This is a genomic window from Phenylobacterium sp., from assembly GCF_046590535.1.
Lineage (GTDB): Bacteria > Pseudomonadota > Alphaproteobacteria > Caulobacterales > Caulobacteraceae > Phenylobacterium.
Genome location: NZ_JBKJTG010000136.1, coordinates 1 through 47590, shown reverse-complemented (window position 1 = coordinate 47590; position 47590 = coordinate 1). Strand labels below are relative to the sequence as shown.

Below are 47590 nucleotides of genomic sequence, written 5' to 3'. Positions count from 1 at the left end.
GCCGCCGCCGCCGCCGCCGAAGCCGCCGCTGCGGGGACGATCAAAACCACCACCACCGCCACCGCCAAAGCCGCCGCCACGGGGACGGTCAAAGCCGCCGCCGCCGCCGCGCGAGGGGGCCGCGCCCTGGCCGGTAACCACCAGCTGGCCGGCGGAGAGCTTGCCGGACCGGCGGTCCTGTTCCATCTCGAACTGGACCTGGTCGCCCTCGTTCAAGCCGCTGAGGCCCGCTTGTTCGACCGCCGAGATGTGGACAAAGACGTCAGATCCGCCGTCGTCCGGTTGAATGAAGCCAAAACCCTTCGCGGTGTTGAACCACTTGACCGTGCCGCTCGCCATTCGCCTGACCTACCGTATAGAAATCTCGCGCCGCCCTGACGGTGCCCGGCCATCCCGTTTGACGGGCCGTGTGGGCTATGTAGCGGGCGAAATGGCGTGAGGCCAGCCGCGCCGTGACACAGGCGCGCAATCGGCCTATTTGCGGGCGCTCTTTGGCCGCTGTTGTCGCGAAGGGCGTGCGTGAAAAGCATCTGTATCTATTGCGGGTCGGCGCAGGGGACCAACCCGGCGTTTCTCACCGAGGCGGTGACCGCCGGCACGCTGATCGCCCAGGCCGGCCTGACGCTGGTCTACGGCGGCGGCCGTGTCGGGCTGATGGGCGCGGTGGCCGACGCGGCTCTTGCCGCCGGCGGCAAGGTGGTGGGCGTGATGCCGGCCGACCTAGTGAGCCAGGAGATCGGCCACACGGGGCTCACAGAGCTGCGAGTGGTAAATTCCATGCACGAGCGCAAATGGGCGATGGCCGAGCTCGCCGACGGCTTCCTGTGCCTGCCGGGGGGCCCTGGGACATTCGAGGAGATCTTCGAGCAGTGGACCTGGGCGCTCCTGGGCTTCCACGCCAAGCCCTGCGGCTTCGTCAACGTCAGCGGCTACTACGACCTCTTGCGCCAGACCATCCAGCAGATGGCCGACAACGGCTTTATCGCCCAGCAGTACGTGGACATGCTGATGTACGCCGAGGACACCGCCCAGGCGCTCGAGCAGTTCCGCGCCTACGTGGCGCCGCCGCCCAAGTGGGGCGTGGCCGCGGTGGAACAGCGCTACTAGCGCTAGTCGGGATGATCCACCGCGCTGGCCGGCGCCACGTGCGGCGCGAAGGCCGTGGCCAGCGGCTCGTAGCGCGCCGCGGCCCGGGCCACCCGGGCCTGCATGTCCAGCGCCACCTCCGGGTGCAGCGATCCCACCCCGTAGGTCTCCCCCGGATCGCGGGCCAGGTCGAACAGCAGCGGGTAGCCGTACCGCGCCAGGTTCAGGTCGTAGGTCCGGTAGTAGGTGCGCACCACGTACTTCCAGCGCTCGGTCCGCACCGCGGCCACCTTGGCGTTGTTGAACAGCACGATCTCCTCGTGCGGCGAAGGCTTGCCCCGCAGCAGCACCCCCGAGAGGTCGCGGCCGTCGAACTCCACGTCTGACGGAAGCTCCACGCCCGCCATGGCGGCAAAGGTTGGCAGCAGGTCGAGGTTGCTGGCGAGCGCCGCGCTCACCGTTCCGGCGGGCAGGGTCCCCGGCTGGCGGGCGATGAAGGGCACGCGGTAGCCGCCCTCCCAGGCCGCGCCGCCCTTGCGGTCGCGGAACGGGCCCGACGAGCCCTCGAACCAGGGCCCGTTGTCCGAGGTGAAGGCCACCAGGGTGTCGTCGTCCAGCCCCAACTCGCCCAGCCGGCGCAGCAGCCTGCCGACGTTGCGGTCAATCTCCTCGACCACCTCGCCATAAAGCCCCGCGGCGGAGCCCGAGGTGTCGTCCGGGTTGGGGACCAGCGGCACGTGGGGCGCGGTCAGCGCCAGCAGGATGAAGAACGGCCGGTCCCGGTTGGCCTCGGCGAAGGCCACGGTCTCGGCGAAGAACCGCTCGGTCAGCCTGGCGAAGTCGACCGGTTCCTCGATCAATGGGCCTGCGCCGTCGGCCTGATAGAGGGCCAGGGGCGTCATGTCGTGACTGTAGGGCAGGCCCAGGAAGGCGTCGAAGCCGTAGCGGGTGGGCGGCCAGTGCGGGGCCACATGCCCCAGGTGCCACTTGCCGATCAGCGCGCTGGCGTAGGCGGGCCCCAGCACCTTGGGGATCGTCACCGCCTCGGGCGGCAGGCCCTTCACATCGGCGGGCTGCAGCACCTCGTGCGCCAGGCCATGGCGGATGGCATACTGGCCGGTGAGCAGGCCCGCCCGCGACGGGGTGCAGACGTTGGCCGAGGCGTAGAAGTCGGTGAGCCGCACGCCCTCGGCGGCCATCCGGTCGAGGTTCGGCGTCTGGATGATCGTGCCGCCGTCGCAGCCCAGGTCGCCATAGCCCAGGTCGTCGGCCAGGATGACGATGACGTTGGGAGCGCGCACCTATTCCGCCGCCGCCCGCAGGCTGGCCGGCTGGCGCGAGCGGTGGAACGGCCGGTCGCCCAGCACGGTGGCGCGGTTCATGATCCGCCGCGCGGGCAGGTAGTCGTTGACCGCATAGTGCTGGGTCACCCGGTTGTCCCAGAAGGCGATGGCGTTGGGCGTCCAGCGCCAGCGCACCAGGAACTCCGGCTTCTGGATGTGTTCGAACAGCATCCCCAGGATCGCATCGCTTTCCTTGCGGCGCAGCCCCTTGATCCGCTCGGTGAAGCCGAAGTTGACGAACAGGCCGTCCTTGCCGGTCTCCGGGTGGGTGCGCACCACCGGATGCAGCACCGGCGGGTGCCTGGCCACCTCCTCGGCGTGGCGCTCGGCGCCCGCAGCGTTGGCGACGATCCCACGGGTGGGAAAACCCCTGGCGAAGTCGTGGATGGCGTCCAGGCTAACGAGGAACTCGCGGAATGCCGGCGACAGGGCCTCGTAGGCCGCTCGCATGCTCGACCAGATGGTGTCGCCCCCGTTCGCCGGGAGCTGGCGAGCGTAGAGGATCGAGGCCATGGGCGGGGTCTCGATGAAGGTCACGTCGGTGTGCCAACTGTCGTTGTCGGTGGGGTTGCCGGCGTGGTTGTCGAGGATGAACAGCTCCGGCGCCTCGGGCACGCCGGGATAGAGCGGATGGGTGTGCAGCTCGCCGAAGCGGGCCGCAAAGTCGCGGTGCTGCCCAGGCGTGATGTGCTGGTCCTCGAAGAAGATCACCTGATGGGCCAGCAGCGCCGCGCGGATTTGGGCTAGATCGTCGTCGGACAGTGGCTTCGCCAGGTCGACGCCGGCGATTACCGCGCCGATGGTGGGGGTCAGCGGCTGTATCTGGATCGGCATGGCGGCCTCCGCAGCAAGGCCGCAAGCCAAGCCCATCTCGGCGCGCGCGTCAAAGGCTTGAAGTCCAGACGCACAACAGGCCCCTGGCGAACCAGGGGCCTGCAGCGGCCGGGGATACCCGGCCCCAATCCTCAGTTACGCGAGGATCAGTAGCGGCGCTGGCCGTCGTCGTAGCGATCGCTGCCGTTGCGATCGTTGTTGCGAGCCCAGCGGATACTTTGGCGAAGCGCGTCGAGCCTGGCGTTGATGGTCACCGTGTCGCGCGGGCCGAGCTGGCCGCGATAGCGGCGCATGCCGGCTTCCTGGCGACGGATCATGGCCAGCTCCCGCAGCGCGCGGTCGCCTTCCATGCGCGTCAGGGAGCCGTCATTCAGGCCCCGGCGGATCCGCTGGTCCAGCAAGGCCTGGCGCGAGCGGATGTCGGCGGGGGCGTCGCCCCAGCCGCCGCGGCCTTCGTAGGACGCATCGGTCGCCTGGGCGCCGACGAAGGGCGCAGTGGCGACCCAGCGGCCCCGGGTGTCGTAGTAGCCCTGGGCCTGGCCGGCGATCCAGCGACCGTCGTCGTAGTAGCCCGGCTGGGCGTCGGCGATCCACACGCCGTTGGCGTCGCGGCGGCCGCTTGCCTGGCCAGCCATCCAGCGGCCGCTGGCGTCGTAGCGGCCCACGGCGGAGCCGGCGACCCAGCGCCCGTTGCGGTCGTAGTAGCCGCTGGCGGCGCCGGCGACCCACTGGCCGTTGGCGTCGTAGTAGCCGCTGGCCGAAACCGGCACGTAGCGGCCGTTTCGGTCATAGTAGCCGCTGGCCTGGGCGTTGGCGCCGGCGCTGATCCAGCGGCCCTGGCCGTCATAATGGCCGTTCGGGGCGCCGTTCACCCAGGCGCCGTCGCGGTCGTAATAGCCCTGGGCGTTGGCCTGGGTGACGTTAGTGGCGTGCCACATGCCGTTGTTGTCATAATAGCCATAGGCCCGCGCGCAGTCGGCGGAGCCCTTGTTCAACTGGCTGGCCAGCAGGCCCCCGGCCGCCGCGCCGATCAGCGCGCCCTTGGTGCGGTCGTCCCGGCCGGCGACAGCGCCGCCCAGCAGGGCGCCGATGCCGGCGCCGGCCACGGCCGTGCCGACCCGCGTGGACTGGCGCTGCTCGCAGGTTTGCTGGGCAAGGGCGGCCGACGGAATGAAAGTCGCCGCGGCGAGGCCGGCGGCGAGCAGATGTTTGCGCATGGGTGAGGCTCCTGGAAAGGCATGTGTCCATTCCCTGGCAACCAAACGCCGGCTTACGGCAGGGGTTCCTGAACGGCGCCGGGATCAACTCGCTGCGGCCTTTTACCCGCCGATGTTGCGTCGCCGGCCGAACTGGCCGCAACTCCGCCAAGGCGCGGGGGCGTAGACAGCGGAGGCTGCCGCCGTGACCGACGTGACCTATGTCTCATTCGTACCGAGATCGAAGCGCAACAGGCTGCGCGAGGTTCTCGAGACCGAGAACACCGGCGACCTTCGCTGGACCGAGAAAAAGACTTTCTCCGGCAGCGAGTTCTACTTCTCCGGGCCGGCCACCCTGGCGCGGCGCACCCACACCTTCGTCACCCAATGGCTAGCCGATGACTGACGGCAATGTGCGCGGAAGGCCGGGCGATGTCTCCAGCCCCGCCTCGCCCGCTGGCGGCTGCCGTCCGGCAGGCCCCGAAGCTCGGCGCGACTCACGGCGGAAAGGTTGACCGCAGGCGTGACGCTCGAAATCCTGGGCGCAGATCAGCACAAGATTGTCGGCGATCGTCATCTCACCAGCGCCCCACCGTGCCCCGGGCCCGCCCCGCCGTGACGGGGCTAAGTCCGGTCCCAGCGAGCTGAAAAACGTCGCACCGGTCGTTGGGAAGGGCCTAGCGCCAGGTCCCCAGCCGCGCGTTCACCTCGCTGAACCGCCTCGCCAGGTAATCGCGTTCGTCCGCAGTCATGCCGCCCAAGGTGTAGGCCGCGTCTAGCCGCACTAGGTCGCCCAACTCGGCCCGCGCGCGCTGGGCCTCCAGGGCGTCGATGGCGCCCGAGCGCTGGCCCTGGGCGATCCGCCGCTCGACGCCGGCCCAGCGGTCCTGCCGGCCGATGCCGTCGTCGTCGTCGTCGCCCAGACGCAGGCGCAGATCCTCGTAGCGGGCGGAGAGGTCTGCGGTCTCGCGGGCGTCCAGGCCGTTGCGGCGATAGCTCGCCTCCAGCTGCGCCAAGGCCTGGAAGTCGGCCCGCAGGCGCGCGGCCTCGGCGCGATTCAGGGTTCGGTCGGCTAGCGCCGCCTCCACCCGGGCGTCAAAGGCCATACGGCGCTCAGCCAGGGGCCGCCAACGCTGGTCGTCGTCGCCCCGCTCGTCGCGCACGCTACGCGACAGGGCGTCGTAGCGGTCGGAGAGGTCGGCCTGCTCCTGCGCGGTCAGCCTGCCGTCGGCGGCGTAGTTGGCCTCGATCCGTACGAGTTCGTTGTATTCGGCGCGCAGCAGGTCGGCTTCGCGGCGCGTCAGCGAGCCGTTGCGAACCCCGGCCTCAATGCGAGCGTCCAGGGCCACGCGGCGCTCGCTCAGCGGCCGCCCGCCGCGGGTCCACCCGGTCTCCAGCGTCTGGGCGGCCGTCGCCGGCTTGCCGAACAGGGCCCCCAGCAGGGTCCCCATGATGTCAGGGCGGCCCGTGGCGGAGGGGACGGGGTAGTAGGGGGCTTGCGCCTGGGCGCCGCCTGCGAAGGCGCACGCGAGGCCTAGGGCGGCGGCCGCGGTGGCTGTTTTCATCGGAGTCATGAGAGGGGGGCGCTTTCTAAGGGAGTGCTGTCTAAAATTAACAGCATCAACGGCCCGCGACGGTGGAGGTTGCCTTAGGGCTGGCGGATGCGGCCGCATCAACTACGGCCCAACCGACGATGACATCTCGGCTCTCAGCCGCACCGCCCCTGGGGGCGTGGTCCCTACAGTCCGAGCACGTGCTTGGCGATTATGTTTCGCTGCACCTCGTCGGAACCACCCGCAATGCTGGCGGCCCGTCCTTCCAGGTAGCGGACCGTTTCAGGCTGCGCCCATTGAGGGCCAACCGTTGTGTTCGGCACGGCGCTTTGCGGAAACCACGGCGCCGCGTAGGGCCCCGCGCATTCCACGAAGAACTCCGTCATCCGCTGGACGATGTCAGTACCCTTCAGCTTCAATAGGGACGATGGCGCGCCCGGTGCGCCACCTGCGGCGACTTCCGAGAGAGTACGCAACTCGGTGATCTCCAGGGCTTGAAGTTCTACGTCCGCCCAGGACATGCGCCGGGCGAATCCGCCATCTTCCATCAAAGAGCCGCCCTCCGACCCGGGCAGGGTGCGGGCGACCTCCCGTAATCTCTGGAGAAGATCCCGCGATAGCGATACGAAGGCCTGACCTGTTCGCTCGTGTGTCAACAGGCCCTTCGCCACAGTCCACCCTTCGCCCTCGCGCCCGACGCGGTTTTCGACCGGCACGCGAACGCGATCGAAGGTCACGCTGTTGAACGCATGGCGCCCATCGATCGAGATGATCGGTCTCACCGTCACCCCCGGATCGTGCATGTCCAGCAAGAGGAAGGTGATGCCGGCCTGCCGCTTCGGCTCATCCGACGTCCGCGTAAGGCAGAACATCCAGTCGGCCTCGTGCGCGCCGCTGGTCCAAAGTTTTTCGCCATCGACCAAGTAGTGATCGTTGTGAAGCACCGCCACAGTCCGCAAAGAGGCAAGGTCAGACCCCGCGCCGGGCTCGGAATAGCCCTGGCACCAGCGCACCCTGTTTTGGAGGATGTCTGGTAGGAAACGCGCGTGCTGGTCGGGCGCGCCATAGGCGAACAGGATCGGCGCCAGCATGCCCATGCCCATGCCGCCGACCTGCGCCGGCAGGCCGGCGGCGGCGGTCTCCCGCTCCCAGATGAAGCTCTGCGTGGCGGTCCAGCCCGGACCGCCGAACGCCACGGGCCACTTGTTCGCCGCCCAGCCCCGTTCGAGCAGGGCCGCATGCCAGCGCCGTTCATGTGCGTCGCCGCCGGCATAGCGCTCGCCGGCCGGGAAGGCGTCGCAGATCAGAGTGCGCACCGCCTTGCGAAACGCAAGTTCGTCGTCCGAGAGGCTAAGATCCATGGACAGCCACCAGCATGTTATTATACGGTTCGTCAATAATAACGGTCTGAGACGTGGTCAAGGGAGCTTGGAATGCTTGCAGACGCCTTCACGGTCGCCGAGCAAGGAGACATCCTGACAGGCCCGGTTCGTCGGCCGGTGAACGTGTCAAGGGACGCCCAGGGTTCGATCCACGACGACAAGACCGCCCAGACCCTGGGATTTCGCGGGGGAACCGTCGCCGGCAACATTCACATGGAGCAGTTCGTCCCGGTGATGCGGGCGCGGTTTGGCGCCGACTGGAGCCAGCGGGGCGGCCTGTCGCTCTACTTTCTCAACGCCACTACTGACGGCGAGCCCGTGCAGGCCTCGATCGGACCTGTCGTAGAAGACCCGTTCGGGATTCAACGGGCGGACGTCTGGATGCAGACGCCGGAGGGTGTGCGGGTCAGCGAAGGCACGGCCTGGATCGGCGGCGACGATCCGCAATCAGCCCTTCGCCAGCGGCTCGCCTCGCAGCGCCCCGCGGAAGATCTGCGGATGCTGCTGGCCTCCAGCGTCGGCGACGCGGTCCAGGATGTGCCGACTCGCCTAGATGGCGAGACCTGCCTGCGCAGGCTGCAGGGGATCACTGAGCCCCTGCCGGAATACCGTGAGGCCGCAATCTGGGGCGAACGGGTCGCCGCTCCGGCCGTGGCGATCGACGCCCTGCGGGCGGTGGAGGGGCCGCTGTTCCGCGCCAAGGCTGGCTTCGTGGGGATGTTCGGCGCGATCGAGGTGCAGCACCTGGGCGCGCCGATCTTTCTCGATCACGATTACCTGGTCGACGGTCGGCTAGTGGCCCTGGGCTCGTCACCGAAGACCGAGATGGCCTGGTACGAGAGTACGCTGAAGGACGCTGCGGATTGCCGACCTGTGGCGCGCCTGCTGATGCTGACCCGCTTGCTGAAGGCCTCCTCCCCGCTTTGGGCCTGACTAGCGCGGAGGCCGCCGGACGACCTAAGGTGGCGGCGTGGGGGACCATGTGGTGACCAGCAGTACGACTCAGTGGGCGGTCTTCGCGGCGCTGACGGCGCTCATGGCGCTGGCCACGTGGTGGCAGGTCTCCCGCATGGGCGGGCGCTCCGCCGACAGCAACAGCGAGTACTTCCTGGCGGGCCGCAACCTGACTTGGCCGTTCATCGCCGGCTCGATCACCCTGACCAACCTGTCCACCGACCAATTGGTGGGCATGAACGGCAACCAGATGCTGCTGCTGGCCTGGTGGGAGCTCTCCGCCCTAGCGGGCCTGGCCATGCTGGGGTTGGTGTTCCTGCCGATCTACTTCCGCAACAACTGCACCACCACCACCGAGCTTCTGGAGCGCAAGTACGGATCGAAGCACCTGCGGGCGGTCGTCTCGCTTCTGTTTCTGCTGGGCAACGTCTTCATCTACCTGCCGATCATGGCCTACACCGGGGCCCTCTTCCTGAAGACCATGTTCGCCACCGACCTGCCGCTCATGGCCATCGCCGCGGGCTTGGCCGTCGTCGGGGCGGCCTACACCATCCTGGGGGGCCTGCGCGCGGTGGCGGTCTACGATACCCTGTCCGGGGTAGGGGTATTGGGGATGGCGGCTGCGGTGGCGGTGTTGGCCATGGCCGCCATCGGTTTCGACTTCACCGGCATCCCCCCCGACCGGTTGACCATGCTTGGGGGGCCAGACAGCCCGATTCCCTGGCCGACCCTGCTCACCGGCATGATCTTCATCCAGATGTTCTACTGGTCCACCAACCAGACGATCACCCAGCGGGCCATGGCCGCGCCTACCCTCAGGGAGGGGCAGAAGGGGGTGCTGGCGGCCGGCATTATCCGGCTGCTGGTGGTGCCGGCTGTGGTCGTCATCCCAGGGGTCTGCGCTTACAAGCTGTTCGGCGACCTGGGAGACGCGACCTACGGGCGGATCGTGGCCGAAGTGATGCCGGCATGGATGTCAGGCGCCTTCGCCGCGTTCATGGCTGCGGCGGTGTTGACCAGCTACACCTCCGTGTTGAACTCGTCGGTGACGCTCTATGTCTGCGACCTGCATGAAGCCTTCATCGCCCCGAAACCGGATGTGAAGCGGCTGAACACCATCATCTCACTTGGGTTCATGGCGATGTCGATCATGCTTGTCCCGGTCTATGCGGGTGCGGATTCGATCATAAACCTCGTGCAGCAGCTAAACGGTCTGCTTTCCATGCCGATCCTGTCGGCGTTCATCCTTGGCCTGGCCTTCCGCAATGTGGACGCTCGCGCGGCCATGGCGGCGGTGGGCTTCGGCGTGGCGCTTTACGCCGTCTTCACCTTCGTCTGGACGCCGATACACTACATCCACCTGATGCTGGTGACCCTGGTCGCCTGCCTGGTTGTGGGTCTTCTCATCAACCGGCTGGTCCTGGGGCGTCGCGCAGAGTTTGGTCTGGCATTCGGGCGAGCGCGGACCGCGGCAGCCGGCAGATGAACGAGCCGCTGCGGCTCGACGGAGGCGGCGACACGCTGCTGATGGGCGTCCGGGGCGGACGACCGTACCTCGACTACTGGGGGCCGAGCCTTCCGGCGGGGCTCGCGGCTTTTGACGTGCGGATTCTGGACCGCGCGACGCCGCACGGCATGCTCGACGCTGGGGAAGCCTTGGATCTGTTTCCCGAGAACGGCTGCGGTTTCACCGGTCGCGGCGCTCTGGAACTCAGCCGCCCTGGCGGCGGATTCATCACCCAACTGGTTCACGCGGCTTCGGAAGCGATCGAAGGTGGGGTCCGCCTGCGGATGGCTGATGTCCTGGCAGGGTTGGAGGTGGCCATCTCGGTCGTGATCGATCCGGCTACGGGAGTCGTCGGCTTCCGCTCGACGGCGCGCAATGTGGCGGATGCGCCGCTAAGGCTCGACTGGCTGAGCCCGGTGGCGCTGCCGATTGCTCACGACGAGGTCCTATCGTTCAGTGGGCGATGGGCGCGGGAGTTCACGACGCATCGCTTCAGGCATGCAGCCGGAGTCTGGGCGACCGAAAACCGGACCGGCAGAACCTCCCATCACTCGCCGCCTTTCCTGGTGGTGGGCGAGGCGGGTTTTGACGAACATCATGGCGAAGTGCTGGGCCTGCACCTCGCCTGGAGTGGCGACCATCGGCTGTTCGTCGAACGGCTCCGCGATGGCCGTCTGCAGGCCCAGGCCGGCGAGCTTTTCTGGCCCGGCGAAGTGATCCTTACGCCGGGGGAACTCTACGAAAGCCCCTGGCTCTATGCCGCGCGATCCGCTTGCGGCCTGAACGGCCTTTCCGACCGGCTTCACCCGTTTGTCCGCCGCACCATCCTCGGCGGCCGGCTTGCCCAGAGGCCCCGCTTGGTCCACTTCAACACTTGGGAAGCCGTCTACTTCCGACATGACCTTGAAGAACTGAAAGCACTGGCAGATACGGCGGCGGACGTCGGGGCTGAGCGCTTCGTGCTGGACGACGGATGGTTTCGCGGGCGCAACGGCGACACTGCGGCGCTGGGCGACTGGACGCCCGATCCCGCGAAGTATCCAACGGGCCTAGCGCCGCTGGTCGACCATGTCCGTGGGCTCGGCCTGGAGTTCGGCCTCTGGATCGAGCCAGAGATGGCCAATGCCGACTCTGACCTGCTCCGCGCCCATCCCGACTGGGTGTTGGGCGAGCCAGGCCGCACCCAGCCGCTGGGACGCGGTCAGTACGTTCTGGACCTGACGCGGCCGGAGGTGGCGCAGGAGATCTACCGGCAGATCGACAGCCTGTTGCGCGCCCATCCGATCGCCTACCTCAAATGGGACATGAACCGTGACCTGACGCATCCGGCGAGCGGCGGACGGCCCGGCAGCCGCGCCCAGGTCCTGGCCGTGTATGCGCTGATGGATCGCCTGCGCGCGGCTCATCCCAGGCTGGAGATCGAATCCTGCGCGTCAGGCGGCGGCCGCGCCGACTATGAGGTGCTACGCCGAGCCGAGCGCATATGGACGTCCGACTGCAACGATCCCGTCGAGCGGCAGTCGATCCAGCAGGCGTTTTCGATCTTCTTCCCCCCGGAGGTGATGGGCGCTCACGTGGGGCCCGCGGCCAGCCACACCACAGCCCGCGCCTCCAGCCTGGACCTGCGCGCAATGACGGCCCTGTTCGGCCACATGGGGATCGAGGCGGATGTGCGCAGATTTCCAACCGAAGACCTTGCCGCGCTGAAGAGCGCCATCGGCCAGCACAAGGCGTTGCGCGGCCTGCTGCATACCGGCCGTCTGGTGCGCCAGACGCCGCCTGACGCCGGCGCGGTGGCCTTCGCGGTTGTTGACAGCGGGCAGGCCGTGGCCAGCGTGGCTCAACTGGACACCCCAAGGACAGCGGCCGCCGCGCCGCTCCGGCTGCAAGGACTCGATGCTGACACAACCTACCGGGTGCGGCGACTGAATCCGCCGGCGGGGCCGCGCGCCGCCATGAAAACCATCCCGTCTCTGTTGACCGGCGAGGCCGTGGAGGCCACCGGTCGCGCCCTCGCGGTCGTGGGGCTGCCGATGCCCATCCTGCGGGCCGGCGAGGTCGCGGTGTTCCACCTCACGTCGGTCCGACCATGAAACTGGGCGTCTGCTACTACCCGGAACAGTGGCCGGAGGAACTCTGGGCGGAAGACGCGCGTCGCATGGCCGAGCTGGGCCTGACCTTGGTGCGGATCGCCGAGTTCGCGTGGAGCCGCATCGAGCCGGAGCCTGGCCAGTTCGACTGGGGCTGGCTGGACCGTGCGGTGACGACCCTGGCCGACGCCGGCCTGAAGATCATCATGTGCACGCCCACGGCCACCCCGCCCAAGTGGCTGGTGGACGCCAATCCGAGCATGCTGGCCCTCGACGCCGGCGGCCGGGTCCGCGGCTTTGGCTCGCGCCGCCACTACTGCTTCTCAAGCGAGGCCTACCGAGCCGAATGCGCCCGCATCACCGAGGCCGTCGCTGGCCGCTATGGCCGCCATCCGGCTGTCGAAGCCTGGCAGACCGACAACGAGTTCGGGTGCCATGACACAACCCTGAGCTATTCTCCCAACGCTGCCCGCCGTTTCCGATTGTGGTTGGGCCAGCGCTACCAGTCGGTAGAAGCGCTGAACCGGGCCTGGGGCGCGGCCTTCTGGTCACAGGAGTACCGCGAGTTTGAGGAGGTTGATCCGCCGAACCTTACGGTAACCGAGCCAAACCCCAGCCATCGGCTCGACTACAACCGCTTCGCCTCGGACGAGGTTGTGGAGTTCAATCGCGCGCAGGTGGCCATCATTCGGGGACTTTCGCCCGGGCGGGTCGTCACCCACAACTTCATGGGTTTCTACACCGAGTTCGACCACTTCGCCGTGGGCCGTGACCTGGATCTGGCAAGCTGGGATTCCTACCCGTTGGGCTTCCTGGAGCAGTTCTGGTTCCCGGAGGCGGACAAGGCCCGCTACCTGCGCCAGGGCCATCCGGACGTGTCCGCCTTTCACCACGACCTCTACCGCGGCTTGGGCCGGGGCCGGTGGTGGGTGATGGAGCAGCAGGCGGGTCCGGTGAACTGGGCCGCCTACAATCCCGCTCCCCTGCCGGGTATGGTGCGGTCCTGGACTTGGGAGGCCTTCGCGCATGGGGCCGAGATGGTGTCCTACTTCCGCTGGCGTCAGGCGCCCTTCGCCCAGGAGCAAATGCACGCGGGCCTGAACCGCCCCGACAATGTGCTGGACGTCGGCGGGCGGGAAGCAGGCGCTGTGGCGGCCGAGTTGAAGACCGTAGGGGAGTTACTGGCGTGCGCGCCAGCGGGAGTAGCCTTGGTCTTCAGCTACGAAGCGGACTGGCAGTTTGGCATCCAGCCACACGGCAAGCACTTCCGCTGGCTGCAACTGGCGTTCGAGATGTACTCGGCCCTGCGTCGGGTGGGGCTGGATGTCGATATCGTGCCGCCCGATGCGGACTTCACCGGCTATGCGCTGGTCATCGCGCCATCGCTGCCGATGCTGGCCGAGACGACGCTGGCCGCCCTGGCGTCGTCCGGCGCCGTCGTCCTCTTCGGGCCGAGGACCGGCTCGCGCACCCGCGACGGGCATATCCCTGCGAACTTGCCGCCCGGGGCACTGCAGAGCCGGCTGCCGCTGAGGGTGATCCGCGTGGAAAGCCTCAGGCCCGGCGCCGGACCCCGCGTGGAGGTTTCGGGACGCGGGCTTGCCGGACGACTATGGCGGGAGGTTCTGGAAACCGACCTGCCGCCGTTGGCGACCTTTGAGGACGGTGGGACGGCATGGCTTGCAAGCGAGTCATGGCATTATTTGGCCACTTGGCCGGAGGCTGCACTGCTCGACCTCATCATCGCTCGCGTCGCCCTTGAGGCCGACTTGCCCGTCGAGGCGCTTGAAGAGGGCGTACGCTTGCGCCGGCGCGGCGATGTGCAGTTTGCTTTCAACTTCGCCCCGGAAGCCCGACGGACGCCGGCGCCTGCGGACTCGCACTACGTCCTGGGAGGACCGGATCTGCCGCCCGCGGGCCTGGCGGCCTGGCGGATCGAGACCCCATGACTTCGGCTGCGCCCCGCAAGCGCACGCGCTTGGCGCCCGAGGCCCGCCGCGAGCAGATTCTGGACGAGGCCGCGCGGCTGATCCTCGACGAGGGCCTGTACGCCGTCAGCATGGAGCGCCTAGCGCGCGACGTCGGCATCAGCAAAGGGCTGGTCTACAACTATTTCCCGGCCCGGGACGCGCTGCTGACCGCGCTGCTTTCGCGCGAGCAGGCCGAACTGCGCGACCGCGGGATGGCCAGCGCGCTCCAGGCCGAGAGCTACGTAGACCTGATCCGCCAGACGACGCGGCTGTATCTGGAGCAGACCCGCGACCGTGGCGCCCTGATCGCGGCCCTGCTGTCGGACCCGTCGGTGGCCAAGCTGATGGAGAAAGAGAGCCGCGGAGACCGGGACCGCACAACGCGGTATTTCGTCCGCGCTACGCGCAACGCCTACGACCTGCCGCTACCGTTGGCGATCGCCGCCGTCGAACTGCTGTCGGCGGTGACGGACCGAGCCGGCAAGTTGGTCGCCGAGGGGCACATTGATGTCGATTCGGCCTCCGAGTTGTGCGTCGAGCTTATCACCGGCGGCTTGGCTGGGCTCAACCGGGACCGACCGCTGAAGGGCTAGGCGCTCGCCTCTTCGTCATGAACCTGACCGACAGCACCAACGTCGCCAACATCATCATTGAAGACGCCCTGATCGTCAGCCGCCGCGACGCCCGGCTGCTGGAGCCGCGGGTCTACGGTGTCGTCATGAAGAAGCGCTTCTCGGCTCTGCGTCGTGTCCCTTCTGTTCGTTCTCAACGGTCGTGGCGTCCGCTGCCCCGACCGCAACCCAGGCCGTGCCGACCAAACAGTCGCTGGTCTCCTGGAGGTTGGACGAGTATCCGCTTGAAGGCTGGCGGCTGCAGCTCACCACCCTGGCGCATCGGGTGGCGTGGCTGCAGGCGCGCCGAGGCGTCGTTGTCTCCGTGCTTTGCTCAGTTTGGGCTAACGATGTGGGGTATTCCCTAGGTTCGGGAGAGTGCGAATGCCGGGGGCGCCGATCGCGACTTTGGAGGGAGGGCGGATGCGAGCGACGATAAAGGACGTGTCGGACCTAGCCGGCGTGTCCATGAAGACCGTCTCGCGCGTCCTCAACAAGGAGCGTTACGTCTCTGAAAAAACGCGGCTGCGGGTCGATCAGGCCGTAGCCCAGCTCAACTTTAGGCCCAGCGTCGCGGCCCGCATCCTGGCTGGCAAGCGCAGCTATCAGATCGCGCTGATCTACGACAATCATAGCCCGCACTACATCCATCAGATCCAGACGGGCGTCTGGGCCCGTTGCATTGAGGAAGGCGTGCGCTTGCTGGCGCAGCCTTCGGACGCCGCCTCGCCGTTGCTGTTCCGGGAGATCGGCGGGCTGATCGACCAGACCCAGGTGGACGGTGTCATCCTGTCCTCCCCGGTGACCGACGCGCCAGGGGCCCTCGATGAGCTTGAGACGCGGGGCATTCCCTATGTCCGCATCTCGCCCGGCACCGAACATGAGCGCAGCTCCTCGGTGTCGATGGACGACGTCCAGGCGGCCGACGACATGACCAGCCACTTAATCGCTCTGGGCCATCGCCGGATCGGCTTCGTAATCGGCCACACCAACCACACCGCCAGCGACCTTCGTCTCTTCGGCTATCGCCGCGCCCTGGACCGGGCCGGCGTGCCGTTCGAGCCCAAGTATGTCCGCCCGGGGCAGTTCGATTTCGCCTCCGGCGAGGCGGCCGCCGACATCCTCCTGGATCTGCCGAACCCGCCCACCGCAATTTTCGCCAGCAATGACGATATGGCTGCGGGCGTTCTGACGGTGGCCCATCGCCGAGGCATCGCCGTGCCGGCCGACCTGTCAGTGGCGGGCTTTGACGACACAGCGCTGGCGAGCCAGCTCTGGCCGCCGCTCACCACTGTGCGCCAGCCGACGCGCGAGCTGGCCTATGCCGCGGCCAGCCTGCTCTTCGACGCCGAACAGGACATCGTCCACCGGCGGCTGCCACACGAATTAGTGCTGCGCGCCTCAACCGCCCCGCCCCGGAAGGCAGACTGACGCCGGCCAGCGGATCGGGACGAACGCGACCGCCGCGCACAGGCGCAGGGTGATCAGGCTCGCGGCGGTGGTCATCAAGAGCGGACGCCTGTGGGTGGCTGACCCGCTCCGCGTTTCCCAGGCTTTCGTGGCCAGATGTCTTGCCAATCCGGGCGCGCGCGGCCTATCAATATGACAGCGCTATCATAAAGCCGGCAGGTGCGAGGGACATTGCGCTCCGGCGTCGGTTCCAGGCGCGGCGACGGCGGGCATGACGGTGCGACTTCGAAACCAGACCTCAGTCGCAGAGACCCCGCCCAGCATGAACAGCTCCTCCTTCCTGCTCGATCCGGTCGCCTCACGTCCGCTTTATGCCGGGGGGCCGGAGGTCTCGTCGGTGGCTTGGGGGATGTGGCGGTTCGCGGGGGACGACGTGGCCGCCGCCGAGGCCCGGATCAACGCCGCCCTGGACGCCGGCGTGACCTTGTTCGACACCGCTGACATCTACGGCCCCGACAACGGCGAGCCGTTCGGCGCCGCCGAGGCGCTGTTGGGCCGGGTGCTCGTTCGCGACAAGGGCCTCGCCGACCGGATGGTGATCGCGACCAAGGGCGGCATCGTCATGGGCACGCCCTACGATTCCAGCGCCGCCTACCTCACCTCTGCCATCGACGCGTCCCTGTCGCGCATGGGCGTTGAGCACCTGGCGCTCTGGCAGATCCACCGGCCTGACATGCTGACCCATCCGTCCGAGATCGCTCAAGCGCTCGCGGTCGCGCACCGAGCCGGGAAGATTGGCGCCGTCGGGGTCTCCAACTTCACGCCCTGGCAGGTCGAAGCCTTGGCCATGCACCTGCCGTTCCCGATCGTGTCCTGCCAACCGGAGTTCTCACCGCTGGCCATCGCGGCGCTTACCAACGGCGTGTTGGATCAGGCGATCGCGCGCCACATGGCGGTGCTGGCTTGGTCGCCCCTCGGCCAGGGGCGGCTGGGCGATCCGAAGGATGAGCGTGCCCACGCGGTGGCCGCGGCGCTTAACGTAAAGGCCCGAGCCTATGGCGTCAGCCGAGCCGCGGCCGCCTATAGCTGGATCATGGCCCATCCCGCCCGGCCGATCCCGATCGTCGGCACCCAGACCCCCGCACGGATCGCCGAGATTCCAGACGCCTTCAAACCCCGCTGGACCCGGGCCGACTGGTACCAGGTCCTCATCGCCTCGCTGGGAGAGCCGCTGCCATGACCCGACCGCCCTGTGAGATCAGCTGGTTCTCGGCGCTCTGCGACGACGACTACGAGTTCCTCGGCGTGCCGGATCCCATGCTGCGCTCGAGCTGGGAGCATTGCCGCGACATCGTCCTGCAAGCCGAGGCCGGCGGCTTCGACAATATCCTGCTGCCGTCAGGCTATGAGCTGGGCATCGACACCACCGCCTTCGCGGCGGGCATCGCGCCGCTGTTGAAGCGGATGCGCCTGCTGATGGCCGTGCGGATCGGCGAGACGTGGCCGCCGCAGCTCGCCCGCCAGATCGCCACCATCGACCGCATGCTGGGCGGCCGGTTGACGGTGAACATCATATCCTCGGACATGCCGGGCGAGAAGCTGGCGTCCGCGCCGCGCTACGCGCGAACGGTGGAGGCGATGAGCATCCTGAAGACCCTGCTCAATGGCGAGCCCTTGGACCATGTCGGCGAGTTCTGGAAGCTGAAGCTGGATCGCCCTCGGGTCACCACCGTTTCCGGCAAGGCGCCGCTGCTCTATTTTGGCGGCCTGTCGGAGGATGCCCGCGAGGCGGCGGCCAAGGGCTGCGATGTCTTCCTCATGTGGCCGGACAGGAAAGAAACGATCGCCGCGATCATCGCCGATATGACGGCGCGGGCCGCGGAGTACGGACGGACGCTCCGGTTCGGCTACCGGGCCCACATGATCGTCCGCGACACCGAGACTGAGGCCCGCGCGGCGGCCGAGCGTTTGCTGTCCAAGCTGGACGCGGCGACCGGCGAGGCGATACGTGCCAAGTCGCTCGATTCCACCTCGGTCGGCGTTCAGGCCCAGGCGGCGCTGCGCGAGGCTGCGGCTGCGGATGACGGCTACGCCGAGGTCAATCTCTGGACTGGCGTGGGGCGTGCGCGCTCAGGCTGCGGCGCGGCCATCGTCGGTGATCCGGACCAGGTGCTGGCCAAGCTCAATGACTACCGCGACATGGGCATTGAGGCGTTCATTCTTTCCGGCTATCCGCACGCCGCCGAGGCGGATTTGTTCGCGCGCCACGTTCTGCCGAACATCGCGCACGCCCCGCTGAGCTGAGGGCGCGGCCCTACAGATGAACCACCGCGGGCCCTGCCTCCGAGCCGGCATCGACTTGGCGGATGCGGGGCAGCAGAATGTGGATCCAGGCGAGCGCGAGCAGGTAGGACAGGCCCGCGAATACGAAGAGTGGCGTGTAGCCGAGGCCAGCGGTCAGCACGAGGCCGGCGACCTTGACGATCGTCATGCCGCCGATGTTGCCCCAGAAAGCTGCGAAGCTGGTGACGCGCCCGATCTTCGGCTTGTCGGTGACGTCCGCGATAAGCGCGAAAAGGTTGGTGGAGAAGCCTTGGTGGGCTGCCAGGACGACCGCGAGTATTGCCGCCGCGCCCCAGGCGCTGCCAGCCTGCGTGGCGAGCGGCAGGACCAGGACCAGCAGGGCGCTTACCAGCATGGCCAGCTTGCGCACGCGGTTCACGGGCGAGCCCCGGTTGAGCATTCGGGTGGCGATCACGCCGCTGATCAGGGCGCCCACCGCCCCGCCGGCATAGGCCAGAGCCAAGGGTGGGCCGATGGCGACACCCGTGAGGCCGTATTGACGGTTCAGGAAGTCTGGCATCCAGAACAGCAAGAGCCACCATGTGGAGTCGCTGAGTAGCTTGGCGCCGGAGATGGCCCAAGTGGCCCGGTCCCGAAGGATTGAAGGGCGAGGGGTTTTGGATGCCGCGGCCGCTGGCGTCGCCGGCGCATCGCCGAAGCGCGCCTTGCGGGTTGAGACGATCCAAACCGCCGACCAGAGGATGCCGGCGGCTCCGGCCATCACGAAGGCGCCGCGCCAGCCGAACGGCTGCGCCATGAAGGGGATGAGAATCGGAGCGCTGATGGCGCCGACGCTGGAGATGGCGTTGATCAGGCCGAACCCGGCCGAGCGCTGGTTCGGCGGGAGGATGGTGGCGACGGTCTTGATCGCCGTAGGCGTGACCATGGCCTCGGTCGCGCCCAGGCCGATCCGGCACAGGGTGAATTGGACCAAGCTGTGGGCCAGTCCATGGAACATGGCCGCGACGCTCCAGGCGAACACCCCGACGACGTTGGCCCATTTTACGCCAATGCGATCTACCAGCGGCCCGGCGGCCAGCAAGGAGACGGCCATCGCGCCCTGGAACCAGGCGCCAAGCGTGCCATAGTCGTCGTCGGACCAGCCCAACTCGGCGGCCATGGTGGGCTTCAGCACAGATATAATCTGCCGGTCTACCAGGGCGAGAATACCCGCCAGGGCCACCATGATGAACAGGAACCAACGGCTGAACGAGGGCTGTGTGGATTCGGTCATGCGCCGACCCGGGGCCGACGTCTCAGGCTGTAACGCAAGGCCAGGATCCTCCCCGATAGCCCAACAACTCCGGGCGCCGTTCTTGCGACTTTGGGCTTGCCCGAACCCTCAGTCTGGGAGAATGCTCACAATAAGTCAGCGCTGTCATAATGAAATTGGGGAGGGTCTGTTGGCCGAGGTTGTCCGCTACGGCTTGGTCGGTACGGGGATGATGGGGGTCGAGCACCTCAACAATCTCGCCGTCACGCCCGGCGCCGTCGTGACGGCGCTCGCGGATCCTGTGGCTAAGTCCCTCGGTTGGGCTCGCGACGCCCTGGCGGACCGCGCCGACCAGGTGGCCGTGTTTGCCGACAGCGCCGCCCTGGCCCGCAGCGGCCTCGTGGACGCGGTGATCGTCGCCAGCCCGAACAGCACCCATCGACAGGTGTTGGAACCGCTCTTCGACGCGGGTCTTCCGATTCTCTGCGAAAAGCCCATGGCCACCACACTGCCCGACGCCCGCTGGGTGGCTGACCAGGCGGCCCGTTCGGATGCCCCGTTCTGGACGGCCATGGAATATCGGTACATGCCGCCGGCAGCGCAGTTCATCTCCGAGATTCACACTGGCCGCGTCGGCGCCTTGCGGATGCTCTCCATCCGAGAACATCGATTCCCCTTCCTCAAGAAGGTCGGCAACTGGAACCGGTTCTCCGCGAACACCGGTGGCACTATGGTCGAGAAGTGCTGTCATTTCTTTGATTTGATGCGGCTCATCACCGGCTCGGAGGCGGTCCGCGTCTACTGCTCCGGCGCCATGGACGTGAACCATGTCGATGAGCGCTACGACGGCCGCAGTCCCGATATCATCGACAACAGCTACACCACGGTGGAGTTCGCCAACGGCGTCCGCGCCATGCTGGACCTGTGCATGTTCGCCGACGGGGCGGAGAACCAGGAAGAGATCACGGCGGTGGGCGACAAGGCCCGACTGGACGTATTGATCCCGGAAGGGGCCCTGGTGTTTTCGCCGCGTGTCGGTTTCCGCAACCCGAAGCAGGTCGAGCGCCGGACGATCGAGGTGGACCCGACAGCCCTGAACGCCGGCAGCCACCACGGTTCGACCTTCTACCAGCACCAGCGGTTCATCGCCGCGGTCCGCGGCGAGGGCGCCGTGGAGGTAACTGCGCGCGATGGGCTGATGGCCGTAGCCATCGGAACTGCCGCAGAGATCAGCGCCCGCGAGAAGCGCGTAGTGGAGATGTCTGAACTGCAACTTTGACCAGTCAGAAAGCGGTTCACACGTCTCGATATGACAGCGTAAGACACAACAAAGTACGTCGAAAAACACAGACGATTAGGGGGACTTATGACTCGGACCATTTTGCTAACGGGGGCAGGATTCTGCGCGCTCCTCATGGCTACGCCCGCGGACGCCCAGTCCGGACCCGCCGACGACTCGGTTGTTAGCGAAATCGTCGTCACCGCCCAGAAGCGCGAGGAACGCCTGCAGGACGTCCCGGTCGCCGTCTCGGTGGTGTCGGGCGCCGCCATCGCCGCGAGCGGCGCGGTGAACCTGGAGGGCGCTCAGTACCTCGTGCCGACGCTCAACTTCCGCAAGTCGGGCACGACCATCAACCAGTCGCTATTCCTGCGCGGCGTCGGCACGTCGACCTTCTCGATCGCCGGCGAGCCTTCGATCTCTACGGTGGTGGACGGCGTCGTCTACAGCCGGGCCGGCGAGGCCTTCAGCGATTTGATTGACCTCGACCGGCTGGAGGTGCTGCGCGGACCCCAGGGCACCTTGTTCGGCAAGAACACCTCGGCCGGCGTGGTCAATATCGTCACCAAGCGACCGGGTGATGAACTCGGCGGCTTCCTGGAAGCCGGCTATGCCAGCAACGGCGGCGAGTACCGCCTGCGTGGCGCTGTCGACGTCCCGCTCAGCGCACAGGTCAAGAGCCGCGTGACCGCTTTCTATGGCGCCTATGGCGGCAACATCCGCAATGTGACCAGGGGGACGCGGGTCAACGGCTATGAGCACTGGGGCGTCCGCGCCGTGGTGACTGCCGCTGTCTCCGAAGCGCTGTCGCTGACCGTGATCGCCGACTACCGCAAGAGCGACGACGACTGCTGCGCCGAGCTGATCGGCACCGTTCCGGCCAACCTCACCGCCACGGTCCTGCCGACGCCGCGCGGCGACAAAACCCGGCAGGTTGCTCAAGACTTGGTCACCGCGACCGTCGAGAAGAGCGGCGGCGTCTCGCTGCAGGCCGACTGGGACGTGGCCGGCCAGACAGTCACCTACATCGGCTCGTACCGCGAGTATGACAACACCGAGATTCGCGATGGCGACTGGCTGCCGAACGCCTATGTGGGCTTCAACCAGCTACACGACCTGGGTCCGCAGACCAGCAATACGCTCACCCAGGAACTGCGGCTGACTTCGCCCGCCGACCAGACGATCACCTATGTGCTGGGCGCCTATTATTCTCGCGCCGAGACCGAGCGGACCTTCACCCGCAACGACATCGTCTGCAGCTTGACGCCGACCCCGACCGTGATCACCCCCTGCTCGACGGCGGGCACGACGATCACACGGCCCACCGGCACGGCCACCTTCGGGTCGACGTTCAAAAACTTCGCCCTGTTCGGACAGGGCGTTTACAATCTCACTGACCAACTGCGGTTGATCGGCGGCCTGCGCTACACGTCGGACAAGCTGTCAGTGTTCCACGGTCGGGTCAGCGCCCTGACCGGGCCGGGGATCCAGCCCAGCTTCGGGCCGTTCACCGCCGACCAGTCGAACGATAACCTGTCGGGAAAGGCGGGCATCCAGTACGATATTGTGCCTGAGACCACCTTCTATGCCACCTATGCGCGCGGTTATAAGGGCCCGGCCTACAACGTCTTCTTCAATCTTACCGCCACTGGCACCAACCCGATCGAGGCCGAGACTGCCGACAGCTACGAAGTCGGCATGAAGAACACCATCCTTGACGGCAAGCTCATCCTGAATCTCGCCGGCTACTACGCTAAGTACAACAACTTCCAGGCCAACAACCCCGACATCGTGGCGGGCGTGCTGGTCACCCGCTTCACCAACGCGGGCACGATCTCGACCCGCGGTGGCGAGCTGGACCTGATCTACCGACCGATGCGTGACCTGAACGTCACCGGCGGGCTGGCCTACACCGATGCTCATATCGACCAGTTCAAGCTGCCCACCAACGGCGTGATCACCGGCGTGGTGCCCTCGGGCACGCAGCTGGCCTATGCGCCCAAGTGGAAGGGATCGCTGGGGATGGACTACCGGATCCGCACCGGCGCCGCGGTCGACGTGGTGCTGGGCGCGCAAGGCTCGTACCAGTCCAAGCAGCTCAGCCAACTGGATGCGTCCCAGGCCATCCGCACGGCGACCACGATCCATGACTACGCCATGGTCGACCTCTCGGCCGCCATCGTCGATACCGACGAGCGCTACCGGGTGACCTTCATTATCAAGAACCTGTTCGACGAGAGTTTCGCCTCGGCGATCACCAGCGGCGGGCCGGGCGGCAGCTTCCGCTACATCATCCCGCGCGAAGCCGACCGCTACTATGGCGTCACGGCGCGCCTGAACTTCTGATGCGCAAAGCGTGGGGCCTCAGCTTGCGATATGTGTGCAGCCGTTCGCGCGGGCCTAGGAGAAATTCTCCTCGCCGCGCCTAGCAGGTCGCTGCCGCGGACCCGGATGCGGAGCGATGCCGTCAGAAAGGAATGTTCCTGCCGTCCCAAGCAAGAAAGCGCCCCGTGTCGTGCGGACTAAGCCGGTCGATGACCGCCAACAGCTGGGCCGCAGCGTAGGCGGGGGCGAACAACGCCCCGGCAGGCACGCCTTTCTGGAACGGCTTTGAAAGCGGCGTGTCTACAGTTCCCGGATGCAGCGCGACACAGATAGCGTCTTTTCGATGCATGGCCAGTTCGACGGCCGCCGTCCGCATCAGCTGATTCAAGGCGGCCTTGGACGCCCGGTAGCCATACCAGCCGCCCTGCCGATTGTCGGCGATCGAGCCGACCCGCGCGGAGATCACCGCCAGCACAGCCTTGCCGTCCCTTGGCAGGCGCTGCCCGAAGTGCTTCATCACGAGCGCCGGGCCGATGGCGTTCACCTGGAAGCTCCTGGCCAGCCCCTGCGCGTCGACGGCGGCGATCCTTTTCTCCGGCGCGACGCCAGGCCCATGCAGCAGTCCCGTTGCGACGATGACTAGCCGGGGCGCTTTGACGGTCGCGGCGGCTGCGGCGATGGACGTTTCGTCCGTGAGGTCGAGAGGCGCGCCGCCGCTGCGCGAGAACCCATGGACGCGGCCGACTCGCGGATCGGCCTCCAGTCGTTCGACGAGCGCCGCACCGAGCCCGCCGGACGCGCCGACCACGACGGCGTCAAAGGGGGCGGGAAAGGCGCTCAAGCGACCAGCACCGCCATCGGGATGAGCAGACAGACGATCACGACGGCGGTCAGGGGCGCCCGTAGATGGGTGTACCAGGGGGGCGCCAGGCCGCGCCGGACAGTTGCGATGTCGTGGACTAGAAGCAGGGCGAAGGCGGTCGCCAGCACGCTCGTCGCTGCCAGCATCGGCAGGAGTGCGACACTGGCCCACGCCACGATCGCCGGCAGGACGCTGATCACCAGACGTGATGACAGGTTTGCGCGATCGGCTGCAGGCCGCAGCGCCAGGCCCCATTGAACGCCGCCCATGAACGACAGGATGACGGCGCCGTAGAAGACGAGACTGCGGAGCCCCGTGGTTGCGGCCAGTGGCCAGCCGGCGGCGATCGCCATCGCGAACCCCGCAAATGGCGTGACCCCCAGCCAGCCCAGCATCAGCGCGGCTTTCGGGATCGCGGTAGCGCGATCAGACGCCATGCCGCCCGCGCATCGACCGGTCATCTTCGCCACCCAGACTTCGGGCGACGCCCTGCAGGTTGGGTCGGATGATTAGAAACAGAAGATAAGCGCGCTCGAGGCACCACAGAGCCGGCCGCCAGAGGGCTAGCAGGCCGAAGAGGCGCAGCGCGGGTATCTGCCGCCACATCGCCCCGAACGCGGCCGCCCCGCTGACCAGGCCCTTGCCCCGCTCCTGGGCATGGAAGCGGGCGAGCATGGTCTGCCGGTCGATAGGACAAGGCTCGCCAAGGCTGAGGTCGATGAAGCTGATGACCTCTCGGCGATCCAGTTTCTGGATCCAGTGGACCTCGCGCCGACAGAGCGGACAGTCCCCATCATACCAGACGGCTAGGCTAGAAGCCTGCGTGGGTGTCGGCTGTTCTGACATGGCGGACCGTCATGCCCCCCGGCAGGCGCGCAGGAACTCCCCGCGCTGGCGATGGTCGTCGCGCAGGGATCCAAGCAGACGGCTGGTCGACAGCCGCGCGCCGGTGCTGTTGACGCCGCGCAGGGTCATGCAGCTGTGTTCCGCCTCAATGATCACGCCGACGCCCAATGGATCGAGCACGTCTTGAATGGCGTCGGCGATATCGGCGGTAAGCTTCTCTTGGATTTGCAGGCGGCGGGCATAGCCTTGAACAACGCGCGCGAGCTTGGAGATGCCGACCACACGATTGCGCGGCAGGTAGCCCACGTGCGCGACGCCGATCACCGGGAGCATGTGATGTTCGCAGACGCTCACCACCCGAATCCCGGTCAGCACCACCAGGTCGTCGTAACCGCCGACTTCCTCAAACGTCCTCGCCAGATGGCGCCGCGGATTCTCGTCGTAACCCGCGAAGAGCTCGGCATACGATCTTACGACGCGGGCCGGGGTCTCGCGCAGGCCCTCGCGATCCGGATCGTCCCCGGCCCAGGCGATCAGCAGACGCACGGCCTGTTCAGCCTCGGCTGCGGTCGGCCGCGGCTCTGACCCGGACTCGTGCGGCGATAAGAGATTGACCAGCGACATGGGCTCGGCGCTCCAAAGGACCGCCCGCGCGGCCTGACAGCTTTCTATATATCAATCGATATATTGAAAAGGAGAAGCTTCCGGATTGTTCGCAGGGCGCGCCGGCGAAGGGGTCGCAAAGGCGCGGACGAAGGCGGCGCTGATCTCGTCAGCCATCGCCGCAAGCGCGATAGGGTCTCGCTCCGCGCCGCCAAGCTGGTCTTGGTGAAGGGACGCCAGCAAAAGGGGCGACATCAGCATCAAGGCCGCTGCGCGTGTATCAGCGTCGATCATCTCGCCGCGGGCGATGTGGTAGCTCAGGCGCGCCCGAAGCGTCTCGATGGTGGGATCGAGGATGTGGCGCAGGGTCGATGCGCTGATCGAGGGGTCAACCATTCCCTCGGCTAGGCTGACGGCGAAGAGGTCGCCCAAGCGGACATCGCGCTCGACGCCAAGCGCCCGGACCAGGGTACTCGCGTAGTCCCGCACGGAGGCGCTGAAGGGTTGGTCGGAATTGCGCTGCGCCGCCAGCCCGTGACCGCCGAGGCGCAGTTGCTCCTCAAGGATCGCATCTATGACCTGGGAACGGCCGCCGAAGTAGTGATGCAGCGTTGGCACGGTGACCTTCGCCGCGGCGGCGAGGTCGCGCATGCTCGGCTTGGCCACATCGCGGCTCATCAGCCGCACGGCCATGCTCTGCAGCAAAGCCCTTCGCTTGGCCTCGTAGTCTGCGTCTCTGATTCCCTTGGGTCTGCTCACGCGGTCGATCCTCAGACGACCCCCCGTAGCGCGACCGGTCGGCTTGGACAACTGCGAGCGGTAGAACTGGGCAATGCGCGGGGCCGCGCCTTCTCATTCGTCGACGAACACTTGGACATCGCCGCGACGGCTTTCCTGCCGGCGTACGCCGCGCCGCCGGCGAAAGAGCGGCGCGGCGTCCCCACGGGCGGCCCGGACCTTCGGGCTTGGCCGACGGGCGAAGGTCCGCGGGGCAACCGCCGACGGCTCTATTTCGGGATGAGCACCGTGTCGATGACATGGATGACGCCGTTGGAGGCCGCAACGTCAGCCGCCACAACCTTGGCGCCGTTGACCGTCACACCGCCCATTCGGGCGTCGATATTTACCGTCCTGCCTTCCACGGTCTTCGCTTCCGTGGCCTTGCCCACCAGCGCGGAGCTCATCACCTTCCCGGGGACCACGTGATAGGTCAGCACCGCGACCAACTGGGCCCTGTTTTCAGGCTTCAGAAGGGTCTCCACAGTGCCGGCGGGCAGCTTCCCGAAGGCGGCGTCCGTCGGTGCGAAAACCGTGAAGGGGCCGGCGCCCTTCAACGTGTTCACCAGGCCGGCGGCGGTCAGGGCGGCCGCCAGTGTGTTGAACTGACCCGCGGCCACGGCCGTGTCGACGATATCGGCCTTCGCCATCGCACCTTGCGCGAAGGCGGGGGAGGCGAAGCTGAACGCGCAGACGGCGGCCACGCCGAGAAGGCTTCGAGTGATCATGCTAGTTCCCTTTTTGCGGTCAATATATCGAACGACATATAGAATGCAGTCGCTTGGGGTCAAGCTGCGTTCGCGATGCTGCGCTCTGATCCAGGCTTGGGAGGGGTGCGAGGGCGGACGGAATGTCCGGAACTGGCGCAATGCGAACGTAATGCGCCGCAGGGAACTCGCTTCAGCCGCTTTCTCAAATCCACTTTCCCACTCCTGAACGTTGGGAAAGCGGGGGCCCGAATTTGCTCGAAAACTTCACTGATGTTGTCATCAGGTGGTGTCAGTCGAACAGCAACCTGTCTCCAGTTGGGCGCAATTGCCCAGCAGGACGGGGTGAACGAGGATGCGGTTGGAGTCCAATTGGTTTCCCAATGAGGGCGGATTGAGAAACCGGAGGGGCGCTCCATTGCTAATTCAATCACTTAGGTGGCAATGGAATTGGGAAACCAAGCCCCTGTCGAGATCCTCCCGCGCCCAGTCATTTGTTCTGTGATTTCGGAAACTTAGCGTAGCGCCGCTGACATATTCAAAGGGCCGCCGATGACAAATCGTAAGGGCAGTCCCAGCGGTGCCATTATCCCCCGGCCGAAGAAAAACAGAACATCTTGCGAACTTGGAACAAACCCGGTACGCATGAGTCCTCGGAGGCGCGGGCGCTTCCGGACGCCCGGGTTGGCGGAATCGTGGGATAGAGAGGGCTCGGAAATGACTCAGTCAGCGTTGAGGCTCGTGGCAAGAGAAGACGGGGACAAGCAGCGCGCTCTGGAAGCGGCGCTGGCGCAGATCGACCGGGCCTTCGGCAAGGGCTCGGTCATGAAGCTGGGCGGGAAGGGCAAGATCCTCGAGATCGAGTCCGTCTCCACCGGCTCGCTGGGCCTGGACCTGGCCTTGGGGATCGGCGGCCTGCCCAAGGGGCGGATCGTGGAGATCTACGGGCCGGAGTCCTCAGGCAAGACGACGCTGGCCCTGCACGTGGTGGCCGAGGTCCAGAAGCTGGGCGGCACCGCGGCCTTCGTGGACGCCGAGCACGCGCTCGATCCGTCCTACGCCCACAAGCTGGGGGTCAATCTCGACGATTTGCTGGTCTCGCAGCCGGATACTGGCGAGCAGGCGCTGGAGATTACCGACACCCTGGTCCGCTCGGGCGCCGTCGACATCATCGTGATCGACAGCGTCGCGGCGCTGACGCCCCGGGCCGAGATCGAGGGCGAGATGGGCGACAGCCTGCCCGGCCTGCAGGCCCGGCTGATGAGCCAGGCGCTACGCAAGCTGGCCGGCTCGATCTCCAAGACCCAGACCTTGGTCATCTTCATCAACCAGATCCGCATGAAGATCGGGGTGATGTACGGCAGCCCGGAAACCACCACCGGCGGCAATGCGCTGAAATTCTACGCCTCGGTGCGCCTGGACATCCGCCGCACCGGCTCAGTGAAGCTGCGCGACGAGATCGTCGGCAACAACGTCCGGGTCAAGGTGGTCAAGAACAAGGTCGCCCCACCGTTCCGCGAGGTCGAGTTCGACATCATGTACGGCCAGGGCATCTCCAAGCTGGGCGAGATCATCGATCTGGGCGTTAAGGCCGGCGTCATCGAGAAGTCCGGCTCCTGGTTCTCCTATTCCAGCCAGCGGATCGGCCAGGGCCGCGACAACGCGCGCGAGTTCCTCAAGGCCAACCCAGACATGGCCGATGAGATTGAAAGGGCCGTCCGCGGCGCCAAGGCCACCATCGAGGAGGAACTTCTGGTGGGCGGTCCGGAAGACACAGAGGAATAGGCTTCCTCGTCGAGCGCGACCGCGACCGTCGGCGGCTCACCCGCCAACCCCGACCCGCCTGCGCGCCAACCCCGCGCGGTCGTCACGACGAGACTGCAAGGACGTCTGGGGAGAGCTCTCCCCAGGCGTCCTTTTTCTTTGCCCGGAGCCGCCGCAGTTTCGTAAAGGGACCGGCGCTCTTTCGTTGTGCGCCGCGGCAGGCCCGCGTCCGCTGGATATTGATTGAAAAGCCATGGCGACCCTGAACGAGATCCGCAGCCACTTCCTGGACTTCTTCCAGCGCCGCGATCACGCCGTCGTCGCCTCGGCGCCGCTGGTGCCTCAGAACGATCCGACCCTGCTGTTCGTCAACGCCGGCATGGTGCCGTTCAAGAACTACTTCACCGGGGCGGAGACCCCACCCTGGCCGCGGGCGACCTCATCGCAGAAGTCGGTGCGCGCCGGCGGCAAGCACAACGACCTGGACAACGTCGGCTACACCGCGCGCCACCACACCTTCTTCGAGATGCTGGGAAATTTCTCCTTCGGGGACTACTTCAAGGAGCAGGCGATCACGCTGGCCTGGGAGCTGCTGACCCATGAGTTCGCGCTCAAGCCTGAGAAGCTGACGGTCACCGTCTATCACACCGACGACGAGGCCCACCGCCTGTGGAAGAAGATCGCCGGCCTGCCGGATGAGCGGATCATCCGCATCGCCAGCGCCGACAACTTCTGGTCCATGGGCGACACCGGTCCCTGCGGCCCCTGTTCGGAGATCTTCTTCGACCACGGCGCCCACATCGCTGGCGGCCCGCCAGGCAGCCCGGATGAGGACGGCGACCGGTTCGTGGAGATCTGGAACCTGGTGTTCATGCAGTACGAGCAGCTCGCGGACGGCTCGCGCACGGACCTGCCCAAGCCCTCCATCGACACCGGCATGGGCCTGGAGCGGATCGCCGCGGTGCTGCAGGGCGTGCATGACAACTATGACGTGGACCTGTTCCGCAACCTGATCACCGCGTCGCGCGACTTGGTGGGCGGGGCGGGGGGCGCCTCCAACGGCCCGGCGCACCGGGTTATCGCCGACCACCTGCGCACCGCGGGCTTCCTGATCGCCGATGGCGTGATGCCGTCCAATGAAGGCCGCGGCTACGTGCTGCGCCGGATCATGCGCCGCGCCATGCGCCACGCCCACCTGCTGGGCGCCGCCGACCCGCTGATGCACCGCCTGGCGCCGACCCTGGTGGAGCAGATGGGCGAGGCGTATCCGGAGCTGCGCCGTGCCGAAGCCGCCATCGTCGACACTCTTCGCCAGGAGGAGGAGCGGTTCCGCCGCACCCTGGGGCGCGGCATGTCGCTGCTGGAGGAGGCGACGGCGGGCCTCAAGGACGGCGACGTTCTGTCCGGCGAGACCGCCTTCAAGCTCTACGACACCTATGGCTTTCCGCTGGACCTGACCCAGGACGCGATCCGTGCTCGGGGCCTGAGCGTCGACCTGAATGGGTTCGACACCGCCATGGCCCGTCAGCGCGAGCAGGCCCGCGAGGCCTGGAGCGGATCGGGCCAGGTGGCGGCGGCCGGAGAGTGGTTCGCCATTCGCGAGCGGCTGGGTCCCACCGTCTTTACCGGCTACGAGGACGGCGAGATCTCCGCCAAGGTGCTGGTGCTGGTGGAGGACGCCCGTGAGGTGGATGCGGCGTTGACCGGCGCCAAGGTCCAGGCGCTGTTCGACCGCACCCCGTTCTACGCCGAGAGCGGCGGCCAGGCCGGCGACCAGGGGGAGGTCGAATGGGACGGCGGCCGGGCGCGGGTGCTGGACGTGCAGAAGCACGCCGGCGACCTGCACGTCCATGAGCTTGAGATCGTCGAAGGCGTGCTCGCCCCCGGTCAGCAGGTCCGCCTGGAGGTGGACGCCGAACGCCGCACGGCCACCCGCTCCAATCATTCGGCCACCCACCTGCTGCACGCGGCGCTCCGCAACGTCCTGGGCGGCCATGTGACCCAGAAGGGCCAGATGGTCGACGGCGAGCGCATCCGCTTCGACTTCAGCCACGGCCAGCCGGTGACGGCCGACGAGATCGACCGCATCGAGGCCGAGGTGAACGCCGTGGTGCGGCAGAACCTGGCTGCGGCGACGGAGCTGATGGCGCCCGCCCAGGCGATTGAGGCCGGCGCCATGGCTCTGTTCGGTGAGAAGTACGGCGACAGTGTCCGCGTCCTGACGCTGGGTCGCGAGCTGGGCGGGGAGCGGCCCTATTCGGTGGAGCTGTGCGGCGGCACCCATGTGTCGCGGACCGGCGACATCGCGCTCTTCAAGATCGTCGCCGAACAGGGGATCGCCGCCGGTGTGCGCCGCATCGAGGCCCTCACCGGCGAGGCCGCCCGCCGCTGGCTGCTGGACCAGGCCGGGGTCGCCAAGGCGCTCGCCGACCAGTTCAAGGCGCCCGTGAGCGAGGTCGCCGCGCGGGTGGAAGCGCTGGAGGCCCAGCGCCGCAAGCTGGAGAGGGAGCTGGCCGACGCCAAGCGCCAGCTGGCCATGGGCGGCGGGGGCGGGGCGGCGCCGACAGGGCCGGAGGACGTCGCCGGCGTAATGGTCATGGCTCGGGTCATGGAAGGGGTCGGCGGCAAGGATCTGCGGCCCATCGCCGAGGAATTCAAGAAGCAGTTGCCTGACGGGGTGATTCTGCTGATTGGGACCGCCGATGGGAAAGCGGCCGTAACGGTCGCCGTCACCGGCTCGGCGCAGGCGTCAAACAATGCTGTCAATATCGCCCAGTCTGCGGTCAAGGCGATGGGCGGCCAGGGGGCCGGTGGGCGTCCAGACTTCGCCCAGGGTGGAGCTCCCAACGCCTCTGCGGCTGACGATGGCCTGGCGGCAGCCAAGGCTGCGGTCAGCCGTTAGGTGGGAGGGAACGCCGGACCACCCCTTCTTCGGCGGCAGGCCTGCGCCACCTGGTCGCCCTCCCTGTCCGCGCCCAGGCGAGCGCGGTTGTAGAACAAAGAAAGAACTACTAGCGGAACGTGGCCGAGACTGGCGGCACGCCCACGTGCACCAGCTGCCAGCGCAGCACGCCCCGGCGCTGGAACGTAAAGCGGCTCTCGCCCTCCTCGGAGGTATGCGCGAAACGCACCCGGTTGGGGCCCCAGTGACGCACGGTGGGGAAGAGGCCGGGCGGCCCGGTGATCGCCGCTAGGCCTTGTGGCGTCAGGTGGCGCTCCATGGAGGGCGGCGCGGGGGGCTGGGGGATCAGAGCGCGGCGCATGGCGCCCATGGGGTCGCGCCAGACATCGGGGGCCGGGCCGACGCTCTCCGGACTCGCCCCGGTGCGCAGGCCGGCGCGGACGGCGGGATAGTCGATCAGCTCGGCCAGGGCCTGCACGTCGCCGTCGCGGGCCGCCGACTGAACCGCGCGGAAGGCGAACCACGGCGCGCTGACCAGGGTCAGCGCCGCCGCGGTCACGAGCAGCAGGAAGATCAGAGGCGCGCGGCGCATGTGAGCCTAACGCGCGACGGCCCGGGCTGGCGCCTAGGCGGCCAGCGCCTTCTCCAGGTTTGCCGCGACCTTGTCGATGAAGCCCTCGGTGGTCAGCCACCCCTGGGTGTCGCCCACCAGCAGCGCCAGGTCCTTGGTCATGGAGCCGCTCTCCACGGTGGCTACACAGACCTGCTCGAGAATGGTGGTGAACCGATCCAGCTCGGCGTTGCCGTCCAGCTTGGCGCGGTGCTTCAGGCCCTGCGTCCAGGCGAAGATCGAGGCGATAGAGTTGGTGGATGTGCTCTCGCCGCGCTGATGCTGGCGGAAGTGGCGGGTGACTGTGCCGTGGGCGGCCTCGGCCTCCATGATCTTGCCGTCCGGGGTGATCAGCACCGAGGTCATCAGGCCCAGCGACCCAAAGCCCTGGGCCACCTGGTCGGACTGAACGTCCCCGTCGTAATTCTTGCAGGCCCATATGAACGCGCCCGACCACTTCAACGACGAGGCCACCATGTCGTCGATTAGGCGGTGCTCGTAGGTGAGGCCCGCCTCCTTGAACTTGGCCGCGTAATCAGCTTCGAAGATCTCCTGGAAGATGTCCTTGAAGCGCCCATCGTAAGCCTTGAGGATGGTGTTCTTGGTGGACAGGTAAAGCGGGTACTTGCGGTTCAACGCATAGCCGAAGCATGCGCGGGCGAAGTCGCGGATCGAGTCGTCGAGGTTGTACATGGCCATCGCCACGCCAGCGCTCGGGTAGTCGAACACCTCGTGCTCGATCTTCTGGCCGTCCTTACCTTCCCAGGTGATGGTCAGCTTGCCCGGACCCGGCACCAGGAAGTCGGTGGCCCGGTACTGGTCGCCGAAGGCGTGGCGGCCGATGATGATCGGCTGGGTCCAGCCGGGGATCAGCCTGGGCACGTTCTTGCAGATGATCGGCTCGCGGAACACCACGCCGCCCAGGATGTTGCGGATCGTCCCGTTGGGCGACTTCCACATCTTCTTGAGCTTGAATTCCTTCACCCGCGCCTCGTCCGGCGTGATGGTGGCGCACTTGATGCCGACGCCGTGGCGCTTGATGGCCTCCGCCGCCTCCACCGTCACCTTGTCGTCGGTGGCGTCGCGGTGCTCCATGCCCAGGTCGTAGTAGTCGATCTCTAGGTCCAGGAACGGGAAGATCAGCTTGTCCTTGATCATCTTCCAGATGATCCGGGTCATCTCGTCCCCGTCGAGATCGACGACAGGGTTGGCGACTTTGATCTTGGCCATGAGGGCGCGGCGCTCCGAGGCGAACTTTGGTTTGGGGGGCCGTATAGCCGCCGCTGGACGCAACGCAAAGGCTGCAGGCGGCGACTTGGCGCGCCTTTCAGCCGACGCTGCTGGCCAGCGCCTGGCCGATGTCGGCGAACAGCGCCGAGCGGGCGTTCTCGTCCAGGGTCGAGCCGCTCATGAACAGCGCCACGGCGTAGCTGCGCTTGTCTGGCAGGGTGAAGATGCCAACGTCGTTGAAGGCGGTGTTCAACCCCTGGTCCGTCCCGGATGTGCCGACCTTGTGAGCGAAGGTCGTGCCGTTCGGGAAGCCTGCCTTCAACCGGTCCGCCCCCCGCTGTGTGTCCGTGAGGATCTGCAGCAACAGGCGGGTGGAGACTGGAGAAATCAACTCACCGGCGTTCAGAAGGGTGAGGAAATCCAGCATGTTGCGCGGGGTGGCGGTGTCGCGCGGATCGGCCATGTAGGCGCGCGCGGCTGCCATCCGCTGCGCCGGGGGAACGGCCGCCCGGGCCGCGGCGAACCCCGCCGGAGAGCGCCAGGCCGCCCGGAACGAGGCCATGCCATAGACCTCCGGCTGCATTTCGCGCTCGTAGCGGTCGATGCGGATCTCGTTGATCTTGCGGCCCTGCAGCCAGGCGGTGACCGCGCCGGGGCCGCCGATATGCTTCATCAGGACGTCGGCGGCGGTGTTGTCGCTGTCGCTGACCGCGGCCACCAGCAGCTCGCGGGCGGTGTAGTCGCGCCGGCCGGGCCAGGCCGCGGCGATCGGCGAGTGCTGCGGCGAGAGCTGTTCCTCTTCCAGCACGAAGGGCCGGTCGAGGGTGAGGCGCCGCGCGTCCACCTCGGCGAGCGCCGCGGCGCCCAGGGCCAGCTTGAAGACGCTCTGCATGGGGAACCGGCGGTCGCCGTTCAGAGTCCAGTGCTCGCCGCTCTCCAGGTTGGTCAGGCCCAGCCCCAGCTGGGCGGGCCGCGCCCGCGCGGCGAAAGCCTGCATGGCCTCATTGAGCGCCGCGCCGTCCAGGGGCGGCGTGGTCGAAGCGGTCCTCAGCATGGGCTCCGAGCAGGCGGAAAGCGCCAATCCGGCGGCGGCCGCCAGCACACTTCGGCGCTGAAGGGTTGCGTTCGGGCGGCTAGACGACTGTAAACGGGGCATGGCCGAAGCGTCCCTCAGAGCACCTGTCGTTATACTGAACGCCCCGCAGTTGGCGCAGAATATCGGCGCGGTGGCCCGCGTCATGGCCAACTTCGGCTTGGCGGACCTGCGCTTGGTCAATCCGCGCGACGGCTGGCCCCAGGAGCGGGCCTGGGCCTCGGCCTCCGGCGCCGACTGGCCGCTGAATGCCGCGCAGGTGTTCGAGAGCCCCGCCGACGCCATCGCCGACCTGCACCTGGTGTTCGCCACCACCGCCCGGCCGCGCGAGCTGCAGCTTCCCGTTCTGACGCCCCGGCGGGCGGCGGGGGAGGTGGTTACGGCGCTTGGCGAGGGCCAGAGGGTGGGCCTGCTGTTCGGGGGCGAGCGGGCGGGACTGGAGACCGCGGACGTGGCGCTCTGCCAGGCGGTGATCACCATTCCGGTCGATCCGCGGTTCCACTCGCTGAACCTGGCCCAGGCTGTTGCGCTCACCGTCTATGAGTGGCGCACCGCCGTCGCGGATGCGCCGCCGCCGCAGTTCCGGGAGGGTCCGGAGCCGGCCGACGGCGCGGCGCTGATGGGCCTCTACCAGCACCTCGAGCGTGAGCTGGAGACCGCCGGCTTCTTCCATCCGCCCGAGAAGACGCCCTCGATGGTGCAGAACCTGCGCTCGGCCCTGGGCCGCGCCCGGCTCTCCGAGCAGGAGGTGCGCACATTCCGCGGCGTGGTCACCGCGCTCAGCCGCGGCCGCGGCCGGGTGCTGGAGAAGATCGCCCGCGAGAAGGCGGCGCGGGAGGAGGGCGCATGAGCCTGGCCGCTCTGCTGGACGGCCTGCCGATTCCGATCATCCAGGCGCCCATGGCCGGGGCCACCACCGGGGCGATCGCCCTGGCGGTGAGCCAGGCGGGCGGCCTGGGGTCCCTGGCGGCGGCGGGCCTCACGCCCGAGGAGATCGAGGCGGGCGTCGCGGCCCTGAAGCGCGAGACCAGCCGGCCATTCGCCGTCAACCTGCTGGTGGCGCCATCCGATACCCCCGATGCGGGGGTTGTGGCGGCCGCGCTGGCCAGACTGGCGCCCTGGTATGCGCAGGCCGGCGCCCCGCTTCCCGCCGCGCCGAACAGGTTCGCGCACGATTTCCAGGCGCAGCTTGCGGCGCTGACGCGGGCGCCCCCGCCAGTGGCGTCGTTCGCCTTCGACCTGATCGACCGGGCGCAGGTGGAGGCCCTGCACGCGGCGGGCAGCTATGTCGTCGGGACGGCCAACACCGTGGCCGAGGCGAGAGCCTGGGCCGAGGTCGGCGCCGATGGAATCTGCGCCCAGGGGTTTGAAGCCGGCGGGCACCGCGGGAATTTCCTGGCCGAAACCGAGGCGAGCCTGGTGGGAACCCTGGCGCTCGTGGCTACGGTGCGCGACGCCGTGGACCTTCCGCTGATCGCCGCCGGCGGGATCATGGATGGGCGCGGCGTGGCCGCGGCGCTGGCCCTGGGCGCGAACGCCGTCCAGATGGGCACGGCCTTCCTGCTGTCCGACCAGGCGGCGACCAGCGCGGCATGGCGCGAGGCCATCGCGGCGGCGCCGGACGATCCCACCCGGTTGACCCGCGCCTTTACCGGCCGCCACGCCCGGGGCCTGGAGAACCGTTTCATGCGTGAGATGCGGCCGCTTGAGGACGCAGTTCCGGCCTATCCGGTGCAGAACCGCCTGACGGGTCCGTTGCGGGCCGCCGCCGAGGCGGCCGGCGATGCGCAGATGATGTCCGTCTGGGCGGGGCAGGCGGTGGCCCTGGCCGGACCCGGCGACGCGGGCGACCTGATCCGGAGGTGGTGGGCGCAGGCCGGCGAAGCCGCCGCGGGCGTCTCAGTGCGCGTGAATCGAGGAGAGAAGGTATGACCCAACTCAAGGATTCGTCACGTGAGGCGTGGCTCTACGCCCTGCCGCTGATCGAGATCGCCACCACCCGGGCGAGGGGACAGGCCCTGGGCCACGGGATGAACGCCTTCACCCATGTGCGCTCGCTCGCCAACCATCGGCACCGCGCGGTGACCACGCCTAACAACGACACCCTCTACTCCACGGCTCAGGTGGATCTCTCCGCTGGGCCGGTGACCATCACCCTGCCGGCGGCGGGCGGGCGGTACTTCTCGCTGGCCCTGATGGACGCCTACACCAACAACTTCGCCATTCTGGGGACCCGCACCACCGGCCCCGACGGCGGGAGCTTCCGGCTGGTGGGACGGAACGCGGCGGCGGACGGGCCGAACCTGGTGCGCGCGCCCACCGACCACGTCTGGGCCCTGGCCCGGATCCTGGTGGACGGCCCGCACGACCTGGAGGCCGCTCGTGAGGCGCAGGCTGGCCTCTCCATGCAGGGGCCGGAGACCCCGGCGCCCGGACCTTTCGCCGGCCGAAGCGCGCCCTGGGCGGAGTACTTCGCCAGCGCCGCCGCCCTGATGGCCGCCAACCCGCCGCCGGCCATGGACGTGGGTTTGCTCCGTCGCATCGCGGCTCTGGGGCTGCAGGAGGGGTTCGATCCATCGCGGTTTTCCGCTGGCCAGATCGCCGAGATCGAGGCGGGCGTCGCTGAGGCCAACGCCGCGGCCCGCATCGGCGGCCTGGGCGGGGCGGCGTTCGTCCAGGGCTGGTCCTACCCCAGCGCCCGGTTGGGCGACTTCGACCAGGACTACCACTACCGAGCCGCGGTGGCGCTCTCCGGTCTGGCGGCCCTGCCCCCCGCCGAGGCCATCTACATGCGCGCCGAGGGCCACCTGCCGGGCGAGTTGTTCGACGGAACCCGGGCGTGGCGCCTGCACTTCCCGGCCGATGGCCATCCGCCAGTCAACGCGTTCTGGTCGCTGAGCCTCTACGAGGCGACGGAGGACGGGCAGTACTTCTTCACCGACAACCCGCTGAACCGCTACGCCATCGGCGACCGTACGGCCGGCCTGGCGCGCAACGCCGACGGTTCGCTGGACATCTGGATGGGCCACGAGACCCCAGGTCCCGATCGCGAGGCCAACTGGCTGCCGGCCCCGGGCGGGGCCTTCGCCCTCTTCATGCGGGCTTACCTGCCGAAGCCGGAGCTGCTGGAGGGCGGCTACCGGCTGCCAGCCATCACCGGGGCCTGACCTTGACTCGCAAGGGGTCGGACGGCATACACCGCCTCTTCCTCGCCGCCGGCTTGCCGTGCGGTCGCGGAGCTATGACGGGTGACGCGAAGGCCGCCGTTGCGATCGCACCTCTACTTTCAGAGGCGCCGGCTCGGGTCGAACTGAAGAGATACGAATGTCCAAGCGCCACAGCGCCAAGTACAAACTCGACCGCCGGATGGGCGAAAACATCTGGGGTCGTCCGAAGTCCCCGATCAACAAGCGTTCCTACGGCCCCGGCCAGCACGGCCAGCGCCGCAAGCAGAAGGTCTCCGACTTCGGCCTGCAGCTGCGCGCCAAGCAGAAGCTTAAGGGCTACTACGGCAACCTCACCGAGAAGCAGTTCAGCCGGATTTACGAAGAGGCCGCCCGCCGCAAGGGCAATACCTCCGAGAACCTGATCGCGCTGCTGGAATCGCGCCTGGACGCCATCGTCTATCGCGCCAAGTTCGTGCCGACCCCGTTCGCGGCGCGCCAGTTCGTCAACCACGGCCACGTGCTGGTGAACGGCAAGCGGGTGAACATCCCGTCGTACCGCGTGAAGCCGGGCGACGTGGTCTCGGTGCGCGAGCGTTCGCGCAACATGGCCCTCGTGCTGGAAGCCCTGCAGTCGCCGGAACGCGACACGCCGGACTACGTCGAAGTCGACACCAAGGGCATGGCCGCCAAGTACATCCGCATGCCGGAGCTGGCCGAAGTGCCCTATCCGGTGAAAATGGAACCCAATCTGGTCATCGAGTTCTACGCGTCCTGATCCGACGCCGAGGTCTCTGAGATTTGCGAAGGCCCCGGAGCGATCCGGGGCCTTTTGCTTTGCGTGGTCCTGTGGCGCAGTGGGCCCCATGAATCGCAGGGTCTTCGTCTTGGCCGCTCTGGTGCTGACCGGCTGCGCCACCGGGCCGCCGAGGGTGGTGGCGCCGGGTCAGGCGCTAGCCGAGCTGGAGCCGCTGTACGCCGCGATCGCGGGGCGCGAGGCGCTGACCATCCAGGTGGCGTCCAACGGCTGCACCGCTAAGGCCGACTTCGCCTTCTACCTGGAGCGCCGGGGCGAAGCGGTGACGCTGTCGTTCGGTCGCCGGCGGCTGGACAGCTGCCAGGCCTTCGCCATGGGCAAGACCGAACTCGCCTTCACCTGGGCTGAGCTTGGCGTGCCGCCGCGCACGCCGGTGTTCCTGCTCAATCCCCTGATCGCCTGGACCGGGCCGGGCAGCTAGCCGAACGTCTCACCGATCCAGGGGGGCACGCGCCGGGGGCGGCCGGTGGCGTGCTCGATGAGGCACCAGGTGGTGCGGACCTGGGCGCACATGACGCCATCGGCCGCATCGATGCGGATGAAGCGCGGGCCATCGGACGCATCCGCCACCCAGGTCCGGCCGTGGGTGTCTCGTGGGGCAGCAGCGCGCGGCGGTAGTCAACCTCGTGGCGGAGCGCGATCCAGGCCCAGAGAGCCTGTTCCTCCGGCGGCGCCAAGCTGCGCCAATGGGCGGTGCCCAGATCCTGCGCCCAGCGCAGGTAGACCACGTTGTTCACATGGCCGTTCTCGTCGATGTCGCCCGGTTGCGGCTCGAAGCTCAGCGCGAAGACTTGGCGGCCCTCAGGCGGTTCGAGCAGCCGGCTCACGCGTCGAGCACGCCCTGTTCGGCCAGGAAGGTCTTCAGCTCGCCCGCCTGGAACATCTCGCGCACGATGTCGCAGCCGCCGACGAACTCGCCCTTCACGTAGAGCTGCGGGATGGTCGGCCAGTCGGAATAGGTCTTCACCCCGTCGCGCAGCATCTCGTCCTGGAGCACGTCGACACCCACGAAATCGGCCCCGAGGTGATCGAGGATCTGGACCACCTGGGCGGAGAAGCCGCAGCGGGGTTGCTCGGGCACGCCCTTCATGAACAGCACCACCAGGTGGTCGCCCACGGTCTTGGCGATGAAGTCGTGGGCGGGATTGGCTGTGGCGGTATCGGTCATGGTTCGCCCTTTCGGCGGAATCTCGTGAGCCAAGAGCTAGGGAGCGCGACCCCCAGGGTCAAGCCGCCGGCGTCGAGGTTTCCAGCGCCAGGGCGTGCAGTTCGCCGCCCATCCTGCCCTTCAAGGCGGCGTAGACCAGCTGGTGCTGGCGCACCCTGGGCAGGCCCGCGAAGGCGACCGAGACGATGCGGGCCTTGTAGTGGTCGCCGTCGCCGGCCAGGTCCTCGATCTCGATCGTCGCGTCGGGGAAGCCTTCGCGCAGGCAGGCTTCCAAGGCTTCCACAGGCATGGGCATGGGCGGGTCTTAGTCGATGATCGACGAATAGACGATGCTCTTTAGCTGGCCGCGGAAGTTGAACGTGCCGGACGGCATCAGCTGGGTCATGAACACCAGGCAGAGGTCCTCCCTGGGGTCCACCCAGAAGATCGTCGAGGCGGCGCCGCCCCAGTAGTAGTCGCCGACCCCCGGGGCGCCGGTCTCCACCTGGCCGAGCGTCGTGGCGAAGCCCAGGCCGAAGCCCACGCCCTCGTTGGCGGTCTCCGAGAACGTGCCGAGCGCCAGCTGCGTTAGGTCCTTGTTCCCGGGCAGATGGTTCATGTGCATCACTTCGAGGGTGCGTGGCCCCAGCACCCGGTGGCCGTCAAGCTCGCCGCCCCGGCGCAGCATTTCGCAGAACCGCAGGTAGTCGGCGCTGGTCCCGGTGAGCCCGCCGCCGCCGGACTTGAAAGCCGGGTCGCGGGTGAAGTCGCTGGTCGCGGGATCGTCGATCAGCTTGAGCTTCTTGTCGGCGCCACGCTGGTAGTTGGCGGCGAAGCGGTCGACCTTGTCCGGGGCTACGAAGAAGCTGGTGTCCTTCATGCCTAGCGGGCCGAAGATGACCTCGTCCAGGTACTGGTCCAGGGGCTTGCCGGAGATGATCTCCACGAGCGCACCGCAGACGTCGGTGGCGAGCGAATACATCCAGGCCGTCCCCGGCTGGTAGCGGAGCGGCACCTGGGAGAGCTTGTCCATGAACTCGACCATGGTGTCGCGGGTCCCGGCCGAGCGGATCTTCAGGCCCCGGTAGATCTCGTCGATGGGGTGCTGGATGCCGACGCCGGGCAGTCCGCCGCCGTAGGTAAGGCCGGCGGTGTGGGAGAGCACGTCGCGGAAGCTGACCGGGCGGGCAGGCGCCTCGGTGACCATGTCGGCGCCTTCGCCCGAGACCCACACCCGGTGGGCCTTCCACGACGGGACATAGCGGCTGACCGGATCGTTGAGCTGGAAGTAGCCCTGCTCATAGAGCGTCATCAGGGCCACCGAGGTGATCGGCTTGGTCATGGAATAGATGCGGTAGATGGTGTCGTCAGCGGTGGGCTTGCCTCGCTCTATATCCATCAGGCCGAAGGACTTCTGGTAGGCCATGTGGCCATGGCGCGCGACGCTCACCTGGCAGCCGGCGATCTTGCCGTTGGCGATGTAGTTGCGCTCCAGGTGGGCGCCGATGCGCTCCAGCCGCGCGGCGTCCAGGCCCGTCCACTGGGATTGGGCATCCATGGAAATTTCCTCCCTTGAAATGGCGTCTTCTGCAATTGGCCGCCATCATGGGCGCTGATGCCTCCGCAGGCCAAGAAAAAGGAACGACCCCCTTGCGCGATCTGGATGGACTGGCGGCCCAACTCGGCGAACGGCTGAAGGCGCGCGGGGAGACCGTGGCGGTGGCGGAAAGCTCATCCGGCGGCCTGATTTCCGCGGCGCTCCTGGGCGTGCCCGGCGCCTCGGCCTATTTCCTGGGCGGCGCGGTGGTCTACACCGGCAAGGCGCGCATGGTGCTGATGGACCTGCCCCGGGAGGCGGTGGCCGGGATGCGCTCGGCCAGCGAGCCCTATGCCCTACTGCTGGCGCGCACCGCCCGCGAGCGATTCGGCGCCACCTGGGGCCTGTCGGAAACGGGCGCCGCGGGACCCACCGGCAATGGCTATGGGGATGCGGCGGGTCATACCTGCATCGCGCTGGCGGGGCCCGTTGAGATGGCTCTGACCATCGAGACCGGCGAGAGCGACCGGGCGGCCAACATGACCGCCTTCGCCGCGGCGGCCCTGGAGATGCTGAGCCGGGCGACGGAGGGTTAGGGGCGGCACTGCGCCAGCCGGGTCGGCCAGGATGGGGCGGAAGCACCAGCATCAGCCGGGATTGCTCGAACCTCTGGGGCGCCCTGGCGATCGGCCGCCAGGGCTGTTGAACTGGCGCTTAGCCTGCATCCGGGTCTGGCCCTGCTACCGGGTGGGCGAGCCCGTCACCCGGCAGGCGGGCCAGCAGGTCGCCGGCGAGCCCGCGTGCGAGGGCGTCTGCGCGGTCGGCTTCCGGGGCTTCGCGGCACGCCAGGGGCTGGACGGCCACCAGCAGACGGCGGTCGTAGCGGGCGGGCAGGAGGCTGTCTTCGGCCGCGCGGTTCGCCAAGCCTTCATTGGTGCGCTTCGGCGTCAGCAGGATCACCACATTGTTGCGCAAGGTGGGGCTTGCGCCGGTCCGCGGAGAGAAGATTGATCACCGTTATCCGGCCGAGACCGGGAGTCATCGCGTAGTCGGAGCTGTCCTCGCGCTCCACCATGAGGGCTGTATCGGCCAGCGAGGGAGCCGCCACAGCGCCGACAGGGAGACCGGCCAGGGGGGCGGCTAGAGCCGCCACCCCCGCAGCCAGGGGCGACCCACAGGGTCGCGGCAGCGGGCCATGAGGGCGGTCTCGGGGCGGGGTCATGCGGTGCGCCCCTGTTCGCGGCCTCGCCCCATCAAAGGCGCGATTGCACGCCCTTGCCGAGGCGTCTGAGGCCGGCGTTTCGTGAGAGCTTGCCAGATATGCCGTCAATGCTGCTAAAAGGCGCGCTCTTGAGCCAAGCAGGCTTCGTGACTTGAAGGGACTTTAGATGGCTACCGGCACAGTGAAGTGGTTCAACTCCACCAAGGGTTTTGGCTTCATCCAGCCCGATGGCGGCGGCAACGATGTGTTCGTGCACATTTCGGCTGTTGAGCGGGCAGGCCTCGGCTCGCTCGATGAGAACCAGAAGGTGTCTTACGAGATCGAACGCGACCAGCGCAGCGGCAAGGATTCCGCCGGCCAGCTCAAGGCGATCTAAGAAGCTTAACGGTTCGGCGGCCGCGGCGTCCGGGACAGGAGACCTGTACCGGACGCCGCGGGCCCTTTCTGCCCAGGCCAGCCGAGCCGTCCTTCGTCCTGCCACCGACGCCGAGCCGCAGATTCTTGTGGGCGGCGACAGCCCATTATCGACTCCATGATGGAGCCTGCCTGCCGCCCGCGCGTTTGGGATATTGGAACGCAGAGCCGCTCCGGCGGAGTGAGAATCAAGCATGAGCAGGCGCGTGGACATCGTTGGCAAGTCTGGCGAGACCTACGGATTCATCCGCATGGACGGCGACACGTCCCTGCGTCCGGTTGGGGTGACCTATGTGATCGCCGCGCCGGCCGGAAGAGGCTGGCGCGTGTTGCATAGCGGTCAGACCGAGAACCTCGCGGCCGGCAGCTGGCAGCCGGTGCTGCTCGCCCATCGCGAAGAACACCCGAAAGCTGAGTGTCTCATCCGGTTGAATGTCAGCCGAAGCGTTCGTGACGCCGAGGTCGCCGACATCGAAGGCGCGACGGTGGGCCACGGGGCGCCGGCGCCGGGCTAAGGGCCGACCGCAGGACGCTCCCGGGAGGAGGTCGTCCACCAACGGTGTCAGCGCAGCGGATCAGCAGCCACAGGCTGCGCTTGGCCATGGGGGGATTGTGCGCGATCCACGGCCAAGGTCAACAGCAGGGCTACTGCGACGCGCCGCGGGCTTCCAGGCGCAGGATGTCCACCAGCACCTCGCCTTGGACCACGTGGATGAGTTCGTAGCGGTCGAGGGTGGGGTCGATGTGCGGCGGGGCAAAGTCGACGCGCTCGCCGCGAGCGACCTCCTGGCCCTCGGGTCGCATCAGCAGGCCCTGCTCGTCGCCGAAGTAGCGGTAGGCGCAGGCGGCGAATTTCGGCGTCAGGGGCTGGGGCAGTGGGCCGTCTGTGGCGAAGGCCTTGAGCCCCGCGTCCACGGTGACCCAGCGGTCCTGGTTGACGGTGATGACCCGGGCCTGCACCACTAGGCTCTGTTCAAAGGCGCCGTCGGGGTCAGCGGCCAGGGCCTCGCGGTAATCGCGGTCCATGAAGGCGTATGAGCCGGGCTGAAGCTCGGTCATCACGCCCTGGGCGGCGTCGGCCTGGAAAGTTCCGGTGCCGCCGCCGGTGACCACCTCCACCGCGCCGCCGGCCGCACGGATCGCGGCGATGACGCGGTTGAGGTGGACCATGCCGTCGGCGACCGCGGCGGCGCGGGCGTTGGCGCCCGGAAGGTGCTGCCACTGGCCCCCGTAGGCCTGGACGCCGCGCAGGCGGAGCATGGGCTGGGCGGCGATGGCGCGCACCACGGCGGCGGCCTGTTCGGGGCTGGCGACGCCGGTGCGGCCCAGGCCCACGTCCACGTCGATGAGCACGGTCATGGGGGCGCCGGCGGCCTCGCCCAGCTCACGGGCCCCGTCGGGGTGATCGACCACAATGGCGAAGTCGGTGGTGCGGGCGGCGAGCGCCGCGGCGCGGGCGGCAGAGGCTGCGCCGGCGATCGGCGAGGTGACCAGGATGGAGGGGACACCGGCGGCGGCAAGGGCCTCGGCCTCCGCCAGTTTCGCGCAGCAGACGCCCACCGCACCGGCCGCCATCTGGCGCAGGGCCAGGGCGGCGGACTTGTGGGACTTGGCGTGGGGGCGCAGCACCAGGCCAGCGGCCCGCGCGCGCTCGCCCATCCGCGCCACGTTGCGGTCAAAAGCGTCGAGGTCGAGGACGGCGGCCGGCGTCGCGATGGCGTCGCGAGAGCCCGGCTGGCCCAGCACCGCCAGGCCGGCGGCGACGTGGGGCTTGTGGGCCAACTCGCCTAGGTCGGCGGCGATGGCGGCGGCAGGGCGCTCACCGATCATGCGGCTAGGCCATGAAGGCCGGCATCCAGCCCTCGTGGGCCTGGCGCAGGTTGGCGAGAGGGATCTCAAAGACGCCGGGGAGGCTCAGCGTCGCGCCGCCGGCCTGGCCGATGGCGGCGGCGGGAACCCGGGCCTGCTTCGCCTCGGCGAGGATGGTGTCCGGGTCGGCGGTGGCGATCAGGTAGCGGGCCTGATCCTCGGCGAACAGCCAGACGTGGGCGGGCAGTTCGGTGGGTGCGCTCAGCGTCAGGCCGACCTTCGAGGCCAGCGCCATCTCCGCGGCGGACGCGATCAGGCCGCCGTCGGCGAGGTCGTGGACGGTGGCGGCGTGGCCGTCCTGGATCAGGCCGCGGACCAGGTCGCCGATCCGGCGCTCCACGGCCAGCTGGACGGTGGGCGGGGCCCCGTCCTCCCGGCCAAGGATCTCGCGCAGGTACATGGACGCGCCAAGTTCGCCCACTGTGTCGCCCAGCAGGATCAGGGTGTCGCCGGCTCGCATGTGGCTGAAGTCGGCGTGGCGGCTGCTATCGGTGAGCAGGCCCACGGCGCCGACGGTGGGGGTGGGCGGAATGGCGGCGCCATTGGTCTCGTTGTAGAGGCTGACGTTGCCGCTCACCACGGGGAAGTCCAGGGCGCGGCAGGCCTCGGCCATGCCGTCGATGGCGCGGACGATCTGGCCCATGATCTCCGGGCGCTCGGGGTTGCCGAAATTGAGGTTGTCGGTGATGGCGATGGGGTCGGAGCCCACGGCGGTAAGGTTGCGCCAGGCCTCGGCCACCGCCTGCTTGCCGCCCTCATAGGGATCGTTCTGGACGTAGCGCGGGGTGACGTCGGAGGTGACGGCCAGCGCCTTCCTCGTGCCGTGGACGCGCACGATGGCGGCGTCGGCGCCGGTGGCTGAATCCTGCAGGGTGTCGGCCATGACGTGGCGGTCGTACTGTTCCCAGATCCAGCGTTTTGACGCCATGTCGGGGGCGCCCATGAGCTGCAGGATGGCGGCGGCGTAGTCGGCGGGGGCGGGGACTTCGGCGGGCGCCAGGCGGGCTTGCGGCGTCGGCGCCACCCAGGGCCGGTCGTAAAGCGGCGCGTCGTCGGAGAGCGGGCCCAGCGGCAGGTCGCAGACCACCTCGCCCTTGTGCTTCAGGATGATGCGGCCGGTGTCGGTGGTGATCCCGATGGTGGCCGCGTCCAGGCCCCACTTGGCGAAGATGCGCTGGCCGTCGGCTTCGCGGCCGGGCTTGAGGATGGCCAGCATCCGCTCCTGGCTTTCCGACAGCATCATCTCATAGGCGCTCATGTTCTCCTCGCGTTGGGGAACGGCGTCCAGGTCGAGCTCGATGCCGACGCTGCCCTTGCCGGCCATCTCCACGGCCGACGAGGTGAGGCCCGCCGCGCCCATGTCCTGGATGGCGGCCACAGCGCCGGACGCCATCAGCTCAAGGGTAGCCTCGATGAGGAGCTTCTCGGCGAAGGGGTCGCCCACCTGGACGGTGGGGCGCTTCTCGTCGGAGGCGTCGTCGAACTCGGCCGAGGCCATGGTCGCGCCATGGATGCCGTCGCGGCCGGTCTTGGAGCCGAAGTAGACGACAGGCAGGCCGGCGGCGGGGGCGGCGGAATAGAAGATCTTGTCCGCGTCGGCCAGCCCCACGCACATGGCGTTGACCAGGATGTTGCCGTCGTAGCCGCGGTGGAAGTTGGTCTCGCCGCCCACCGTGGGCACGCCCACGCAGTTGCCGTAGCCACCGATGCCGGAGACCACGCCGGAGACCAGGCGCTTGGTCTTGGGATGGCTGGGGTCGCCGAAGCGCAGGGCGTTGAGGAGGGCTATGGGCCGCGCGCCCATGGTGAAGACGTCGCGCATGATCCCGCCCACGCCGGTGGCCGCGCCCTGGTAGGGCTCGATGTAGGAGGGGTGGTTGTGGCTCTCCATCTTGAAGACGCAGGCCTGGCCGTCGCCGATGTCCACAACGCCGGCGTTCTCGCCCGGGCCCTGGATGACCCGGGGGCCCTTGGTGGGGAACTTGGCCAGGTGCTTGCGCGACGACTTGTAGGAGCAATGCTCCGACCACATCACCGAAAAGACCCCCAACTCCACGAGGTTTGGCTCGCGGTTCAGGCGCAGCACGATGAGGTCGTATTCCTCGGGCTTCAGGCCGTACTCGGCGGCGGACTGGGCGAGGGTCTTGGCGGGTGCGGCGCTCATGGGCGGGGTTGTAGCGGGACTCTGCGCCGCGGCCTACTTCGAGACCAGGTCGCGCTTGAGCCAGCGGCAGGTGATCAGGAAAAACAGGCCGCCCACCACGTAGAAGGTGGAGGTGATCAGCATGGAGCGCTGCAGGCTCTGCGGGTGGGCGATGGCGCAGATGTCTTGCTGGGCGGCGGCCAGGGCCGCACGGGCGGCGCCTTCGCAGGCCTTGCGGGTCAGGTCGAGGGCGCCCAGGTCGGCCACCTGCGCGGCGAAGAGGAAGTCGCTGAGCGCGCCGATGAATAGCGGGCCGAGCCCGTAGCCCAGCAGGTTGACGATGAACAGCAGGATGGCGGTGGCGGTGGCCCGCACCTGGGCCGACACCACGCCCTGGCCGATGGTGTACTGGGCGGCGAGGTAGCCGTACTTGATGGCGCCGCCGATGCAGAGCGCCCCCAGGCAGATCCACAGGTTGGTGGTGCTGAACGCCAGCAGATAGAACGGCACGCTGAGCGTCAGGCCGATGGCCGGCAGCCAGGCGATGGCGGTGGGATGGCGGGCGGCCATCCTTCCCGCCAGCCAGCCAGTGGCGAGCGTGCCCACGGCCGAGGCGATCCCCACTGGTGTGTTGATCATCACCGCCGCGTCGCCGGCCGACAGGCCGAAGGTGCGGTTGAGGAACAGCGACTGGAAGGAGCCGATTCCATAGCCGCAGAAGGCTGCGATGGTGGCGGCCACGGCCATGGCCCAGAACGACTTCTTGGAGGCCAGCTCCCGCATGCCG

The 47590-nt window shown here is 68.0% G+C and carries 43 protein-coding genes and 3 pseudogenes; 22 read left to right on the top strand and 24 right to left on the bottom strand.

The window, feature by feature from the left end; genetic code table 11:
- Positions 1–141: 141 nt before the first annotated feature.
- Positions 142–339 (bottom strand): annotated as a pseudogene (locus tag ACLL81_RS08450) (cold-shock protein); the annotation flags it as partial.
- A gap of 180 nt (positions 340–519) precedes the next feature.
- Here ACLL81_RS08450 and ACLL81_RS08445 point away from each other — a divergent pair.
- On the top strand, positions 520–1107 hold the full coding sequence (locus ACLL81_RS08445; protein ID WP_411287903.1) for a TIGR00730 family Rossman fold protein: 588 nt from the start codon (positions 520–522) through the stop codon (positions 1105–1107).
- A 2-nt stretch (positions 1108–1109) separates the two neighbouring features.
- Here ACLL81_RS08445 and ACLL81_RS08440 read toward each other — a convergent pair whose 3' ends face one another.
- From ACLL81_RS08440 to ACLL81_RS08430, 3 genes are all read right to left on the bottom strand, one after another.
- A complete protein-coding gene (locus tag ACLL81_RS08440; RefSeq protein WP_411287902.1) occupies positions 1110–2387 on the bottom strand; it encodes a sulfatase in 1278 nt (425 codons plus the stop codon).
- Positions 2388–3263 (bottom strand): taurine dioxygenase, encoded by an 876-nt coding sequence (tauD, locus tag ACLL81_RS08435; protein ID WP_411287901.1) that lies wholly within the window; start codon positions 3261–3263, stop codon positions 2388–2390.
- Between the two features lie 146 nt (positions 3264–3409).
- Positions 3410–4480, bottom strand: coding sequence for a glycine zipper 2TM domain-containing protein (locus ACLL81_RS08430; RefSeq protein WP_411287900.1), 1071 nt, complete (start codon positions 4478–4480; stop codon positions 3410–3412).
- Between the two features lie 184 nt (positions 4481–4664).
- Between ACLL81_RS08430 and ACLL81_RS08425 the strand changes: the two genes are divergently transcribed.
- On the top strand, positions 4665–4865 hold the full coding sequence (locus tag ACLL81_RS08425) for a hypothetical protein (RefSeq protein WP_411287899.1): 201 nt from the start codon (positions 4665–4667) through the stop codon (positions 4863–4865).
- Positions 4866–5136: 271 nt separating this feature from the next.
- On the opposite strand, the gene ACLL81_RS08420 is transcribed toward ACLL81_RS08425, so the two are convergent.
- Together ACLL81_RS08420 and ACLL81_RS08415 are read right to left on the bottom strand one after the other, a co-directional pair.
- Positions 5137–6033, bottom strand: a complete 897-nt coding sequence (locus tag ACLL81_RS08420) for a hypothetical protein (protein ID WP_411287898.1) — start codon at positions 6031–6033, stop codon at positions 5137–5139.
- 164 nt (positions 6034–6197) lie between these two features.
- Entirely contained in the window at positions 6198–7373 is a 1176-nt protein-coding gene (locus ACLL81_RS08415) for an acyl-CoA dehydrogenase family protein (protein WP_411287897.1), read from the bottom strand.
- Between the two features lie 72 nt (positions 7374–7445).
- Between ACLL81_RS08415 and ACLL81_RS08410 the strand changes: the two genes are divergently transcribed.
- The 8 genes from ACLL81_RS08410 to ACLL81_RS08375 all read left to right on the top strand — a co-directional run bounded on the left by ACLL81_RS08410 (position 7446) and on the right by ACLL81_RS08375 (position 18240).
- A complete protein-coding gene (locus ACLL81_RS08410) occupies positions 7446–8327 on the top strand; it encodes a hypothetical protein (protein ID WP_411287896.1) in 882 nt (293 codons plus the stop codon).
- Between the two features lie 52 nt (positions 8328–8379).
- Positions 8380–9834, top strand: a complete 1455-nt coding sequence (locus tag ACLL81_RS08405; protein WP_411287895.1) for a sodium:solute symporter family transporter — start codon at positions 8380–8382, stop codon at positions 9832–9834.
- Positions 9831–11948: an alpha-galactosidase gene (locus ACLL81_RS08400; RefSeq protein WP_411287894.1), complete on the top strand. Its 2118-nt coding sequence runs from the start codon at positions 9831–9833 to the stop codon at positions 11946–11948. The genes ACLL81_RS08405 and ACLL81_RS08400 overlap by 4 nt, the downstream gene beginning before the upstream one ends.
- On the top strand, positions 11945–13894 hold the full coding sequence (locus ACLL81_RS08395) for a beta-galactosidase (RefSeq protein WP_411287893.1): 1950 nt from the start codon (positions 11945–11947) through the stop codon (positions 13892–13894). Before ACLL81_RS08400 ends, ACLL81_RS08395 begins: the two co-directional genes overlap by 4 nt.
- 29 nt (positions 13895–13923) lie before the next feature.
- Positions 13924–14508, top strand: coding sequence for a TetR/AcrR family transcriptional regulator (locus tag ACLL81_RS08390; RefSeq protein WP_411287892.1), 585 nt, complete (start codon positions 13924–13926; stop codon positions 14506–14508).
- A gap of 441 nt (positions 14509–14949) precedes the next feature.
- Positions 14950–15957 (top strand): LacI family DNA-binding transcriptional regulator, encoded by a 1008-nt coding sequence (locus ACLL81_RS08385; RefSeq protein WP_411287891.1) that lies wholly within the window; start codon positions 14950–14952, stop codon positions 15955–15957.
- A 301-nt stretch (positions 15958–16258) separates the two neighbouring features.
- Positions 16259–17176 (top strand): aldo/keto reductase family oxidoreductase, encoded by a 918-nt coding sequence (locus ACLL81_RS08380; RefSeq protein WP_411287890.1) that lies wholly within the window; start codon positions 16259–16261, stop codon positions 17174–17176.
- Entirely contained in the window at positions 17173–18240 is a 1068-nt protein-coding gene (locus ACLL81_RS08375) for an LLM class flavin-dependent oxidoreductase (RefSeq protein WP_411287889.1), read from the top strand. Before ACLL81_RS08380 ends, ACLL81_RS08375 begins: the two co-directional genes overlap by 4 nt.
- Positions 18241–18250: 10 nt before the next feature.
- Here the strand turns inward: ACLL81_RS08375 and ACLL81_RS08370 are convergent, their stop codons facing one another.
- Positions 18251–19513 (bottom strand): MFS transporter, encoded by a 1263-nt coding sequence (locus tag ACLL81_RS08370; protein WP_411287888.1) that lies wholly within the window; start codon positions 19511–19513, stop codon positions 18251–18253.
- 169 nt (positions 19514–19682) lie between these two features.
- On the opposite strand from ACLL81_RS08370, the gene ACLL81_RS08365 reads away from it, so the two are divergent.
- Together ACLL81_RS08365 and ACLL81_RS08360 are read left to right on the top strand one after the other, a co-directional pair.
- Positions 19683–20771 (top strand): Gfo/Idh/MocA family protein, encoded by a 1089-nt coding sequence (locus ACLL81_RS08365; RefSeq protein WP_411287887.1) that lies wholly within the window; start codon positions 19683–19685, stop codon positions 20769–20771.
- A 135-nt stretch (positions 20772–20906) separates the two neighbouring features.
- Positions 20907–23117 (top strand): TonB-dependent receptor, encoded by a 2211-nt coding sequence (locus ACLL81_RS08360; protein ID WP_411287886.1) that lies wholly within the window; start codon positions 20907–20909, stop codon positions 23115–23117.
- 121 nt (positions 23118–23238) lie between these two features.
- Here ACLL81_RS08360 and ACLL81_RS08355 read toward each other — a convergent pair whose 3' ends face one another.
- The 6 genes from ACLL81_RS08355 to ACLL81_RS08330 all read right to left on the bottom strand — a co-directional run bounded on the left by ACLL81_RS08355 (position 23239) and on the right by ACLL81_RS08330 (position 26834).
- Positions 23239–23937, bottom strand: a complete 699-nt coding sequence (locus ACLL81_RS08355; RefSeq protein WP_411287885.1) for an SDR family NAD(P)-dependent oxidoreductase — start codon at positions 23935–23937, stop codon at positions 23239–23241.
- The gene (locus ACLL81_RS08350) at positions 23934–24419 is read right to left on the bottom strand and encodes a DUF3429 domain-containing protein (RefSeq protein ID WP_411287905.1); all 486 of its coding nucleotides are present in this window, start codon (positions 24417–24419) and stop codon (positions 23934–23936) included. Before ACLL81_RS08350 ends, ACLL81_RS08355 begins: the two co-directional genes overlap by 4 nt.
- A complete protein-coding gene (locus tag ACLL81_RS08345) occupies positions 24385–24804 on the bottom strand; it encodes a thiol-disulfide oxidoreductase DCC family protein (protein ID WP_411287884.1) in 420 nt (139 codons plus the stop codon). The genes ACLL81_RS08350 and ACLL81_RS08345 overlap by 35 nt, the downstream gene beginning before the upstream one ends.
- Before the next feature lie 9 nt (positions 24805–24813).
- Positions 24814–25428 carry a GTP cyclohydrolase I FolE gene (folE, locus tag ACLL81_RS08340; protein WP_411287883.1) on the bottom strand — a complete coding sequence of 205 codons (615 nt, stop codon included), beginning with the start codon at positions 25426–25428 and terminating at the stop codon, positions 24814–24816.
- Between the two features lie 51 nt (positions 25429–25479).
- Positions 25480–26100, bottom strand: coding sequence for a TetR/AcrR family transcriptional regulator (locus ACLL81_RS08335; protein ID WP_411287882.1), 621 nt, complete (start codon positions 26098–26100; stop codon positions 25480–25482).
- Positions 26101–26414: 314 nt separating this feature from the next.
- Complete coding sequence (locus ACLL81_RS08330) at positions 26415–26834, bottom strand: fasciclin domain-containing protein (protein ID WP_411287904.1); 420 nt, start codon at positions 26832–26834, stop codon at positions 26415–26417.
- 774 nt (positions 26835–27608) lie between these two features.
- Here ACLL81_RS08330 and recA point away from each other — a divergent pair.
- Together recA and alaS are read left to right on the top strand one after the other, a co-directional pair.
- On the top strand, positions 27609–28676 hold the full coding sequence (gene recA / locus ACLL81_RS08325; RefSeq protein WP_411287881.1) for a recombinase RecA: 1068 nt from the start codon (positions 27609–27611) through the stop codon (positions 28674–28676).
- 232 nt (positions 28677–28908) lie between these two features.
- The gene (gene alaS, locus ACLL81_RS08320; RefSeq protein ID WP_411287880.1) at positions 28909–31557 is read left to right on the top strand and encodes an alanine--tRNA ligase; all 2649 of its coding nucleotides are present in this window, start codon (positions 28909–28911) and stop codon (positions 31555–31557) included.
- Between the two features lie 109 nt (positions 31558–31666).
- On the opposite strand, the gene ACLL81_RS08315 is transcribed toward alaS, so the two are convergent.
- The 3 genes from ACLL81_RS08315 to bla form a co-directional block, all read right to left on the bottom strand.
- Positions 31667–32149 carry a DUF2939 domain-containing protein gene (locus ACLL81_RS08315; RefSeq protein ID WP_411287879.1) on the bottom strand — a complete coding sequence of 161 codons (483 nt, stop codon included), beginning with the start codon at positions 32147–32149 and terminating at the stop codon, positions 31667–31669.
- Positions 32150–32182: 33 nt separating this feature from the next.
- Positions 32183–33397, bottom strand: a complete 1215-nt coding sequence (locus ACLL81_RS08310; RefSeq protein WP_411287878.1) for an NADP-dependent isocitrate dehydrogenase — start codon at positions 33395–33397, stop codon at positions 32183–32185.
- A gap of 97 nt (positions 33398–33494) precedes the next feature.
- Positions 33495–34451, bottom strand: a complete 957-nt coding sequence (gene bla, locus ACLL81_RS08305) for a class A beta-lactamase (protein ID WP_411287877.1) — start codon at positions 34449–34451, stop codon at positions 33495–33497.
- 100 nt (positions 34452–34551) lie between these two features.
- On the opposite strand from bla, the gene ACLL81_RS08300 reads away from it, so the two are divergent.
- From ACLL81_RS08300 to ACLL81_RS08280, 5 genes are all read left to right on the top strand, one after another.
- Complete coding sequence (locus tag ACLL81_RS08300) at positions 34552–35340, top strand: RNA methyltransferase (protein WP_411287876.1); 789 nt, start codon at positions 34552–34554, stop codon at positions 35338–35340.
- The gene (locus tag ACLL81_RS08295; protein WP_411287875.1) at positions 35337–36422 is read left to right on the top strand and encodes an NAD(P)H-dependent flavin oxidoreductase; all 1086 of its coding nucleotides are present in this window, start codon (positions 35337–35339) and stop codon (positions 36420–36422) included. The genes ACLL81_RS08300 and ACLL81_RS08295 overlap by 4 nt, the downstream gene beginning before the upstream one ends.
- Positions 36419–37657 carry a DUF1254 domain-containing protein gene (locus ACLL81_RS08290; protein WP_411287874.1) on the top strand — a complete coding sequence of 413 codons (1239 nt, stop codon included), beginning with the start codon at positions 36419–36421 and terminating at the stop codon, positions 37655–37657. Before ACLL81_RS08295 ends, ACLL81_RS08290 begins: the two co-directional genes overlap by 4 nt.
- Before the next feature lie 157 nt (positions 37658–37814).
- The gene (gene rpsD / locus ACLL81_RS08285) at positions 37815–38432 is read left to right on the top strand and encodes a 30S ribosomal protein S4 (RefSeq protein WP_411287873.1); all 618 of its coding nucleotides are present in this window, start codon (positions 37815–37817) and stop codon (positions 38430–38432) included.
- A gap of 88 nt (positions 38433–38520) precedes the next feature.
- The gene (locus ACLL81_RS08280; RefSeq protein ID WP_411287872.1) at positions 38521–38892 is read left to right on the top strand and encodes a hypothetical protein; all 372 of its coding nucleotides are present in this window, start codon (positions 38521–38523) and stop codon (positions 38890–38892) included.
- Here the strand turns inward: ACLL81_RS08280 and ACLL81_RS08275 are convergent.
- From ACLL81_RS08275 to ACLL81_RS08260, 4 genes and pseudogenes are all read right to left on the bottom strand, one after another.
- Positions 38889–39298, bottom strand: a pseudogene (locus ACLL81_RS08275) (acyl-CoA thioesterase). The gene ACLL81_RS08280 and the pseudogene ACLL81_RS08275 overlap by 4 nt on opposite strands.
- The gene (grxD, locus tag ACLL81_RS08270; RefSeq protein WP_411287871.1) at positions 39295–39639 is read right to left on the bottom strand and encodes a Grx4 family monothiol glutaredoxin; all 345 of its coding nucleotides are present in this window, start codon (positions 39637–39639) and stop codon (positions 39295–39297) included. Before grxD ends, ACLL81_RS08275 begins: the two are co-directional and overlap by 4 nt.
- 58 nt (positions 39640–39697) lie before the next feature.
- On the bottom strand, positions 39698–39934 hold the full coding sequence (locus tag ACLL81_RS08265) for a BolA family protein (protein ID WP_411287870.1): 237 nt from the start codon (positions 39932–39934) through the stop codon (positions 39698–39700).
- A gap of 9 nt (positions 39935–39943) precedes the next feature.
- Complete coding sequence (locus tag ACLL81_RS08260) at positions 39944–41176, bottom strand: serine hydrolase domain-containing protein (protein ID WP_411287869.1); 1233 nt, start codon at positions 41174–41176, stop codon at positions 39944–39946.
- 92 nt (positions 41177–41268) lie between these two features.
- On the opposite strand from ACLL81_RS08260, the gene ACLL81_RS08255 reads away from it, so the two are divergent.
- Entirely contained in the window at positions 41269–41751 is a 483-nt protein-coding gene (locus tag ACLL81_RS08255; protein ID WP_411287868.1) for a CinA family protein, read from the top strand.
- 118 nt (positions 41752–41869) lie between these two features.
- On the opposite strand, the gene ACLL81_RS08250 is transcribed toward ACLL81_RS08255, so the two are convergent.
- The gene (locus tag ACLL81_RS08250) at positions 41870–42130 is read right to left on the bottom strand and encodes a hypothetical protein (protein WP_411287867.1); all 261 of its coding nucleotides are present in this window, start codon (positions 42128–42130) and stop codon (positions 41870–41872) included.
- Positions 42131–42543: 413 nt separating this feature from the next.
- On the opposite strand from ACLL81_RS08250, the gene ACLL81_RS08245 reads away from it, so the two are divergent.
- Both ACLL81_RS08245 and ACLL81_RS08240 read left to right on the top strand, forming a co-directional pair.
- On the top strand, positions 42544–42753 hold the full coding sequence (locus ACLL81_RS08245; RefSeq protein WP_411287866.1) for a cold-shock protein: 210 nt from the start codon (positions 42544–42546) through the stop codon (positions 42751–42753).
- A 232-nt stretch (positions 42754–42985) separates the two neighbouring features.
- Complete coding sequence (locus ACLL81_RS08240; protein ID WP_411287865.1) at positions 42986–43306, top strand: hypothetical protein; 321 nt, start codon at positions 42986–42988, stop codon at positions 43304–43306.
- Positions 43307–43436: 130 nt separating this feature from the next.
- Here the strand turns inward: ACLL81_RS08240 and ACLL81_RS08235 are convergent, their stop codons facing one another.
- The 3 genes and pseudogenes from ACLL81_RS08235 to ACLL81_RS08225 all read right to left on the bottom strand — a co-directional run.
- Complete coding sequence (locus ACLL81_RS08235; RefSeq protein WP_411287864.1) at positions 43437–44621, bottom strand: alanine racemase; 1185 nt, start codon at positions 44619–44621, stop codon at positions 43437–43439.
- A gap of 4 nt (positions 44622–44625) precedes the next feature.
- Positions 44626–46824 carry a phosphoribosylformylglycinamidine synthase subunit PurL gene (purL, locus tag ACLL81_RS08230; RefSeq protein ID WP_411287863.1) on the bottom strand — a complete coding sequence of 733 codons (2199 nt, stop codon included), beginning with the start codon at positions 46822–46824 and terminating at the stop codon, positions 44626–44628.
- A 33-nt stretch (positions 46825–46857) separates the two neighbouring features.
- Positions 46858–47590 (bottom strand): annotated as a pseudogene (locus ACLL81_RS08225) (MFS transporter); the annotation flags it as partial.

Bases quoted from the DNA above. Each gene is read 5' to 3' on its own strand.
- ACLL81_RS08295 (WP_411287875.1), top strand. From the start codon at position 35,337: ATGAGCCTGGCCGCTCTGCTGGACGGCCTGCCGATTCCGATCATCCAG.
- ACLL81_RS08415 (WP_411287897.1), bottom strand. From the start codon at position 7,373: ATGGATCTTAGCCTCTCGGACGACGAACTTGCGTTTCGCAAGGCGGTG.
- ACLL81_RS08430 (WP_411287900.1), bottom strand. From the start codon at position 4,480: ATGCGCAAACATCTGCTCGCCGCCGGCCTCGCCGCGGCGACTTTCATT.
- ACLL81_RS08385 (WP_411287891.1), top strand. From the start codon at position 14,950: ATGCGAGCGACGATAAAGGACGTGTCGGACCTAGCCGGCGTGTCCATG.
- ACLL81_RS08410 (WP_411287896.1), top strand. From the start codon at position 7,446: ATGCTTGCAGACGCCTTCACGGTCGCCGAGCAAGGAGACATCCTGACA.
- purL (WP_411287863.1), bottom strand. From the start codon at position 46,824: ATGAGCGCCGCACCCGCCAAGACCCTCGCCCAGTCCGCCGCCGAGTAC.
- ACLL81_RS08330 (WP_411287904.1), bottom strand. From the start codon at position 26,834: ATGGCGAAGGCCGATATCGTCGACACGGCCGTGGCCGCGGGTCAGTTC.
- ACLL81_RS08350 (WP_411287905.1), bottom strand. From the start codon at position 24,419: ATGACCGGTCGATGCGCGGGCGGCATGGCGTCTGATCGCGCTACCGCG.
- rpsD (WP_411287873.1), top strand. From the start codon at position 37,815: ATGTCCAAGCGCCACAGCGCCAAGTACAAACTCGACCGCCGGATGGGC.
- ACLL81_RS08375 (WP_411287889.1), top strand. From the start codon at position 17,173: ATGACCCGACCGCCCTGTGAGATCAGCTGGTTCTCGGCGCTCTGCGAC.
- ACLL81_RS08420 (WP_411287898.1), bottom strand. From the start codon at position 6,033: ATGACTCCGATGAAAACAGCCACCGCGGCCGCCGCCCTAGGCCTCGCG.
- ACLL81_RS08370 (WP_411287888.1), bottom strand. From the start codon at position 19,513: ATGACCGAATCCACACAGCCCTCGTTCAGCCGTTGGTTCCTGTTCATC.
- bla (WP_411287877.1), bottom strand. From the start codon at position 34,451: ATGCTGAGGACCGCTTCGACCACGCCGCCCCTGGACGGCGCGGCGCTC.
- ACLL81_RS08240 (WP_411287865.1), top strand. From the start codon at position 42,986: ATGAGCAGGCGCGTGGACATCGTTGGCAAGTCTGGCGAGACCTACGGA.
- ACLL81_RS08280 (WP_411287872.1), top strand. From the start codon at position 38,521: ATGAATCGCAGGGTCTTCGTCTTGGCCGCTCTGGTGCTGACCGGCTGC.
- recA (WP_411287881.1), top strand. From the start codon at position 27,609: ATGACTCAGTCAGCGTTGAGGCTCGTGGCAAGAGAAGACGGGGACAAG.
- ACLL81_RS08400 (WP_411287894.1), top strand. From the start codon at position 9,831: ATGAACGAGCCGCTGCGGCTCGACGGAGGCGGCGACACGCTGCTGATG.
- ACLL81_RS08300 (WP_411287876.1), top strand. From the start codon at position 34,552: ATGGCCGAAGCGTCCCTCAGAGCACCTGTCGTTATACTGAACGCCCCG.
- ACLL81_RS08345 (WP_411287884.1), bottom strand. From the start codon at position 24,804: ATGTCAGAACAGCCGACACCCACGCAGGCTTCTAGCCTAGCCGTCTGG.
- tauD (WP_411287901.1), bottom strand. From the start codon at position 3,263: ATGCCGATCCAGATACAGCCGCTGACCCCCACCATCGGCGCGGTAATC.
- ACLL81_RS08380 (WP_411287890.1), top strand. From the start codon at position 16,259: ATGAACAGCTCCTCCTTCCTGCTCGATCCGGTCGCCTCACGTCCGCTT.
- ACLL81_RS08395 (WP_411287893.1), top strand. From the start codon at position 11,945: ATGAAACTGGGCGTCTGCTACTACCCGGAACAGTGGCCGGAGGAACTC.
- ACLL81_RS08360 (WP_411287886.1), top strand. From the start codon at position 20,907: ATGGCTACGCCCGCGGACGCCCAGTCCGGACCCGCCGACGACTCGGTT.
- ACLL81_RS08265 (WP_411287870.1), bottom strand. From the start codon at position 39,934: ATGCCCATGCCTGTGGAAGCCTTGGAAGCCTGCCTGCGCGAAGGCTTC.
- folE (WP_411287883.1), bottom strand. From the start codon at position 25,428: ATGTCGCTGGTCAATCTCTTATCGCCGCACGAGTCCGGGTCAGAGCCG.
- grxD (WP_411287871.1), bottom strand. From the start codon at position 39,639: ATGACCGATACCGCCACAGCCAATCCCGCCCACGACTTCATCGCCAAG.
- ACLL81_RS08290 (WP_411287874.1), top strand. From the start codon at position 36,419: ATGACCCAACTCAAGGATTCGTCACGTGAGGCGTGGCTCTACGCCCTG.
- ACLL81_RS08335 (WP_411287882.1), bottom strand. From the start codon at position 26,100: ATGGCCGTGCGGCTGATGAGCCGCGATGTGGCCAAGCCGAGCATGCGC.
- ACLL81_RS08235 (WP_411287864.1), bottom strand. From the start codon at position 44,621: ATGATCGGTGAGCGCCCTGCCGCCGCCATCGCCGCCGACCTAGGCGAG.
- ACLL81_RS08260 (WP_411287869.1), bottom strand. From the start codon at position 41,176: ATGGATGCCCAATCCCAGTGGACGGGCCTGGACGCCGCGCGGCTGGAG.
- ACLL81_RS08315 (WP_411287879.1), bottom strand. From the start codon at position 32,149: ATGCGCCGCGCGCCTCTGATCTTCCTGCTGCTCGTGACCGCGGCGGCG.
- ACLL81_RS08310 (WP_411287878.1), bottom strand. From the start codon at position 33,397: ATGGCCAAGATCAAAGTCGCCAACCCTGTCGTCGATCTCGACGGGGAC.
- alaS (WP_411287880.1), top strand. From the start codon at position 28,909: ATGGCGACCCTGAACGAGATCCGCAGCCACTTCCTGGACTTCTTCCAG.
- ACLL81_RS08245 (WP_411287866.1), top strand. From the start codon at position 42,544: ATGGCTACCGGCACAGTGAAGTGGTTCAACTCCACCAAGGGTTTTGGC.